Origin of the sequence: Streptomyces lydicus, from assembly GCF_000717345.1 — a bacterium.
Classification (GTDB): domain Bacteria; phylum Actinomycetota; class Actinomycetes; order Streptomycetales; family Streptomycetaceae; genus Streptomyces; species Streptomyces lydicus.
This window is the reverse complement of the sequence record NZ_JNZA01000016.1, coordinates 115,344-170,168: the sequence shown is the minus strand read 5'-3', so window position 1 is coordinate 170,168 and position 54,825 is coordinate 115,344. Positions and strand designations below refer to the sequence as shown.

Here is a 54,825-nt window from a genome sequence, read left to right as displayed (position 1 = left end):
AGACGGCATACGAGATGCTCAGGAGTCTCGTGGGCTCGGAGATGTGTATAAGAGACAGGCTTCAGGGCGTAGGCGGGCCACCATGCGCCCGCGTTGGGGCCGCCCTTGCAGGTGCCGTCGGACTCACCGGGGCGTTTGATCCAGAGGTAGGCCGCTATCAGGGGGTCGCCGGTCCTGGTCGTCGGTGGGGTGCCCAGGGCGCGGCCGGGCGGGTTGCACCAGTTCTCCGGATCGTCCCCGCCGGGGGCCGGGCCGTTGCCGTTGCGGCTGGTGTCGATGACGAAGTGCTTGCCGCCGACCAGCCCGGACAGCTTCTTGCCGTACGCCGCGTTCTCCTCGGTGGTCTGGTAGTTGGAGATGTTCAGCGCGAAGCCGTCGGCCCGGTCGATGCCGGCGCGCCGCAGCGGTTCGGCCATCGCGCGCGGATCCTTGATCCAGTGCGGGTTGCCGGCGTCCAGATACACCTTGGTGTGCGGCAGCGCCTTGAGCTTGCCGACCGCCTCGGTCAGCAGGGCGTAGCGCTCCTCCTGGAACTGCTGGGGCGTGCAGCGGTCCACGAGGTGCGGCAGCGCGTCGGGTTCCAGGACGACGGTGGCGGCGCGGTCGCCGATGCCCTTGAGGACGCCGTCCAGCCAGGCGCGGTAGGCATTGCCGTCGGCGGCGCCGCCCTTCGAATATCTGCCGCAGTCGCGGTGCGGGATGTCGTAGAGGACGAGGAGCGCCTCGCGGTCGGCCTTGGCGGCCGCTTCGGTGAAGCCGCGGGCCTCGCCCTGCGGGTCGTCGACGCCGATCCATTCGGCGACCGGCTGGCGCGCGATCCGGTCGACGGTGCGGGCGTCCGCGGCCCGGCCCTCCTTGTCGTAGGCGAGGACCTGACGGGCGGCTCTGCTGTCCGGGTTGACCCAGTACGGCGCGACGGACTTGGGGCGCTGGCCCGGTCGGCCCGGGGCGCCGTCGCTGCCTTCCTTGCCGCTGTCACCACCGTTCGCGGAGCAGCCGGCGAGCAGCACGACCAGTGCCCCCACCGCGGCCCTGCGGGTTTTGCCGTACATCCACTCCCCCCTCGGAGTACGGGAGTTGACCGGCTCCTGATCACCGGCCGCATCCATCGTGGCACACCCCCTCCGCGCCCGAGCGGCCCTGTGGACAAGCTGTCCACAGGGCCGCTACGGGACTTGACGGAGGGCGTTCGCAGGGCTCGCGAGACGTCTCAGTCACGACCGCCGGACGGCGGCTGGTAGCTCGTCAGGTAGCCGGAGACCACGACCACTGCGGCCTCCCCGTGGCCGCCGCGGGAGCCGCGCCCTGCCGGGCGGACGCCGCTGCCGATCAGCCGGAGTTCGGCGCGGCCGCGCGCACGGACGGCGCGGGCCCGGTGGACGTCGAAGTGGCGGCGGTCGAAGAGCCGGACGTCCTCGACGGCGAACCGGACCGTACTGCCGTCGGAGCGGCGGATCTCCACCCGCTCCCCCGGTCTGACACCGGTCAGCGAGCGGAAGACGGCGGGTGCGGCGCCGGCGTCCGCGTCGGCCCGGCCGACGAGCAGCGCGGCACCCGCCTCGCCCGGCTGCGGTCCGTCCGCGTACCAGCCGACGATGTCCGCGGCGGCCGGCGGGGCGAGGGCGCCGTCCCGGCCGGGGTCGCGCTCGACGATGCCGGCGCCCCGTACGTCGCCGGCGCCGAGGGTGATCCGGCGTGGCCGCACCGCGGCGGGCGCGGGCACCGGGACGTGCGCCTGCGGGGGCGCCGGCCGGCCCCACGGGCGCCCGACGGCGGCGACATCGCCCGTCGTGGCGAGCTGCGCCGCCGCTCCTCCGCCCGACAGGTCGCGGCCCCACAGCCACAGGCCGAGCAGCAGAACCACCCAGGTCACACCGGTGAGCAGCTGCCCCGGGCGGGGCCGCCCCGGCTCCTCATCGTTCATCGGCTGCGTCGCCCTGCCGTTCGCGGCGCAGCCGCAGCCGGAGCCGGAGCAGCTGCCCGGCGATGACCAGGACGGCGCCGCCGGCCAGCACCAGGCCGACGGCCGAGGTGCTGCTCAGCTCGCCGCGCGCGGACGCCTCGGCCGGCGGGCCGGGGGGCTCGGACCGGGTGAGCGGCAGGACGCCGGCGAGGGCCGCCGGCCGGGCGGGGGCCGCTGCGGAGCCGCAGGGGGTGACGCGGGGGCCGGCCGGGCAGCCGGCGGGGGCCGGGCCCGGGGTGACGCGGACCGCTGTGGTCCCGGCGCCGGATGCTGCCACGGGGTACGCGGGCGCCGCCGTCACCGCGCAGGCCGCGGCCGCGGCGCACAGCGTAAGAAGCGGTGAGCGCATGGTGAACCTCCGATCCCTCCGAAGGTCCGCCCGCGCCCGCCCGGCCGCATCCCGGTGTGGCCCTGGCCTGCGCCATTCGGGTGGAGCCGGGGCCCCACCCGGCGCTCAGACCAGGTCGATGAGGTCCGCGATCGAGTCCACGACCCGGGAGGGCCGGTAGGGGTGCCGTTCGATCTCCTCGGGCCGGGTCAGCCCCGTGAGCACCAGGAACGTCTCCATGCCCGCCTCCAGTCCGGCCAGCATGTCGGTGTCCATCCGGTCGCCGATCATCGCGGAGGTCTCGGAGTGGGCGCCGATGGCGTTCAGTCCGTGCCGCATCATCAGCGGATTCGGCTTGCCGACGAAGTACGGGGCGACGCCCGTCGCCTTGGTGATCAGCGCGGCCACCGAGCCGGTCGCGGGCAGCGGCCCCTGGGGCGACGGGCCGGTCTCGTCGGGGTTCGTCGCGATGAACCGGGCGCCGGCCTCGATGAGCCGGATCGCCTTCGTCAGCGCCTCGAAGCTGTACGTTCGAGTTTCTCCGAGCACGACGTAATCGGGGTCGTGGTCGGTCAGGACGTAGCCGATGTCGTGCAGGGCGGTGGTCAGCCCCGCCTCACCGATGACGTACGCGGTGCCGCCGGGACGCTGATCATCGAGGAACTGCGCGGTGGCCAGCGCGGACGTCCAGATCGACTCCCAGGGCACGTCCAGCCCGATCCGGTTGAGCCGGGCGTGCAGGTCACGCGGGGTGTAGATGGAGTTGTTGGTCAGTACGAGGAAGGGCTTGCCCGAGTCACGCAGGCGCTTGATGAATGCCTCCGCCCCGGGGACCGGGACCCCCTCGTGCATCAGGACGCCGTCCATGTCGGTGAGCCATGACTCGATCGGCTTGCGCTCTGCCACTGCCGGACTCCTGCCGTGCGTGTTGACCAGGGGCACCGGCCGCACCCACAGGCGACGCCTGCCCCGCCCGTCGTACGTACGGCCGACGCCCCCACCCTAAGTCAGCCCCCGCCTCCCCGACCCGGACGATCACCCCGGACTTCCCGCCCGGGGAGACCGGCCGCACCTCTGCTCTGCGCGATCCGCAGCACGTCGCAGAGTGCCTCGGTCAGCCGCTCACCCAGGTGGCGCAGCTCACCGTTCGAGGCCCGGCGGTCATTGAGCATGGCGCGCGCGTGGCCGAGCAACTCGGCACCCATTTCGAGCTGTGGGTACCGCTGGTTCACGGAAGCCGAGAAGCTCGGCACGGGCGGGCACGAGCAGGCGTGCGCGGACGTCCCGGCGTCAGCTGCTCGTCGCGGTTTTCCAGGCGTCGACGTACGTGTGGAGGTTTTTGTCGATGTCCTGCCAGTCGGGGTGGAAGATGTCGACGCCCTTCATGAGGGCGGCGAGGGCGGTGGCGTGGGGGCCGGTGGGCTTGATGTCCTTGCGGGAGGGGAAGCCGCCGCCGACGGCGGAGACCTGGCGCTGGACCTCGGGCGTCAGCAGGTAGTCGAGGAACTTGCGGGCGTTGGCGGCGTGCGGGGCGTGCTTGACCAGGCCGGCGGCGTAGGGGAGGGCGAAGGTGGCGGGCCTGGCGCCGGGCTTGGCGGCGGGGAAGAAGATGCCCTGGTCGGGCATCGACGTCAGGTTGGCGTAGTTCATCTGGACGTCGCCGTTGGCGACCAGGAGTTCGCCCTTGTCGGTCTTGGGGGCGAGCTGGCCGGTGGAGGAGGACGGGCCGACGTTGTTGGCCTGGAGCCGGCCGAGGAACTTCATCGCCGGGCCCTGGCCGCCGAAGTCGTGCAGGGCCTTGATGAGGACGGCGGTGCCGTCGCCGGCGACGCCGGGGGTGGAGTACTGGAGGCGGCCCCTGAACTTGGCGTCGAGGAGGTCCTGCCAGGTGGCGGGGGGCTGGGTCAGCTGCTTCTTGTTGTAGATGAAGCAGAAGTAGTTGTTGACGATCGAGGTCCACCGGCCGGCCGGGTCCTTGTCCGCGGCGGCGACCCGGTCCGCGCCGTGGGGGCGGTAGGTGTCCAGCAGGCCCTTGCCGTCGGCCTGCTGGATGAACGGCGGAAGGGTGACGAGCACGTCCGCCTTGGTGTTGGACCGTTCGCGGGCCAGCCGCTGGACGGCCGCGCCGGAGCCGGACTCGACGTAGTCGACCTTGATGCCGGTCTTCTTCTCGAAGTCCTTGAAGACCTTGTCGTAGAAGCCGTCGCCCTTCTCGCTCTTGAGGCCGTCGGCGCTGTAGACGGTGATGACCTTGGCGTGGGGGTCGGCGGTGGAGGCGCCGCCGCAGGCGGTGAGCGAGGCGCCGAGGGCGAGGGCACCGCAGGCGGCGACGAGCGGGGTGCCGGGCGAGCGGCGGCGGGAAGTGGGCATGGTGGGGCAACTCCTCAGCAGGGCACGGGGGTTCGGGGAGGTCAGCGGTAGGTGGCGCGGGTGCGGAGGCGGGAGACGGCCAGGAGGACGAGCAGGGTGGTGCCCATCAGGGCCACCGCCAGGGCGGCGCCCGCGAAGAGGGCTCCGCGGTCGGTGGCGGCGAAGATCTGGACGGGCAGCGGCATCCAGTCGGGGGGATAGAGCATCACCGTGGCGCTCAGTTCGCCCATGGACAGGGCGAAGCAGAGGCCGGCGGCCGCGGTCAGGGACGGCAGCAGCAGGGGGAGCTTGACCCGCCACAGGACGTAGGCGGGGCGGGCGCCGAGACCGGCCGCGCTCTGTTCGTACGCCGGGTCGAGGCGGGCCAGCGCGGCCGTCACGGACTGGTAGGCGAAGGCGGTGACCAGCACCGTGTGGGCGGTGATCACGATCTGGGGGGTGCCGTTGAGCAGGAAGGGCGGCCGGGAGAAGGCCACCAGGAGGGCGAGGCCCACGACGACGGAGGGCACCGCGACGGGGAGGAGGAAGAGGCCGTCGAGGAGGCGGCGGGCGCGGCGGGGCAGTCGTTCGGCGGCGAGGGCCGCCCAGGTGCCGAGGGTGAGCGCGGCGAGGCCGGCGGCCAGCGCGGTGAGGACGCTGGTGAGCAGGGCCCTCGGCGCGTCGCCCCGGACGATGTCCTGATAGTGCGTCAGCGTCGGTCCGGAGGGCAGCGCGCCGCTCCAGGCGGTCGCGAAGGACGCGGCGGCGATGACCACGAGGGGCAGCGCGAAGACGGGGAGGAAGAGGACGAGGAAGAGGGTGTGGACGGCCCGGCGGGCGGTCCTGCTATGCACCAGCACGGTGGGGTGCACCTCCTCGGCGGGGGCCGGCGCCGCCGCCCGTACGGGACATCACGGTCCGGTAGAGGGCGTAGAGCGCGACGGACAGCGCGATGTTGACGACGGCGACGACGCAGGCTCCGGTGTAGTCGCCGTCGAGGATGGCCTTGGTGTAGACGAGCACCGGGAGGGTGACGACGTCCTTGGCGCCGGTGAACAGCACGATGCCGAACTCGTTGAGGCACAGCACGAGGACCAGCGCGCCGCCCGCCGCGAGCGAGGGCAGCGCCTCCGGCAGGATCACCGTCCGTACGATCCGCCACGGCCGGGCGCCCAGCGACGCGGCGGCCTCCAGCTGACCGGTCTCCACCTGTGAGAACGCGGCGAGCAGCGGCCGCATCACGAACGGGGTGAAGTAGGTGACCTCGGCGAGCAGGACGCCGCAGGGGGTGTGCAGGAAGTCGAGCGGGCCGTGGGCGTCGCCGGTGAGGTCGGTCCACAGGCCGTTGGCCATGCCGGTCGTGCCGTAGAGGAAGAGCAGCGCGAGGGTGATCAGGAAGGACGGGAAGGCGAGGAAGAGGTCGATGAAGCGGCCGATCGCCCGGCCGCCGGGGAGCGGGACGAAGGCGATCACGAGTGATAGTGCCAGGCCCAGGAGGAGGGCGCCGGCGGTGGCGCCGGCGGCGATCAGCACGGTGGTGGTGAGTGCGTCGCGGAACGACGCCTCGCCGAAGACCTGGGTGTAATGGGCGGTGGAGGGGCCGCCGCCGTCCTCGGGGGTGAGGGACTGCCACACCATCAGGGCGAGGGGGTGGAGGAAGGCCACGGCGAGGGCGGCTACGGGCGGGAGGACCCAGAGGGCCGCCGCGGGCCGGCGGCCGGGCCGGCGCGGCGCGGCCGTCCGGACGGGGGCCGGCGCCTTCGTGGCGCTAGCCATGGTGGTCCCCGTCCCCGGTGAGGCCGCCCGGGACGAGTACCGCGTCCTCCGGGGCGAAGTGCACCGTGACCGTGTCGCCCGGCGTCGGTGGGGTGCGCAGTTCGCGGACGTCGGCCATCACGCGGTGGCCGTCGACGGAGACGTACAGCCGGTGGGTCGCGCCGCGCCACTGCACTTCGGTGACCGTCCCGGGCAGGGTGTTGCCGGTGGCGCCGCCGTCGCCGAGGCCGACGAGGTGCGGGCGGACGCACAGCGTCGCGCCGCTGCCCCGGGCCACGCCCTCCGCGACCGGCACCGTCAGGAGCCGGCCGCCGAGGTCGACGCCGGTGCCGTCCGCGCGCACGGTCACCGGCAGCAGGTTCGCGGTGCCGATGAACGAGGCGGTGAAGGCGGTGCGCGGGCGCCGGTAGAGGTCCTGCGGGGTGCCGCAGTCGCGCAGCCGGGCCGACTCCAGTACGGCGATCCGGTCGGCCAGGGTGAGCGCCTCGATCTGGTCGTGGGTGACGTAGAGGATCGAGACGTCCGGCAACTCGCGGTGCAGGCGGGCGAGTTCGGCGAGCATGCCGGAGCGCAGCTGGGCGTCGAGCGCGGAGAGCGGCTCGTCCAGCAGCAGCACACCGGGGCGGATGGCCAGCGCCCGGGCGAGGGCGACCCGCTGCTGCTGGCCGCCGGAGAGTTCGCGGGGCTGCCGGCCGGCGTACGCGGCCATGCCGGTCATCTCCAGCGCTTCGGCGACCCGGCCGGGGATCTCGGCGCGCGGGGTCTTCTGCGCCTTCAGGCCGAAGGCGACGTTCTCGGAGACCTTCATGTGCGGGAAGAGCGCGTACTGCTGGACGACCATGCCGATGCCGCGCCGGTACGGCGGCAGGCCGGTCACGTCCCGGCCGCCGATCAGCACCCGGCCGCGGGCGGGGCGGACGAAGCCGGCGACGGCCCGCAGCGCGGTGGTCTTGCCGGAGCCGGACGGGCCGAGCAGGGCCATCACCTCGCCCGGCTCCACGGTCAGGTCGAAGGAGTCCAGGACGGTGTGCTCGCCGTGCCTGCCGTAGGCCACGGAGACGTCGTCGAAGCGGATCCCGGACGCGGGGCGGCCCGGCTCCGCGGCGGGGGCGGCGGGCCGTGCGGTGGCCGGGGCGGCTGGCGCGCGCATCTCACACCACCCCCAGCAACGCGGGCAGTTCGGCGACCGAGCCGAGGACGTGGGTGGCGCCGGCCGACTCCAGTTGCGTCCGGCCGTGCGCGCCGGTCAGGACGCCCGCGACGACCGGGGCGCCGGCCCGCCGCCCGGAGAGCATGTCGTACGAGGTGTCGCCGGCCACCGCGATCCGCCGGACGGAGTCGGTGGCGCGGGTGCGCAGCAGCGCGGTGAGGACGAGGTCGGGGTAGGGCCGGCCGCGGCCGCCGGCGTCGGCCGGGCACAGGGTGAGCGGGACGAGGTCCTGCCAGCCGAGCGCGGCGAGGATCGCGTCCTGGGTGACGCGGGCGAAGCCGGTGGTGAGCACGACGGTGCGGCCGGCCTCCCGGAGCGCCTCGACGGCTTCCCGGGCGCCGGGGACGGGCGCGATCCAGCCGTCGTCGACGAGTTCGCCGTAGGCCGTCTCGAAGGCGGAGTTGGCGCGGCGGGCGGCGGTCTCGTCGCCGAAGAGGTGGCGGAAGACGGAGATCTTGGACTCGCCCATGGTGGCCCGTACGTAGGCGAGCTTCTCGGTGTGGTCGGGGCTGCCGGGTTCGACGCCGAGGTGCCGGGCGGCGGCGTCGAAGGCGCACTCGACCAGGCCGTCGTCGGCGACGGTGGTGCCGGCCATGTCGAGGACGACCAACTGGATGTCGTGCTCGGTGGTGCTGTCGGTCAAGGGGCTCACCATCCCAGCTCGTCGGCGGTGGTTTCGGCGATCGCGGGGGAACAGGTCATGCCGCGTCCGCCGGGGCCGGTGACCAGCCAGACGCCCTCGCGGGCCTGCTGGCGGTGGACGACCCGGGCGGTGTCGGTGCACTGGGCGTAGACGCCGGCCCAGCGGCGGCGGATACGGGGCAGCGGGCGGCCGAGGAGCGTCTCGACGACGCCGGTGAGGTGCTCGTAGGGCTCCTCGACGGTGTCGAAGGCGAACGGCGTCGCGTACTCGTGGGTGTCGCCGATGGTCAGGCCGCCGTCGGTGCGCTGGACCATCAGGAGTTGCATCTTGTGCGCGGCGGCGGTCGGCGACTGGGCCTGGCCGGCGTTCAGCGCGTCCAGGGCGGCGCCGCGGTAGGCGGGGTAGTAGCGGAAGCTGTCGGCGTCCGCGACGGAGGTGGTCAGCGGCTCGCCGAGCGGTTCGGTCTGCATCATCTGGAGGCGTACGCGGCGCACCGGCAGGTCCGGGATCAGCTCGCGGACCAGGCCGCCGAGCCAGGCGCCGGTGCACAGGACGACCGCGTCGCCGTGGTGGAGGTCGCCGTGGTCGTCGCGTACGGAGCGCTCGCCGACCACCTCGCGGACCTCGCGGCCGCCGAGGTAGGTGTACCGCCCGGACCTCAACAGCTCGTCTTTCAGGGCGCGTTGGGCGACCCGGGGTTCGACGGCGGCGTCCCGTTCGCACCACAGGGCGCCGGTGAAGTCGCCGCGCAGTGCGGGGTTGAGGGCGCGGGCCCGGTCGGCGTCCAGCAACCGGTAGCCGCGGGCGGCGGCGTCCGGGCGGCGGGTGGCGGCCTCGGCGACCGCCCGCTCGGCGTCGTTGCGTACGACGGTCAGTGAGCCGATGGCGCGGAAGCCGATGCCGGGGACGCGGGCGCCGATGTCCTCCCACAGCGCGCGGGCGCGCAGCGCGGTGTCCAGTTCCGCGCCGCCGGCGCGGCCGCTGACCCAGATCTGTCCGAAGTTACGGACCGAGGCGCCGCGGGCCTCGGCCTCCCGTTCGAGGTGCAGGACCTCGTGGCCCCGTTCGACTGCGTGCCAGGCGTGCATCGTTCCCAGCACACCGGCTCCGACAACTATGACTCGCATGCCCCAGACGGTCGTGGCGGTGGGTGGCGCGCGGGGGGCGGTCCGGCGGCGGGTCGGTGAACAGGACGGCAAGCTTGGCCTAGACCCGTTATCCTTTCGTGACTTTACGGGAGGGTGTGGCGCGCCGGCGCCGGGCCCGTCTCAGCCCTGCGCGGGCCGGCCCAGGTGGGTGGTGAAGGAGAACCGGTCCCCCCGGTAGAGGGAGCGCACCCGCTCCAGCGGGCGGCTACCGGTGTCCCGGGACAGCCGGTGGATCAGCAGCATCGGCAGCGCGCCCGGCGTACCGATCAGCAGCGCCTCGCGCGGGGTGGCCAGCACGGTCTCCAGCCGCTCGTCCGCGTCACCGAAGCCGATGCCGAGCCGCTCGCGGAGGTAGGCGTAGAACGACGAGTCCGGTGCGAAGTCGGTGGCCAGGTCGGGGACCCGCTCGACCGCGACGTAGGTGCTCTCCAGTCCGACCCGCTCGTCGTCGGCGAGCAGCACCCGCTCCATGTGCCACACGGGGTCGCCGGTCCCGATGCCCAGATCGCCGGCGAGCCCCGGCGGGCAGCGGAAGCGGTCCAGTGCGACGAGGTGCCGGCCGGGCCTGCGTCCCTGGTCGCGTACGCCCTCGGTGTAGCTCGCCAGGGACAGCGGCTGCTCCAGCTTGGGACCGGCCACGACCGTGCCACGCCCCAGCCGCCGCAGCCGCCCCTCCAGCACCAGCTCGCGCAGCGCCTGCCGCAGCGTCTCGCGGGACACCTCGAACCGCGCCGCCAGCTCGCGCTCGGTGGGCAGGACCTCCCCCTCGCCCAACTCGGCCAGCAGCGCGGCGATTTCGACCTTGGCCGCGTAGTACTTGGGGATGCGTCCGTGCTCGGGGATGCCGGACCGGACGGGCGCGCCAGGGTCCTGGCCGTACGGGAACTCCACGGGGCGATCTTCGCACCCCCGGGGGCGCGGGCCGGGCAGCGGGGGCCGGCGCGCTAGCGCGGCCGCAGGGCGGGGCGGCGGGCCCCGAAGAGCGGGGCGAGCACCAGCTCGGCGGCCCCGTCGGCGACCGCCCGCGCGCCGCCGGGGGCGAGCGCCACCGACACCGCGGGCCGGGCGCCGGATCCGCCGCCTCGCGTACGGGCCTGCGCGGCCAGCTCCCGGGCCACCCCGCCGAGGAACGGTTCGGGGTACGCCAGAACGGTGCGTCCGCCGAGCAGCACCTGGTCGATGTCCAGCAGCTCGACGAGGTTCGCGGCGCCCACGCCCAGCGCCCGGGCCGCGCCCGGCAGATCACCGCCGGCCACCGCCGCCAGGCACAGCGCCTCTATGCAGCCCTGCCGGCCGCAGTCGCAGCGCGGGCCGTCCAACTGGACGATCTGGTGGCCGAATTCGCCGGCGCCGGTGCGCGGCCCCCGGTAGAGGGTGCCGTCCAGGACGAGTCCGGCGCCCAGGCCGGTGCCCAGGTGCAGATAGCCGAAGGAGCCCGTGCCGTCGGGGCGGGCCCGGTCCAGGCCGAGCGCGGCGGCGTTGGTGTCCTTGTCGAGGACGGCGGGCAGGCCGAGCCGCGCGGCGACGGCGTCCCGCAGCGGGAAGCCGTCCCATCGCGGGGCGCCGGTGACGCGGTGCAGCACACCGGTGGTGTGGTCCAGCGGGCCCGGGCAGGCCACGCCGACACCCAGGACGCCCGGCCCGTCGGCCGCCGCGAGCAGCGCCGCGACCTCGCGTTCGACGGTGGTGAGCACCTGCTCCGCGCCCGCCTCGAAGGCGAGCGGGGCGCGCCGCTCGGCGACCGCGCGGCCGGTGAGGTCGGCGAGGACGGCGGTCAGCTCGTCACGGTCCAGATGCAGCCCCACGGCATGCCGGGCGCCGGGGACCAGGCGCAGGACGGTGGCGGGTTTGCCGCCGGTCGAGGCGCGGCGGCCCGCCTCGGCGGCCAGGCCCTCGGACCGCAGCCGAGCGGTGATCTTGCTGACGGCCTGCGGGGTGAGCCCGGTGTGCGCGGCGAGCTCCAGCCGGCTGACGCCCTCGCCCCCGGCGGCGCGCAGCAGCCCGAGCACCAGCGCGGTGTTGTGGCCGCGCAGCGCGGGGAGGTTGGCGCCCGGACTGCCGGCACCGAGGGAGGGGAGGTCGTTGCTGCTCACCCGCCCATTGTCCGTTGCGGCTTGCACTTTGGCAACAGCGTTGCTTAAGTGGAGTCATGAGTGAGACGAGCGAGAAGAAGAGCGACTCCCCCACCCCCGACGGTCCGCTCCGCGTCGGCCTGCTCGGCTACGGCCTGGCGGGCTCGGTCTTCCACGCCCCGCTGATCGCCGCCACCGACGGCCTGGTGCTCGACACCGTCTCCACCAGCAATCCGGAACGGCAGGCACAGGCCCGCGCCGAGCACCCGCAGGTGCGCACGGTCAGCACCCCCGAGGCGGTGCTCGAACGCGCCGCGGAGCTGGACCTGATCGTGGTGGCGACGCCCAACAAGACGCATGTGCCGCTCGCCACCGCCGCGCTGGAGGCCGGCCTGCCGGTGGTCGTCGACAAGCCGCTGGCCGGGACCGCGGCCGAGGCCGAGAAGCTCGCCGCGCTCGCCGACGACCGCGGCCTGCTGCTCTCGGTCTTCCAGAACCGCCGCTGGGACAACGACTTCCGCACGGTCCGCACGCTCATCGAGGACGGCGCGCTCGGCGACGTCTGGCGCTTCGAGTCCCGCTTCGAGCGCTGGCGGCCGCAGCCCAAGGGCGGCTGGCGCGAGTCCGGCGACCCGCAGGAGATCGGCGGCCTGCTGTACGACCTCGGCAGCCACCTCGTCGACCAGGCGCTGACCCTCTTCGGCCCGGTCGTGTCCGTCTACGCCGAGTCCGACGTCCGCCGCCCGGGCGCGGAGGCCGACGACGACACCTTCCTCGCCCTCACCCACGCGAACGGCGTCCGCTCGCACCTCTGGGTGAGCGCCACCACCGCCCTGCTGGGCCCCCGCTTCCGGGTACTGGGCAGCCGGGCCGGCTACACCAAGCACGGCCTGGACCCGCAGGAGGCCGCCCTGCGCGAGGGCCTGCGCCCGGGCGACGCGGGCGTGGAGTGGGGTGTGGAGCCCCGGCCCTCCTGGGGCCGCCTCGGCGCCGGCGCCTCTCCGCGCCACGGCGGCGGCGAGCCGGTGCCGACCCTGCCGGGTGACTACCCCGCCTACTACGCCGCGATCGCCCGCGCCCTGCGCGAGGGCGGTGCACCGCCGGTCACGGCCACCGAGGCCGCGGCGACGTTGCGCGTACTGGAGGCCGCGAAGCGTTCGGCGGCCGAGGGCGTCACGGTCCGGATCGAGGCGACGGCATGACCGGCGATGCGGCCACGGACGAGATACGCGCCCTCGAAGCTGACGAACAGCGCCTGGTCCTCGACACGTTCAGCAACGACGACGCCTGGGCCCTGGGCTCGCTGCTGGTGAAAACGGCCCGCGAGCGCGACGCGGCCGTCACGATCGGCATCCGGCGCGGCGCCCAGCAGCTCTTCCACTGCGCACTGCCCGGCACCTCCGCCGACAACGACGCCTGGATCGCCCGCAAATCCGCCGTCGTCGAACGCTACGGCGCCTCCTCGTACCTGGTCGGCGCCCGCTTCCGCGCCAAGGGCCGCACCTTCGAGGACTCCTCCCGCCTCGACCCCGACCACTACGCGGCCCACGGCGGCGCGTTCCCCCTACGGATCCGCGGCACGGGCATGGTCGGCGTGGTAGCCGTCTCGGGCCTCCCCCAGGCGGAGGACCACGCGCTGGTGGTGACAGCCCTGACCGCGTTCCTGGCCGGGGGCGCTTCCCACGTTGTCGTCTGACCCGCCGTGGTGCCCTCTCGCCGTTGCTCCCCCACTGCCTAAAGGGCGTGGGAGGTACCCCCAGCGGCGGGCTGGGTTGGTGTCGGGTGCGGTGCCGCTCCTCCGGACTTCGTCCTGCGGCGCAGCCCCTCCCGTAGTGGGTAGGAAAAGGCCGGTGGGGGCGGGCGTCTTACGGACGCTCGCCCCCACCGGCCTTCAACTTTTCCCCCTACGGGAGGGGCTGGACCGGAGGACGAAGTCTGGAGGGCCGGCACCGCAGACGACAACGTGGGCGGCGGCAAAGCGCAGCGGAAGGGCTAAGCCCCCTTGAGGGACTGCCGCTGGCGGCCCAAGCCGTCGATTTCCAGCTCGACGACGTCGCCGGCCCGCAGATACGGCTTGGGTTCGGGCTGGCCCATGGCGACGCCGGCCGGGGTGCCGGTGTTGATGACGTCGCCGGGGTACAGGGTCATGAACTGGCTCACGTAGCGGACGACTTCGGCCACCGGGAAGATCTGTTCGGCGGTCGTGCCGTTCTGCTTCAGCTCGCCGTTGACCCACAGCCGGACACCGAGGGCCTGCGGGTCGGGTACCTCGTCGGCGGTCACCAGCCACGGACCGAGCGGGTTGAAGGTCTCGCAGTTCTTGCCCTTGTCCCACTGGCCGCCGCGCTCTATCTGGAAGGCGCGCTCGGAGACGTCGTGCGCCACCGCGTAGCCGGCCACCGCCGCCAGCGCCTGTTCGTCGCTCTCCAGGTAGCGGGCGGTGCGGCCGATGACGACGGCGAGCTCCACCTCCCAGTCCGTCTTCACGCTGCCGCGCGGCACCAGCACCGTGTCGTCGGGGCCGACGACCGTGTCCGGGGCCTTCATGAAGATGATCGGCTCCTCGGGGGTCGCCGCTCCCGTCTCCCGGGCGTGGTCGTGGTAGTTCAGCCCGATGCACACGACCTTCCCGATGCGGGCCACCGGCGGTCCGGTGCGCAGGCCGGCGGCATCGAGGGCGGGCAGCTCGCCGGAGGCCGCGGCGGCGCGGATCCGGGCCAGCTGCCCGTCGTCCGCGAGCAGCGCTCCGTCGATGTCCGGCACCAGGCCGGACAGGTCCCGCAGGACCCCCGACTCGTCGAGCAGCGCCGGGCGTTCCGCCCCCACCGTTCCGACGCGCAGCAGCTTCATCGATTCAACTCCCGTGGTCGAAGGGTCGGCCCGGAAGGGGCCTTCCGGACCGGCCGATGGGGGACGGCCATCGAGCGATTGGTCGATCCTCCAAGAGGGCCGTCCAGTCCGCAAGACCCCGTTCACGGACTGGACCGTTACCGGGCGGTAGTGGCGGGCTTGCCCGCAGGTGCTGCGCTGTCCGGCCGGGTCGGTGTGCCGGGCGTCGTGGTCCGGGCCTTCGCCTGTGCGCCGGCCCGGGTGCGGGCCGCCCGTTGCCGGGCCGCGCGGCTCTTCGGGGCGGGGCGCTGCCGTCGCGGGGCGGGGGCGTCCGGCGCCGGGCCGGACGGGACGGCCTCGGTGGTCGGCTGCTCCTCGGGGGCCGGTTCCTTCCGGTCGCGGTGCAGCAGGGCCCGCTCGCACGCCGTCCAGGTCGTCGTCGTGACCATGTAGAGGCCGGCCGCCAGCGGGACCACGGCCACCGTGACCAGCGTGCCGAAGGACAGCAGCGGCAGCACCTTGGACAGCGAGGCCATCCCCGGCAGCGCCCCGCCCGCGGCCGGCGCCGGGGCCTTGGCCGCACCGGCCCGCGCGCGGCGGAAGTTCCAGGTCGCGACCGCCCCGATCAGCAGGAACAGCCCCAGGTAGACCCGGCCCTGCGGGCCGAACACCCCGCCGTCGGCGAGCGCCTGGCTCCAGTGGCCGCCGAGCGGGGCGCCCAGCAGGGTGTGCTCCAGCAGACCGCCGCCGCCGGTGGAGAAGAGGTGGTACATCACGAAGAAGACGGGCATCTGCAGCAGCGTCGGCAGACAGCCCGCCAGCGGCGACGCACCCGTGGTGGCGTACAGGTCGGCCATCGCCTTCTGCAGCCGCTCCGGGTTGCCCTTGTGTGTGCGCTGCAGCGCGGCGAGTTGCGGGGCGAGCGCGGTGCGGGCCTTCTCGCCGCGGGCCGCGGCGCGGGCGAGCGGGTGCAGCGCGGCGCGTACCGCGAGGGTGCAGACGACGATGGCGACGGCCATCGCCGCGGGGCCGAAGAGCGGTTCGATGGCGGTGGCGCCGCGCGTCAGCGCCTCGCCGAGGAAGCCGAAAACAGACATGGGTGAGCCCTCCACGGGTCTCGTCGTGCCGGGATACGGATTCGGCGTGACGAGCCGCGCGGACGCGGACGTGCTGGGAAAGGCGTCTACGCGGCCGTCAGGAGGGCACGGCCCGGTGCCCGGGGCCGCGGACGCCCGGCCGCGTCGGGATCGCGCTGCGGCAGGAACGCCGTGCGCCGCTCACGGTCGCGGATCGCCGTTCGGATCCGGCCCGGTGGCACGGGCCGTGCGCAGGCGGCGATCAGGAAGGCGCTGCACAGCAGCAGCACCGCGGCCGTGGTCGCGGCGGCGGTCAGCGCGGTGGCCAGCCCGGTCTGGGTGAGCAGGAGGCCGGCGAGGAGGAAGAGGAGTGCGGAGGTGTACAGGCGCCACGCCTGGGCGATGCGGTACATCCGGCGCCCCCTCGCGTACGGCTCGTCCCCACAACTTGTCGTCTTCCGCTCAAGAGTAGCCGCACCTCTGGGCAGACCGCAGACCGGCCGGTAACTTGCCCTCCCTGCCGTCGGGACGGCGGTGGACCACGGGGGGACAAAGGCAACACCTAGGAGGTGCTGTGCGCGACATCAGCGTTCCGGCCCTGGCGGCTCCACTGCGGAGCGGCGGTCTGGCCGACTCCGTCTTCGACACCGCCGCCCACCAGCCGGACTTCGCTCAGCTCGCCCGCTGCGACGACGGAGCCGCCGGCGACTGGCAGGAGGTGTCCGCGAAGGAGTTCCGGGACGAAGTCATGGCGCTTGCCAGGGGACTGCTGGCCGACGGGGTGCGGCCCGGCACCCGGGTCGCGCTGATGTCCCGTACGCGCTACGAGTGGACGCTGTTCAGCTATGCCCTGTGGGCGATCGGCGGGCAGCTCGTACCGGTCTACCCGACCGCCTCGGCCGAGCAGCTGCGCTGCATCCTCAACGGGGCGCAGGTCACCGCGATCGTCGTGGAGAACGAGGCGCACGCCATGACCGTGGCGGAAGCCTGCGACGCGCGGTCGCGGCTGCGCCGGCTGTGGCAGCTGGACCTGGACTGCATCCGGCGGCTGACGGAGGAGGGCACCCGGCTGGCCGAGGCGGACGTGCACCGGCTGCGGCACGCGGTGGCCCCGGACGCCGTCGCCGCGATCGTCTACACCTCGGGCACCACCGGGCGGCCGCGCGGCTGCGTGATCACGCACGCCAACCTCGCCGCCCAGTGCGACACCCTCTACGCGGGCTGGGGCGGGCTGCTGGCCGCGCCCGGCGAACGCCCGTCGCTGCTGGCGTTCCTGCCGTTCGCGCACATCTACGGGCTGATGGTGCAGGTGGCGTGCCTGCGCGGCGGGGTGAAGCTGGCGCACCAGCCCGATGCCTCGTCGGACCAGCTGCTGCCGGCGCTCGCCTCGTTCCGACCGACGTTCCTGTTCGCGGTGCCGTACGTCTTCGAGAAGATCTGCGCCCGCGCCCGGCTGGCCGCCGAACAGGCCGGCAAGCTGCGGACGTTCGACGCGGCGATGACGGTCGCGGTGCGCTACGCGGAGGCGCTGGCCGAGGAGGAACAGGGCGGGCGCGGCCCCGACCCCTTCCTGCGGGCCCGGCACGCCCTCTACGACCGGCTGGTGTACTCGCGCATCCGCGAGCTGCTGGGCGGCCGGGTGCGCACCGCGGTCTCCGGCGGCTCGCCGCTCTTCCGCGAGCTGGGCCTGCTCTTCGCGGGCCTCGGCATCACCGTCTACGACGGCTACGGCCTGACGGAGACCAGCGGTGCGATCACCGCCCAGCCGCCCGGCCGGGTCCGGTTCGGGACGGTGGGCCTCCCGCTGCCGGGCAGTGCCATCCATCTGGCGCTGGACGGCGAGGTGTGGGTGCGCGGCGCGGTGGTGTTCGCCGGCTACCTCGACGACGGGGCGGACGGGGGCGGCAGCGGCCTCTACGACGGCTGGCTGCCGACCGGTGACCTCGGCCATCTGGACGAGCAGGGCTACCTCGTCATCACGGGGCGCAAGAAGGACGTCATCATCACCAGCAACGGCAAGAGCGTCGCCCCGCAGGGCCTGGAGCAGCGGCTGTGCGCCCATCCGCTGATCTCGCAGTGCGTGGTCGTCGGCGACAACCGGCCGTACGTGGCCGCGCTGATCACGCTGGATCCGGAGGCGCTGGAGCAGTGGCGGCAGCTGCGCGGCGAGCCGGGCGGGGCCGGCGAGGGGCCGTCGCCGGAGGAGCAGTTGCAGGCGGAGGTGCGGCGGGCGGTGGCGCGGGCGAACGCGTCGGTGTCCCGTTCCGAGTCGATCCGCGCGTTCAAGGTGCTGCCCGGCGAGTTCAGCCAGGACTCCGGGCTGATGACGCCGTCGCGGAAGCTGCGCAGGGCCGCGATCGTCCGGGCGTACGCGGCGGAGATCGACGCGCTGTACGCGCAGGGGAAGCGCGAGGAGCCCGCGACCCGCAGCGAGCGCCGCAGGTGGGCGGCGGCCGGGCTGTACGCGCGCTGAGCGCAGGGCAGCGCGCAGCGGTCGTCCCCGCCCCGAGCCGGGCCCGTTCGCGGCACCGTAGCAGTGTCGCGGCGGGCCCGGCCGTTATTTGTCCAGGGGTGAGAACCCGCGTCCGAAGGCCCGCTGCGGCGCTTAGCGTCCGGTGGCATTCCAGTAGGACGAACCGGGAGGCCCTGTGCGGTCCATCCTCAGCAACTCCGCAACATCCGGGCGGACCATCGCCACCGGACTGGTGGTCGCCGCGCTCGTGGCCACGCTCGCGGCACTGCTGCTGCCGGTACAGCTCTTCGGTGAGACCGCGTCCGCGGCGACGAACACGGTGTCGTACGACGACGACGGCGGCGGCACGGTGAACACCCGCTACGGGCCGCTGACCCCGATGGACCGGGACTTCGTGCGCAAGGTCCGGCTGGCCGGACTGTGGGAGATGCCCGCGGGCCGGCAGGCCCAGGAACGCGGCAAGACCGCGGCGGTGCGCACCGCGGGCGACCACCTCGTGGCCGGCCACACCGAGCTGGACCGGCGGTCGGTGGAGGCCGGCCGGGCCCTGGGCATCCCGCTGCCCAACCAGCCCTCCGCCGAACAGCAGGGCTGGCTGGGGCAGTTGAACTCCGCCTCGGACGCCGAGTACCCCCGCCTGTTCGCCGAACTGCTCCGCCGTTCGCACGGCAAGGTCTTCGGGCTGATCGCGATGGTCCGCGACCAGACCCGCAACACGATGGTGCGCGCCCTGGCGAACAAGGCCAACTCCACCGTGCTGGACCACATCACGGTGCTGGAGAACACCGGCCAGGTCGACTTCGACACGCTGCACAGCAGCTGATCCCGGCGCACGACGGCACCCCCTCACCCCTCACACTCTCATCGGACGAAGCGAAGTGATCTCATGAGGCAACGGCAGCGCCAACAGGGCCACAAACGCTCGCGCTTGACCAACAGAATGCTGGTGGGAGCGGCCGCGCTCCTGCTGGGCGGCGGCGGGCTGGCCGTGGTCGCCACCACGGCGCTGGCCGGCAGCAACACGCCCACGGCGAGCGCCGGCCACCGGCACACGGTCATGGCCACCACCATCTCGTGCCCCGATGTCGGTGAGCGGCTGCGGCAGGTGCCGCACAGCGCCCAGCTCCAGGTCTCCAAGGGCCTGGCCACGCTGGACCGCCAGGTGCACGACGCCTACCACAAGATGATGGGCGGCAGCGGCAGCACCGTCCTGGTCACGCTGAAACGGCAGCGGTCGCACACCATCACCTCGATGGTCACCGCCATCGCCAAGGACGCGAAACGGCCGGGCTACCTGCTGAAGATGAGCGGCTGTACCACCAAGCCCGTCGACGAGGGCGCGGGCGCCGGCGGCTTCGACTCCACGAAGTCCACCGCGCAGGGCTGGTACCAGGGGCAGAGCCCGCAACAGGGGCAGCAGCAGCAAGGGCAGCAGCAGAGCCAGCAGCCGCCGCAGGGCCAGGACCAGCAGCAGGGCCAGCAGCAGGGGCAGAACGGCGGGCAGCAGGGCCCGGCCGGCGGCCCCTCCCCCGACGACTTCGTCGACATCACCACCGTCCAGCCGAACGCCGACGCCCCGCCGTTCGCCGCGCCCCAGGGCGGCAACGCCACCACCGGTACGTTCACCACCGAGTGCGGCCGCAACGAGGAAGGACACTTCAACCCCGACAACGTCATCGTGACCCCGGGCGTGAGCAACGGCGCCCACCACACCCACGACTACGTCGGCAACAAGTCCACCGACGGCAACTCAACCGACCAGTCCCTGGCCGCCTCCGACACCACCTGCAACAACGGCGACCTGTCCACCTACTACTGGCCGGTGCTGCGCAAACTGGACGGCAACGCCGAGCAGAAGCCCGGCGCCGCACAGGACGCCAACGTCGGCTCGGTGCTGACCCCCGCCACGGTGACCCTCACCTACCGCGGCAGCCAGTCCGGCCAGGTGACGGCGATGCCGCGGTTCCTGCGCATCATCACCGGCGACGCCAAGGCGTTCACCAACGGCACGAAGAACGCCAACGCCTCGTGGAGCTGCACCGGTTTCGAGAACCGCCAGCTGAAGGACAAGTACCCGCTGTGCCCGAACGGTTCGCAGGTCGTGCGCACCTTCGCGTTCCAGAACTGCTGGGACGGCCGGTCCACCGACAGCGCCAACCACCGGGACCACGTGACCTTCTCCGACCGGAACGGCAACTGCCCCAACAACTTCCGGGCCATCCCGCAGCTGGTCGAGCGGCTCACCTACGACGTGCCCCAGGGCACCAGCTTCGCGGTCGACAGCTTCCCCGAGCAGCTCCACAAACCGGTCACCGATCACGGCGACTTCATCAATGTGATGCCGGACGACCTGATGGGCAAGGCCGTCGACTGCATCAACCGGGGGCAGCAGTGCACCTGACGGCGGTCTGAACCTCCCCCGGACCGCGACCACAGCGACGCCGGCGCCCGTGCGCCGGCGTCGCTGCGTGCTGCCCGCAGGTCAGTCCACCGGGGCCGGGCCCGCCGCCGCGCCGGGCCGGCCGGGCGGCGGACAGCTGGGCTCCGCCCGGTAGGCGACGCGGATCATCTCCGCCATGAAGGCCCGTACGCGCGGCGTCTCGGCGTCGGCCGCGGTCGCCACGATCACGCTGCGCGTGACGGTCGGCCGGCAGGGGATGAACCGCACGTCCTTGGAGGCGGAGGCACGCACCATGCGCGGCACCATCGTCACCGCGAGGCCGGCCGCCACCAGCTGGAGCTGGGTGGCGTAGTCGGAGACGCAGTAGCGCACGTCCGCCTCCACCTCATGGGCGCGCAGCAGCTGCAGCAGCGCCTCGTGCGCGTCGCTCCCCTCCGGACAGCTGGTCCACAGCTCGCCGTGGAGTTCGTTCAGCGCCACGAACTCCCGGTCGGCGAGCGGATGTCCGGCGGGCACCGCCAGTTGGGCGTCCTCGTGCAGCAGCCGGGTGGTGCGGACCCCGGAGGGCATGTGGGCCGGGCGGTGCGTCCAGCTCTCCGTGACGACCGCGTCCAGCTGGCGCTCCTGAAGCATCGGGATCATGTCGACCGCCTCACCGTCCCGCAACGACGGTTCGAGGCGCGGATGACGTTCGATCAGCCGGTGCAGCACCTGCGGGACGAGGGCCCGGATGGCACTGGCGACGCCGCCGATGCGCAGCGGCCCGGCGACGAGACCGTGCAGGTTGGCCAGGTCACGCTCGGCGTCCGCGAGCGTGCCCACCATGGACTGGGCGGACGCGGCCAGCACCTGTCCGGCACTGGTGAGTCTGATGCCGCGGCCGTCCCGCTCGATGAGCTGGCACTGCGCCTCCTTCTCGAGTTTGCGGAGATGCTGGGACACCGCCGGGCCGGTGATGTGCAGGGCCTCGGCCGCCGCGCCCACGGAGCCGAGCCGGGCCACGGCGGCAAAGACACGTAATCTCTCCCAGGTGATCATGTAAGGCAGACTAATGCTTTTACCTAATGAATTTTGAATAGTGTTACAGGGCTCACGCTGTCATCGTGAACGTTGTGGATGCGACCTCAACGTCTTCTGTGAAGACCTCCGATGACACCCTCCCGGACCGCCCGCAGGGCACAACGGGCCCCGCGGTGTTGGTCATCGGCGGAGCCGCCTGTTTGTCGGCCTCGGCGATGTTCGTCAAGCTCGCCGACATCAGCGCGGGTACCGCGGCATTCCTGCGCTGCGCCGTCGCCCTGGTCGCCCTGGTGCCGCTGCTCGCGCACGAGGTATGGCGCAAAGGGTGGCTGTCCCGGCCGTTGCAGGGATATGCGGTGGTAGCGGGCGTTTTTCTCGGCGCGGATTACGTCATGTGGACGATGAGCATCCTCGACGTGGGTGCGGCGGTGGCCACCGTACTGATCAACGTGCAGGTCATCGTATTCCCGCTGCTGGCCAGGGTGTTCGGCGGAACGGCGATCTCCCGCCGGTTCGTCTTCACCATTCCGGTGATGTTGGCCGGAATCGCGCTGGCGAGTGGTGCGCTGCAACACGGCTCGGAATCCGGTAATCCGGTACGTGGTGCGGTGCTCGGTGTGGCCGCGGGAGTTGCCTATGCGGTGTATCTGTACCTCAACCGGGCCTCCGGCGAGCGCAGTCCACGGCACGTCGTCACACCGATCTGTATTTCCACCGGCGCCGCCGCGGCGACCGCCGGACTGATCAGCCTGTTCACCACGGGCCTCCCGCTGTCGATCTCACCGGTCTCCTGGGGCTGGGTGGTCGCGCTGGCCCTGCTGGGGCAGGTGGCGGCCTGGTTGCTGATCAGCACCGGGACGCCCCGGCTGGCGCCGAACACGTCCGCCGCCCTGCTCCTGCTCCAGCCGGTGATGGCCATCGGCTTCGGACTGGTGATCCTCCGGGAGACGCCCAGCGCCTCCCAGCTCGTCGGCTGCGTGATCGTGATCGCCGCGGTGTGGTTCTCCCACCGCACCCCGCGTCCGGCCGGCCGCAATCGTTCCTGAATGAGGTAGTACCCGGTAAGCGCAAGACCGTTCTGACGGAAGTTCTGCCAACCGACGGGGAAACGTCATGGGTGAAGAGACCCTTGTAGATGATTACCGCCTGATCGCTCCGATCACCTTGCCCAGCAACGGCCAGGCACCGGGCGAGGTGAAACCGATCAGCGAGAACGACGAGTACGACGCGTATTTCCGCATCGAGCACGAGGACGACATGTCCCAGGGCGACTGGGTGCACACCGTGCTGACGATCGCGGAAAAGGTGCGGGCCGATCTGCCGGCCACCAGCCTGGAAGACGGCGAACAGGCCCAGATTCTTGACGGTATCGCCATCATCCTGCAGCACACGCTGCAGCAAATGGCGAGCTGACCGGCCCGAAATTCCGACCCCCCGGTAGGGAAAGGGAGCGCTCGACAGCGATGCACATATCGCAGGAACAGCAGACAGCAGTGCGCCGGTGGAAGCTCGGACATCACGTCTTCCATCTGCATCTCACCGTGATGAACACCTACCTCACGTCATTGCAGAAATGTGTCGAGGAACGTGACTGGCAGTCCACCCGCCCGTTGCTGGACACCCTCAGCCGGCTCTACGGCGCCGCCACCTCGTGCATGCGCTATGCGTCGGATTTCCCGGCGACGGCCTACGAAAGCCTCATCCGGCCGTCCATGGAGCCGCCCTGGCTGAACCCCGGCTTCTCCGGGAAGTTCAACACCGACCACGAGCGGATGCTGCACCTCATGCGCACGATCCGCACCGGCCTGAAGAGCGCCATCCGCGCCGGGCACGTGCCCGAGGACGTCGAGCGCGCCGCCACCCGCCTCTGGCGCGCGCAGTCCCAGAACCGCGCCAGCCACAAGCTCATCTGCGAGAAGTTCGTCCCCGGCGGCCAGTCGCTGCTCCAGGACTACTTCAACGCCAACGCCTGACACACCCCGCACACACCGCACACCACACCCAAGGAGACGGCCATGGCCATCACGGTGATCGAGACCTGGTACCTCAACGACGACGCCGCCACCCAGGCGACGAAGGTCATGCAGCAGATGGACGACGCGCTGGGCGACAGCGCCCACGCCCACGCCGGCTGGAACGGGCACGCCACCTTCTTCCAGGACGAGGCCGATCCGCACCAGGTGACGTGGCAGTACTCGTGGCGCAGCAAGCAGGACCACGAGGACCTGCTGAAGACCGAGGAGGCCCTGGCGGAGCCGCTGTACCGCACGTACTGCACCCGCCCGCGGCAGATCCGCTACGCCACCGAGCTGGAGGTCGAGGTCGACCACGACCACTGACCCGCCGCCGTCCACTCCCTGTGCCACGTAAGGACACCCATGAGTGAGAACGTCGGGGACTGGAGCCCCGAAGAGCTGGAGAAGAACGGCCACCTCCTGTTGTCCCAACTGCGCGAGCACTTCACGACGTTGCGCACCCAGCCCGTCACCACCACGCGCTCCGCGCAGGAGATCCGCGCGGTCATCGACGAACCGCTGCCCACCGCACCGCAACCGTTCCCCGAGATCCTCCAACAGACCTGGGACGACGTCCGCCCCAACCTCACCCTGTGGAACCACCCGCGCTTCCACGCGTACTTCAGCAACAGCTCCAGCGGACCGGCCATCCTGGCGGAGATGTTCACCGCGGCGATGAACGTCAACGTGATGCTGTGGGACGCCGCGCCGGCCGCCGCCGCCGTGGAACTGACGGTCCTCGACTGGCTCGCGCAGATGGTCGGCTACCCCGTGGCGCAGGACTCCGTACTGGTCGACGGCGCCTCCCTGGGCACGCTCTACGCCCTGGCCGCCGCCCGGGAGCGGCTGTCCGACCTGGACATCCGGCAGCAGGGGCTGGCCGGCCGGGACCTGCCGCGGCTGCGGATCTACACCTCCGACCAGACCCACAGCTCCGTCGACAAGGCGGCCATCACCCTCGGCGTCGGCCTCGACAACGTCGTACGCCTCCCCGCCGGCCCCACCGGCCGGCTCGACCCCGAGGCGCTGCGGGCGGCCCTGGAGCGGGACGTGCGCAGCGGGCACCGGCCGCTGGCCGTGGTCGCGAACGTCGGCACCACCTCCATCGGGGCGATCGACCCGGTCGAGGAGATCGCCGAGGTGTGCGCCGCGTACGACACCTGGCTGCACGTCGACGCGGCGTACGGCGGCTTCTGGCGGCTGGCGCCCGAGGTGCGCCCGCTGCTGCCCGACCTGTCCCGGGCCGACTCGGTGGTGGCCAACCCGCACAAGGTCCTGCTGAGCCCGATGGAGGCCGGCGCGCTGTTCTGCCGGCACCGCGACGCCCTCACCAACACCTTCCGCGTCGTACCGGAGTACCTGCGCACCCGTCACGAGGACGGCAGCGTGGACTTCATGAACTACTCGCTCCAGCTGGGCAGGCAGTTCCGGGCCCTCAAACTGTGGTGGCTGATCAAGTCGTTCGGGGTCGCGGGCCTCACCAGCCGGCTGAGCGCCGCGGCCGCCCTCGCCGACGGCCTGCGGGCCCGGGCCCGCGCCCACCCGGACTGGACGGTGGAGAACGACTCGCCCTTCCCGCTGGTGTGCCTGCGCCACCGCCCGCACGACCGGGACCTCGACGACGCGGAGACCGACGAGCTCAACCGGCGCATCCACCGGGCCGTCAACGACGGCAGGACCTCCTTCGTCTCGCACACCGTGCTGCCCACGGGGTACGCGCTACGCATCTCCATCGGAAACATCCACACCACCGAAGCCGACATCGACGCCCTGTGGAGCGAACTCACCGCCGCCGCGGAGCGCTGTGCGGCCCCGCGCCTGACCGAACGGAGCACGTTATGAGCCCGGCCCTCACCGGCGTGGCCCGCCCCGGGCGGCGCGGCCCCGCCGAGCCGGAGACCTTCGCCGGCCGGCTGCGCCACCACCACGCCGTCGGGCGGTGGAGCGCCGCCAACGAGAACCAGTCCTGGACCCCGGCCCCCCGCTCGGTGCCCGCCCTGTGGCGCTACGCGGACATGCGTCCGTTCGCCGTCGAGGCCGCGGAGTTCGTCAAGGGCGAGGACGCCGCCCTGCGGGTGATCACCCACCTCAACCCCGGCCACCCGGACCACGAGGCGGCCGTCGGCCACCTGTACTCGGGGCTGCAGACCCTCAAACCGCACGAGCGGATGACCGCCCACCGGCACGCCGCCTCCGCGATCCGTTTCGTGCTGGAGGGCGAGGGCGGCTGGACGGCCGTCGACGGCGACCGGATGCCCGTCGGCCCGGGCGATGTGGTGATCACGCCCAGCCGGCTGTGGCACGAACACGGCAACGACTCCGACGACGGACTCGTCATCTGGCAGGACTGCACCGACGATCCGCTGGTCAACACCCTCGGGGCGAACTTCTTCGAGCTGCACCCGCAGGGCACCCACCTCACCGGCGGGCCGCGCAACGACACCCTCGCCCGCTACGGCGGCCTGCTGCTGCCCGACACCCGTCGGCGCGCCGAGAACTCCCCGCTGTTCTCCTTCCCGTGGGAGAAGTGCCACGAGGCGCTGACGGCGGCCGCGCGGGCCGGGCACCACTCCGCGTTCGACGGCGTGATCATGGAGTACACCAACCCTGCCACGGGCGGGTCGGTGACCCCCACCGTCGGCGCGAAACTGCAGCTGCTGGCGGCGGGCGAGCAGACCCGGAGCCACCGGCACACCGGCTCGGTCGTCTACGTGGCCGCGCAAGGGCGCGGCACCGTGACGATCGACGGCGTGGACCACGCCTGGAGCGCCGGGGACACCTTCTGCGTGCCGTCCTGGTCGTGGCACAGCCACGCCAACCCCGGCACCGGAGAGGCCGTGCTGTTCTCGTACAACGAGTTCCCTCTGCTGGAGCGACTCGGCCTCTACGCCGAGGAGCCGGCCGGCCAGTAAGCGGGGGTCGCCGGCGGCGCGTGCCGCGCGCGGCGGGCACCGCAGGCGACCGCCCGAACCACTCACACAGGAAGGAGAGCAGCCATGACGTCGGTCCTGATGATGCTGTCAGCCGCCACCGAGCTGCCACTCACCGACGGAAGTTGTCGTACCGCGGGATTCTGGCCGGAGGAGGTCGTGGATCCGGAGGCCGTCTTCGCGGCCGCCGGCATCTCCACCGTCCTCGCCACCCCAGAAGGCGCCCCGGCCGGCGCCGACCCCGCCGGGCTCACCCCGGAGGGCACCGGGTACAGCGCCGAGCGCTGCGCCGAACTGATCGACGCCGTCGAGGCACTGCGTCCGCGCTACACCACTCCGGTGCCGCTGGCCTCCGTCGACGTGGAGCGGTTCGACGCGGTGTTCATCCCCGGCGGGTACGGCCCGTTGGCAGACCTGTGGGCCGACCCCGACTGCGGGCGGGTGCTGAGCGAGTTCCATCGCACCGGAAAACCCATCGCGGCGGTCTGCCACGGCCCGGCGGCGCTCCTGTCCTCCATGGATGTAGCCGGTGAATGGCTGTTCAGCGGTTACGAGATGACGTCCTTCACCGACGAGGAGGAGGCCGATCTCGGACTGCTGGACCTCATTCCCTGGACGGCCGAGGGACGCCTGGTCAAGCGCGGCGCCCGCTTCGTCGCGGCCCCGCCCTGGGGCGAGCACCTCGTCCGTGACCGGGCCCTCCTGACCGGCCAGAACCCGGCGTCGGCGCGGCCGCTCGCCCGGGTGCTGTGCGACATCCTGTGACCTGAACGGAGCCCGACGACCCTGATGGCAGGCCGGCCGCGCGTCCCCGGCACGCGGCCGGCCCACTGAACCGGAACTCCCCCCTCGGCCGATCCCTCCCGGACATCCCGAGTTGAGGAATCTGCGCATCTCCTCGGTTGTGCCGCATCGGCCGATGCCTCCCTCCCCTCCCCTCCCCCTGTTCCACCGCCCCCTGCCCTCCTCGCGCCCCTTTCCCCCCTTTTCCCCCTTTTTCTTCCTTCCCTCTGCACGTCCGATCGGCCCCGCCCTGTCCGGATGCGGGATTCCCTGAAGCGAATAACGGAGTGAAAGAACATGACGACACTGTCCGTCGAGGCATCAACTCGCTTGCTCGGCAAAGGATTTGAGCGCTACGACCGCGAGGTCTTCCTGGAGAGGGTCGGCGAGCACGACGCCGACGCGCTCTTCGGGCGGCTCCGGGACGCCTTCGCGGAGCTGCCCCCGGACCCGTACGCCGAGCACGCCCACCGCTTCCGCAGGTACGGCCGCGCGGTCTACGTCCCCTGGGACCAGTCCCTGACCTGGCTGCCGACCACCCCGGACCCGGCCCTCGGGCCGGTCACCGAGTACTACCAGGGCGAACACAACCCCGAACACCGCGGCGAGCGGCGCCGCTTCCCCGCGGTCACCCCCGAGGCCCGCGCCAACGCGCTGCTGCGCCAGATCATCCTCTTCGACGCCGAGGAAGCCTGCCAGCTGGAGAGCCTGCGCCACGGCCTGGTCCACGTCGGCGTGCACTTCCTCAAACTGGCCGTGGACGGCGCCGACGAGGTCGCCGTGCCCTCCCCCAACGCCTTGCACCAGGACGGCGAACCGTTCACCTTCGCCCACCTGATCAGCCGCTACAACGTCACCGGCGGCGTGAACGTGATCGCTCCCCCGCGCTGCGCCGGCCTGCGCCCGCAGGAGGTCAACGAGGAGCTGATCGAGGCCGAGTTCACCCTCGACGGCCCGCTGGACTCGTACGCCGTCTACGACCCGAAGGTCAGCCACTACGTCAGCCCGGTGCGCCTGGGCCCCGACGCGCGGCGCGGCGAACGCTCCGTCCTGCTCGTCGACTTCACCCCCTACGTCCCGCACATCTAGCCACCCCGCACGCACGAAGGAGTGCCATGACCCCCGAAACCCCGGAGCCACAGCGCTATCTGCTCGTACCGATGCACCCCACGCCCAACGGGCGGCTGCACATCGGGCACGCCGCGGGCGCCTACCTGCGGGCCGATGTGCTCGCCCGCCACCTGCGCCGCGAGGGCCACCAGGTGTCGGTGATGAGCGGCAGCGACGCGTACGAGAACTGGATCCTGCTGGACGCGCTCGACGCGGGCCGCTCCCCGGCGGAGACCTGCTGGCGCTTCCACGCCCTGATCGGCGACGACCTGCGCAGCCTCGGCGTGGAGCTCGACGACTGGATCAGCCCGCTGGCCGACGACCACGCCGAGCCCTACCGCCGCACCCACGAGGAGCTGCTGGAGCGGCTGGCGGCGGCCGGCACCGCCGTCAAGGTGCCCGACCCCACCCCCCGCTCGCGGGACACCGGGCGCCATGTCATCGGCGTGTGGCTGAAGGGCACCTGCCCGCAGTGCCACACCCCCGGCGGCGGCAACGCCTGCGAGGAGTGCGGCTACCACTACCAGCCGTCGGAGATCCTCGAACCGTACTCGCGGCTGGACGAAGGCCCGCTGGACTGGGAGGACTTCGACAGCTGGTACCTGAGCCCGCCGTCCGTCGAGGACGTCGTCGACGCGGTGCGGGCCTCGGACGTGGCGTCCGACTTCGCCGACATCGCGGTCACCTACCTGCGGCAGACCAAGGGCGCGGTACGGCTCTCGCAGCCGGGCAGCTGGGGCATCCCCAGCGAGCTGGCCGGCCCCGAAGGCGTGCTGAGCAACCCGTACTTCGGCTTCAGCCTCTACTGCGGCGAGGTCTACCGGCAGCGCCACGGCACCGAGCACAACGCCTTCCACCGGGACTCCGGCGTGATCACCGTCGGGCTGTTCGGCATCGACAACGCGGTCGGCGGGGTCGCCGCCAGCCAGGCGCTCGCGCACGCCCACGGCGAGCTCAAGGCGTTCGACCACATGGTGACCAACTACTTCCTGGACTTCGAGGGCGAGAAGTGCTCCACCAGCCGCAAACACGGCATCTGGCTGAACGAGCTCCTCTCCCGCACCTCGGCGACCGCCGACGAGCTGCGCTACCACCTGAGCCATGTGGACCTGACGACCGGTAGCGACAACTTCGCCGTCGCCGCCTTCGTCGACAGCGTCAACCACGTCCGCGAGCGGCTCGCCGCCGCCTCGCACCAGGCGCAGGAGGCCGGCGGCGGCGCGCTGCCGGCCGAGGGCGCCGCCCGGATCGCCGCGGCCGTCCACGAGCAGGGGGCGCAGCTGCGGCCCGGGGCGGCGGTCAGCCTGCCCGCCGCGGTCCGGGTCCTCGACGAGTGGCTGACCCGGCCGCCGGTCACCGGCGCCGCCTGGGCGACCGGGGTGGCCCTGCTCGCCGAGCCGTTCATGCCGGAGGCCGCGCAGCGCCTGTGGACGGCGCTCGGCAGGCCGGGCCGCCCCCGGCTCGCCGTCCTGGACCGCGCGTCCGGCCCCGCCGTCCCCGCGGCCCCCGTACCGCCGCAGACCTTCACCGCCGACGAGATAGCACCCGTGTGCCACGTGAGGAGCAACTGACCGTGTCCGAATACCGCAACCGCCCCGCCGCCTCCGCCCCGCCCGCCGAGATCCTCGACGTGCTCGGCATCGGCATCGGCCCGTTCAACCTCAGCACCGCCGCCCTGCTGCCGAAGGACGGAGTGACCGCCCGGTTCCTCGACGCCAAGGACAGCTTCGACTGGCACCCCGGCCTGCTGTTCCGCAACGCCACGCTGCAGTCGCCGTTCCTCAAGGACTGCGTCACGCTCGTCGACCCGACGAGCGAGTACTCGTTCCTCAACTACCTCTCGCGCAGCCGCCGGCTGAACCGCTTCGTGGTCGCCGACCACCCCAACGTCATGCGCCGCGAGTTCAACGAGTACTTCAAGTGGATCTGCCGCAGCCTCGACACGCTCCGCTTCGGCACCGGCGTGGCGTCGCTGACCTTCGACGGCGAGTCGTTCGTCGCCGGCACGGACCGCGGCGAGTACCGCGCCAAGGACGTGGTCCTCGGCGTCGGCCGGGCGCCCTTCGTCCCCGAGGGGGCGCGCGCCCACCTCGGCGAGACCGTCTTCCACGGCAGCGAGTACCTGCTGCGCGACCTCGACCCCACCGGCAAACGCGTCGCGGTGATCGGCGGCGGCCAGACCGGCGCGGAGATCTTCGACGACCTGATCTCCGACGACTCCCGGCTGCCCTCCCAGGTCACCTGGGTGACCCGGCGCGGCAACTTCGCGCCGTTCGACGAGTCGCCGTTCGCCAACGAGCTGTACGTGCCGGGCTACACGCGCTACTTCCACGCGCAGTCGCCCGCCGAGCGGCAGCGCCTGCTGCCGATGCAGAAGCTCTCCAGCGACGCCATCCTCCAGCCGCTGCTGGAGGGCATCTACCGCCGGCTGTACGAGACGGACTTCCTCCACGACAGCCGGCTGGACTACCGGATGCTGGTGGACCGCCAGTTCACCCGGGTCTCCCCGAAGGCCGACGGCTGGGTGCTCACCATGGAGGGCCCCCACGGCGTGGAGGCGGTGGAGGCCGACATCGTGATCCTGGCGACCGGCTTCTCCAACGGCGTCCCCGCGGTGCTCGACCAGCTCGCCGACCGGCTGGTCCTGGACGAGGACGGCCGGTGCGTCGTCAACGAGGACTTCTCGCTGCGCTGGGACGGCCCGGCGGACCACCGGATCTTCGCCCACAACATGTCCCTGCACACCCACGGCTGGATCGACCCCAACTTCGCCGGGATGGCCTGGCGCAGCGGCGTCATCGTCAACAGCCTGACCGGCCGCTACCTGTACGACGTGGATGTCGACGGCACCACCGTGGACTGGGGAGGCAAGACCACCACCACGCTGGAGATGCCCGTCCTGGAACCCACCGGGGCCGGTATATGACCGCGAGGCCCGTGGCGTGCCCGCCGGCGACCGCCGGCTGGGCCGCCCACCCCGCCGGGCTCTGCGCGCTGTCCTGGTCCCACGACGGGCAGCGCCTGGCCACCGGCGGCAACGACGGTCTGATCAAGATCTGGCGTCCCCGCGGCGGCACCGCGGAACTGCTGGCCACCCTGCGCGGCCACGACGGGGCCGTACGGTCACTGTCCTGGACACCGGACGACGCCCTGCTGGCCTCCGGCGCGGAGGACGGCACCGTCGGCATCTGGGACACCGCGACCGGCGAACGGCTGGCGACCCCGCAGCGCAACCGGCGCTGGGTCAACGCGGTGGCCTGGGCGCCGGACGGCCGCCGGCTGGCGGCCGCCGGCGGCGACCGGCGGCTCGTGGTCACCGACCGCTACGGCCGCCCGGTCACCCGCCCCCTGCCGAGCCCCTACGGGGTCTTCCTCAGCCTGGCCTGGTCCCCGGACGGCTCCGCGCTGGCGGCCACCGCGCGCGGCGCGGAGCTCACGGTCTGGGACACCGCGGACTGGACGGTCCGCGCGCGGCCCGCCGCCGGGCCGGGCAGCGTCTGGACGGTGTGCTGGTGGCCCGGCGGCCTGGCGACGGGCAACGCCGCCGGGCGGGTGCACCTGTGGGACCCGCGCACCCTGCGGCCCCGGGCGACGATCGACGGCCACGGCGGGGCGGTCGCCCGGGTCACCGCCGGCCATGACGGCGCCGTCCTCGCCACCCTCTCGCACGACCAGACCGTCGCCGTGTGGGACGCCCGCACCGGCCGGCCGCTGTGGCGCCGCGCGGACGCCTACCCGGGCTGGACCGGCTGCCTGGAGGCGTCCCCGACGGCGGGTGTCCTGGCGGGCACCGACGCCGACGGCCAGGAGGTCCGCCTGTGGCCCCTGGCGCCGGCGGACGGTGCCGGGCCCGGGGAGCAGGAGGTGGCCGCGCAGGTCGGCGGCGTCCTGCGCGACGTGCTGGACGACGCCCGGCGCACCGGCCGGGACCACCTGACCCTCACCGGCGCCACCGGCCGCCTCGCCGCCGCGCTGCCGGCCCTCCGCAAGCCGGAGGGCTGGGCCGAGGCGGAGTTCGTACGGGGCGCCGACGCGGGCGCACTCGCCTTCTTCGGGGGCCGGGTGGCCGCCCTGGACCCCGCCCGGCTCCGGCGGCTGGCCGACCGCTGCGTCACGGCGGCCGCCGCCGCGCCGGGCGCGGACCTGCCGCTGCGGCCCACCGTCGAACGGCTGCTGGCCGCCGCGCCGCCGGCGGCCGGCGGGACCGGACACCCTTCGGCCGCCACGACGGCGGCCCTGGTCGGCGCCCTGCTCGTACGCACCGGCCGCGCCCTGCTCACCGACACCACCCGCCCCGGGGAACTTTGGGTGCCCCGGGCCGAAACAGAGGCCGAAACGGAGGCGGAGCCGGGCGCGGTGCCGGAGACCGGGCGGGGAACGCGTCCGGAGGTGGTACCGGAGACCCTGCCGGACGCGGAGGAACTCCACTTCCCGCAGGCCGGCCCGTACACCCCGGCGCGCGTCCTGACCGACGTCCTGCACACCACCCTGTTCCGCCACTGGGCCGCCGACCACCGGGGCCTGACCGCCCTGACCGACGACGGCCACCCCGTACGGGTGACGGCACGCTTCACCGCCGGGGAGGGGCCCGGCAACGGCCTCACCGTTCGCATCGCCGCGGCCCGCGGCGAGGACCGCGCGCTCCTCGCCGCGCTCCTGACCCGCCGCCTCGCCCGCGCCTGCCCCGACGCCGCCCCACCCGTCCGCCGCACCACGTCCCTGCCGCTCACCGTGCCCGGCAGCCTGCGCCCCTGGGACCCCGCCGCCACCCGCGTCCGGTCCCTGACCCACGCGGACCTGCCGCCCCGTCCCGAGGACCGGGTGGCCGTCGTCGACGAGCACCTCGACGACGAACGGGCCCGCCAGGAACGCCTGTTGCTGAACGAGGGCTTCGCCGGGCACGACCGTCCCGACGTCCACCTCTGGCACACCCCCGAGGACCACCCCACCGCGGCCGCCCTGGCCGCCGAACTCACCACCCTCGGCCTGCGCGCCACCTACGGCGAGCACCGCACCGACCCGCTGACCGAGTCCACCCTCGACGCCCGCACCGCCCTGCTGCTCCTCACCCCGTCCCTCGCCGCCCGCGGGTGGCCGGCCGGGCCGCTGGCCGAGCCGTACGCCCGCCTCACCGCCGGCACCCGGGCCTCCGGCCGCCGCATCCGCTGGCTGCCGGTCACCGTGAACGGGGTGGAGCCGCCCGCCGGCCTCCCCGACCACCTGCACAGTTTCGACCGCTACCGGTACGGGGGAGAGGACAACCGGACCGCGCACCGCGGCCACCTCGACGCCCTCCTCGGCGGCATTCTCATAGACAGGACCCGCTCATGACCGCTGAGCACTCCACCGAGCGGCCGATCCGACCGGCGGACGGGCCGGGCCCCACGGGCCCGGCCCCCCGCCGGGCCCCGGCCGCGGTCTGGCTCGCCCTGGCAGGGGCCCTCACCCTGTGGGCCTCCGCCTTCGTCGGCATCCGCTCCGCCCTGCACGACTTCACCCCCGGGCCGATGGCCCTGCTCCGCTTCACCATCGCGTCCCTGGGCCTGCTGGCCCTGTGGCTGGTCTCCACCCGCCTCCGCCGCGAACGCCTGCGCCTGCCCGCCCGCCGCGACATCCCGCTGCTGCTGCTCTGCGCCCTGCTCCTGATCGTCGTCTACAACCTGGGGGTGAACTTCGGCGAGCAGACGGTCAGTCCCGGCACCGCGAGCTTCCTGGTCGGCCAGGTCCCGGTGTTCAGCATCATGCTGGCCGCCGCGATCCTCCGTGAGCGGGTGGCGGTGGTCGGCTGGATCGGCGTGGGGGTGGGCATCGTCGGCACCGTCGTCATGCTCTTCGCCGACCAGGCCGGCCTCTCGATCAACATCGGCACCGTCTACGTCCTGGCCGCCGCGATCGCCGAGAGCCTCTACTTCGTCCTGTCCAAGCCGCTGCTGACGCGCTACAGCTCCATGGAGCTGAACCTCTACGTCACGATCCCGGGCACCTTGATGATGCTCCCCTTCGCCGGCGACCTCACCCACCAGCTCGCCTCGGCGACCACCCCCAACCTCCTCATCCTCGTCTACCTCGGCATCTTCCCCGCCGCCGTGGCCTACCTCCTGTGGAACTACGCCCTGGCCCGGCTCGACGTCTCCGCCTCCACCTCGGGCCTCTATGCCCTCCCCCTCATCACCATCCTCATCTCCTTCGCCTTCCTCCATGAACTCCCCAGCCTCCTGGGCCTCGTGGGCGGCGTCATCTCCCTGATCGGCGCGGCCCTCGTCAACAACCGCCGGGCGAGAACGGCACGGGCCTGACCGCCCCGGCCGGCCGGCCGGGGCCTACGCGCACAGCGAAAGCCCGCTCCGCGTGACGCGCACCGGCCCACCGTGGTGGCCATGTTGAACCGCGTAGCCGTACTCTCCGACATCCACGGGGTGCTGCCCGCTCTGGAGGCGGTGCTCGCCGAACCGGACGTCCGCGCCGCGGAGCGCATCGTCCTCACCGGTGACATCGCCGCCGGCCCCCAACCGACCGAGGTCCTGGACCTGCTGATGTCCCTGGGCGACCGGGTCGGCTGGATCGCCGGCAACGCCGACCGCGAACTCCTCGAACACCGCCGGCACACCCCCGACTCCGCCCCCACCCCTGACCCCCTCACCCCCTGGGCCGCCGACCGACTCCGCCCCGACCACCTCGACCTGCTCGCCTCCCTCCCCCGCACGCTCACCCTGCCCGTGCGGGGCCTGGGCACCGTCCTCTTCTGCCACGCCACCCCCCGCGACGACGAGGAAGTCGTCCTCGTCGACTCCCGCCTGGACCGCTGGCAGGAGGTCTTCACCGGCCTCGACGACGACATCCGCACCGTGGTGTGCGGCCACACCCACATGCCCTTCGTCCGCCTCGCCCACGGCCGTCTGGTGGTCAACCCCGGCAGCGTCGGCATGCCCTACGGCCGCCCCGGCGCCCACTGGGCCCTCCTCGGCCCCGGCACCGACCTCCGCCACACCCCTTACGACCTGGAAGCCGCCGTCCGCCGGCTCACCCGCATCTCCACCTACCCCGACGCCGCCGCCTGGGCCGACTACTACCTCCACGCCCGCGCCACGGACGCCGACGCGCTGGCGGCTTTCGGACCCAGGGACGGCCGCACCAACACCCCATAACGTGCGGGGCTTTACCCCGCCAGCGCCCTTCCCCGCCCCGAGAATTTGCTGCTTTGCTACATCCTTGATGCGAAGACCGCGCCGCCCGTCCCCGCCGTCCAATAGCGCATGTGAGGAAAGATCACCAGCGCTGGCGGGGGGCCGGCGTCATGCGCACGAATACTTCACCGTCTGCTCCTGAAAACTTCGCGACCGGTGCCGGTACTTCACCCGGGTAACCGACCGCTTGGAAGGTCGGGTGAAGAAGTTCGCCGGCCCGGCGGTAAACATCGCCGACACATTAGGTGGCGGCGGAATCCACCGAGGCGTCGCGCAGTACGCGGCGCGGGCACAGGTCACCGCCACCCGCCTGTACCGGCCGCGCCCACGGCTCGCCGGCCAGCGGCCGGACCGGGCTTCACCGGCCGGAAGGCACCCGGACGGCGGCCCGCCCCGGCCATCTCGACGGCCGGCGGCCGGGCCCCCGCCGGCGACACAAAAACCCGCGAGAACGTCCTGGCCGTCGACCGCCGGAAAAACCTTTTCGGCGCACCGCACCCCGTCCGGAACGGTTCGTACGGCGTCTCTTGCGACCGGCCGGGAAATGGCCGTACGGACGCGCCGATGACGACCGGGAGATTTGCCGCACGCGTCGGCGGCCCGGAAAGAGAATGCACACTTTCCGCGCGGGCCCGAAAGGCATCATTATCGAAATGCGGAATTCTTCGGCAGATCGGAGCGATGGGGATTCCCGGGACAGCCGTTACGCGCGCTACGGAATGGCGTCCGGCATGCACGGGAAGGCGCTTTCCGCGGATTCCGGAGGACGCTTTTCCATTCAACCAAAGTGCGACCGCCGGCGGCACCGCACAAGCGACGGCCCCGCCTCCCGGTAACTCTCCCCGGGGGCGGGGCCGTCGCGTTCTGATGACCGGTGGCTGACATTGGGGTGGCGAACGTCAGAGCAGCCGGTGCATCGATTCAGTTGTCGCGTCGTTCCGGTGAGCCACGGTCACGGGTCCCGACGGGGACGACCGGCCGGGCCGTGGGTCAGAGGCCGTTGACGCGGGCCTCGCGGGCGACGCCGAGGGGGCGTATCGAGGAGGCCACCGCGCGGGCCCGGCGGCCCGCCCGGGCGCGGTAGCTGCGGACATGAGCCATCAGACGGCGGCTGCGCAACGCCATTTCGAGTTCGAAGCGGGTGCGGGGGTCGCGCAGGACCGGACCGAAGAGCTTCTCGATCTGGCGGAGGCGGTACCGGACCGTCTGGGGATGCACATGCAGGAGTTTCGCCGCCTCCGGTGCGCCGCCGCCCTCCAGCCAGGCGAGCAGGGTGACTTCGAGGCGCTCGCTCTGGCGTGGCGTCAGTTCCTCCAGCGGGCCGAGCCAGCGGGAGGTGAGGGCGTCGGCGAGGGACTCGTCCTGCAGCAGGAGCAGCGCGGAGAGATGGTCGTCGACGAACGCGGGGCGGGACTCGGGGCCGACCCGGCCGGGGGCCAGGGTCAGCAAGTAGCGGGCCCACCGCAGGGATGACGCGGTGTCGGTCGCGGGGACGACGTGGCCCACCGCGGCGGGGCGGCCCTTGAGGGCGGCCTCCAGGCGGGCCCGGGTCTGGGTGGCCGGGTCGGGCACGAAGAGGCAGGTGTAGCCGTCCACGGTGCCGATGAGCGCGTGGCCCAGTGCGGCGGCGAGTTGGGGTGCCTCGGCGGGGGTGGCGAGCACGACGGCCTGGAGGGTGTCGGGGACCGGCCAGCCGGCCGCGCGGGCCAGCTCGTCCAAGCCGTCCTCCGGTGCCTCGCGTTGGCCGGCGAGCACCTCGAAGAGGTCCTGGCGGGCCCGTGCAACGGGCATCGGGGTGACAACGGACGAGACGGCCGGACGTTTACTTTCCGACTCTTTCTGGTAACCCAGAACTGTCAGCAGCGCCTGTTCCAGCGCCCATTCTGCCTCTTCTACGGGGGTATCACCGAGAAGAGCAGCCAATGCGGGAAATCCGCGTTGCAACTCCGCGACCACGTTCTCTGCGAGGCCCGGGAGTTCATTTCTCACCACCCGGGTCCACTCGCCTCGGGGACGCGACCAGATGCGGTTGAGGAGATCACACATCGCTAACCTCGATCCTGGCGGGGATGCGGCTTGGACAGGGGAGCGGCGCCCCCGTGCGCCTGAGTCGGCATCATCCGGAGTCCTCCCGCGCGACCGCGACGCCGGTGCAGGAATTTGTCACAGCGCGATAAACCTTACGAAAGCCTGAACGCGTTCGTAGATGCTTTTGCACATCCGGATTACGGCCCTGCGTATCCAGCCGGTTACGGAATGTTTAGTGTTACCGGGGGTCACACACGCAAAAGCCCCGGCAAATACCACCGCCGGGAATTTCGTCGAAATTCGTATCCCGCACCCGTGCCCCGACACCGGGAGGTCCGATGTCCGCACCACGCCTGCAGAGCCGCCAGGGCCGCCGTGCACACCGCGCCCGTCCCTCGCCGACCGTGCCCCGCCCCCGGCGCCCGCCGAACGAACCCGGGCCGCCGGACCGACGCGCGCCCGGCGGCGGGCTCAACGGAACTGCCGTGCTGCGGCCGGCACTTCCGGCCGCGCTGCTGCTCTTCATCGCCGTCACCCTGCACTCCGGCGCGATGGACACCCTCATGCGCTTCCTCGACTTCGGCGCCGGGGTGCTCGCCCTGGTCTCGCTGTCGGTCACCGTGCTGTGGGGGCTGGCCGCCACCGACCGGATGGTGCTGCACTCGAACCACCGGCTGCTCGCCCAGGCCGTGCACCGCGGCACCGGCGTCGCCGGACTCGGCTTCCTCGGACTGCACATCTGGGTGAAGGTCGCCGAGGGCCACGTCGGCACGGTGTCCGTCGCCGTGCCGTTCACCGACGGCGCGCGGCCGGTGCTCATCGGACTGGGCACCCTCGCCGCCTATGTGTTCGTCGCCGTCGCCGTGACCGGCGCGGTGCGCGGCGCCTTCACCGGTATCACCGCGTCCCGCTGGTGGCGGGCGCTGCACATGAGCGCGTATCTCGCCTGGGGCCTCGCCCTGGTGCACGGCCTGAAGTCGGGCCGTGCCGCGGCCGGCTACGCCGTCGTCGGATACGCCCTATGCCTTGCCGCGGTGGCCGTACGGCTGGCGCTGCGGCTGCGCGACGAACGCAGGAACTCAGGAGAACTCCCATGACCGCCCCCGCCCCGACCCAACTCCTGCCCGCCCTCCAGGGACCGGAGCCGGTACCGACGCTGGCGTCCTTCGGGCCGCCGCGGCTGCTCGCCGGCCTCGACGAGGTACCGCGCATGGACCGGGTGGCCCACCTCGCCCGGCACGGCGGCCTGCCCCAGCTCTCCCCTCAGGAGCTGGTGGCGCTGGCCGAGGACATCGACCTGCGCGGCCGCGGCGGCGCGGGTTTCCCCTTCGCCCGGAAACTGACCGCCGTCATGGACGGGATGAAACGCGCCGACGGCAAGGGCGCGGTGGTCGTCAACGGCAGCGAGGGCGAGCCCAGTTGCCTCAAGGACACCGCGCTGCTGCTGCACGCCCCGCACCTGGTCCTGGACGGCGCGCTGCTGGCCGCCGAGGCGCTCGGCGCGCAGGAGGTCGCCCTCGGGGTGACCCGCAAAGACGTCGAGGACTCGGTGCGCCGGGCGATCGCCGAACGCGGCCCGGTCCGGCCGGCCTTACGGGTCACCCTGCTGACCGAGCGGTTCGTCACGGGCGAGGGGTCGGCCATGACCAACGGGCTGGGCGGCGGCCCCGGCCTGCCCTCCGGCCGCAAGATCCGCTCCAGCGAGCGCGGGCTGAACGGGGTGCCGACGCTGCTGTCGAACACCGAGACCTACGCCCAACTCGCCGTCGCCGCACGGCTCGGCGCGCTCGGCTACCGCAACGTGGGGCTGCCCGCCGAGCCCGGCACCCTGCTGCTGACGGTCGCCGGCAGCATGGTCGTGGAGGTCCCCTACGGGGTGTCCCTCTCCCGGGTGCTGGCCCTGTGCGGGATGGACCAGGGACAGGGCGTGCTGATCGGCGGCTACCACGGCACGTTCGTGTCCGCCACCGACGCGCTGACCGCGACGCTGTCCCGGGAGGCGCTCGCCGACTACAAGGCGGTGCTCGGCGCCGGCGCGGTGCTGCCGCTGCCGTACGACACCTGTCCGGCCGGCGAGACGGTGCGCGTCGCGCAGTGGATGGGCGCCGAGTCGGCCGGCCAGTGCGGCCCGTGCGTCCTCGGCCTGCCCGCGCTCGCCGAGGAACTCGCCCGTGCCGTGCGGGGCGGCGGCGAGGGCGCGCTGGACGCCGTACGGGCCCGGATGCGGGCCGTGGAGAAGCGCGGCGCCTGCAGCCACCCGGACGGCACCGCGCGTTTCGTCGCCTCGGCCCTCGGCGCCTTCCCCGAGGAGTTCGAGCGCCACGCGCAGGGGTTCGGGTGCGGCCGCCCGGTGACCGGAGCGCTGCCGGTCACCGGGCACCAGCCACCGCCGGCCGCCACCCCGCCGCCGTCCCCGGCCGCCGCCCCGCCGCAGGAGCGGCTGCTGGTCGACTGGACGCTGTGCCGCGGCCACGGCCTGTGCGCGGACGTGGTGCCCGGCATCGTCAAGCTCGGCCCGGACGGCTACCCGGAGCGCGCCAGCATGCCGCTGCCGGCCCGGATGCGGCGCCGCGCGCAGCTGGCGGTGCGCCGCTGCCCGGCGCTGGCGCTGCGGGTGCAGGGCGGCAACTGACGGCTGTGGCCCGGGTTTTCGCCCGGCGGAGAAAAACTTCGCGGGCGTTGAACGCGGGCCACCCCGTACGCCGTATTCCCGGGCGACGGCAACTCGCCCAGCAAGCAACGAACCACCACATACCGATCGACCTCGCCCACCGGCATTGGAGACACCATGATCACTCGACGTCGTGCGGGACTCGCGGCCGCGGCGGTCGCCACCCTGGCGCTCACCGCCGCCTGCGGCAGCAGCACCAACCAGGGCGCCGGCACCTCGCCGAACGCCGACTCGGTCCAGCCCGCGGGCCAGGGCACCAGCGACTACGGCTATGGCTCCTCCGGCTCCGGCCAGGGCGACGGCACATACGGCGGCCAGGCCGGCGGCGACAGCGGCAAGTCCGCGCAGACCGGCCCGAGCGCCGGGACGCTGGCGCTCCATCAGGACGCCAAGCTCGGCCCGGTCGTCACGGACGCCAAGGGCATGACCCTCTACCGCTTCGACAAGGACACCGCCCAGCCGCCGACGTCGAACTGCTCGGGCTCCTGCGCCACCACCTGGCCGCCGGTCCCCGCCGACGGCGCCACCGCGCCCGCGGGCATCGCCAAGAGCGCGCTGGGCTCGGTCACCCGGGCCGACGGCACCAAGCAGCTGACCATCGGCGGCTGGCCCGCCTACCGCTACGCCAAGGACACCAAGGCCGGTGACACCAAGGGCCAGGGCGTCGGCGGCACCTGGAACGCGCTGACCGCCGAGGGCAAGAAGGCCGTCGCGCAGGACGCCGCGGACGTCTCGGTGCTCAACCAGCCCGAGCTGGGCCAGATCCTCGTCGACGGCAACGGCATGACCCTCTACCGCTTCAACAAGGACAGCGCCTGGCCGATGAAGTTCGGCTGCAACGACGCCTGCCTGGACACCTGGAAGCCCGCCAAGCCCGCCGACCGCTCCAAGCTCAAGGGCATCCCGGCCAAGCTGATCTCCACCGTCACCCGTCCCGACGGGCTGCGCCAGCTCGCCGTCGACTGCTGGCCGGTCTACACCTTCACCGGCGACAAGCAGCCCGGCGACATCAACGGTCAGGGCAAGATGGGCCTGTGGTTCGCGGTCTCCAAGGACGGCAAGAAGATCACGACGACGCCGGCGGGCTGACCCGGCCGCCCGGCGCGAGCGCCTCGTCCCGGGGGAACTCGTCGTCCAGCGCCAGCACCTCGGCGTCCGGCCGCTCGTCCGCGTCCCGCGGCCCCAGCCAGGTGACCGCCAGCGCCACCACCACGTTCACGGCGAGCGCGACCAGCCCCCCGTTCATCCCCCACAGCGGGTCGTGTCCCCCGAAGACCAGGACACACACCAGAGCGAAGCCCGCTACCAGGCCGCTCACCGCGGCGCGCCACGTCAGCCCCCGCCACACCAGCCCCAGCAGCAGCATCGGCACGAGCTGCGCCATGCCCTCGTACGAGATCAGGGACAGCCGCACGAGGGTGTTGGGGGCGGTGTAGGTCAGCAGCAGGGCCACCGCGCCGGCCGCCACCACCACCAGTTGCGACCACAGCTTCTGACGGGACGCCAGCCGCGGTACCGCACCCAGCACGCTCCTCCCCCACATCGTGCCGATGACCAGCATGAACACGGCCATCGGCACGATGGAGGAGAGGGCCGCGGCAACGCCGATCACGCCCACGGCCCAGGCCGGGAGGGAGTCCACCACCAGTTTGAACAACGCGAGGTTGGAGTCCGCGCCGGTCAGCCCCGGCACCACGAACAGCGCCGCCAGACCCAGCAGCATCGGCACGAAGAGCAGCACGTTGTAGAAGGGGAGGTACATCGCGTTGCGGCGCAGCGCATCGGCGTTGCGGGCCCCCAGATAGCCGGCCACGGTCGTCGGGAAGATCACCACCGTCAGGGAGTTGACGACGGTGGTGGTGATGAACCAGACCTGGCCCAGACCGCCCGAGGCGTGCCCGGGGAAGGTCAGCCACTGCGGCTTCTCCGCGACGATCCGGTGCAGGAAGGGCCCGTAGCCGTCGAAGTAGTGCAGCGGCACATAGACCACGAGGAAGCCGAGGGTGGCGATGACCAGGATGTCCTTGAGGACGGAGACCCAGGCGCTGCCGCGCAGCCCGCTGACCACGACGAACCCGGTGGTCACCGCGAAGCCGATGAAGTACGCCCAGTTCAGGCTGATGGCACCGTAGGAGATCGTGGAGACGACCACGCCCATGCCGGTGATCTGGAGCTGGATGTACGGCAGCAGGCAGACCGTGGCGAGCAGGGCGACCGCGGCGCCGAGCCAGGGCCGGCGGTAGCGGTGCGCGACGATGTCGCTGATGCCGACCAGGCCGTGCCGGCCGGCGTACGCCCACAGCATCGGCCCGACGACGTACCCGAGGGCGTAGCCGCAGGACATGTAGGCCAGCACATACAGCACCGGGGCACCGAAGTTGTAGCCCCAGCCGGCCGCGCCGAGATAGCTGAAGCTGGTGTAACTCTCCCCCGCCATCAGCACCCAGATGAAGACGGTGCCCAGGCTGCGGCCACCCACCGACCACTCGGTGAGGCCCCCGCCGGACCCCCTGCCCCGCACCGCGAGCAGGCCCAGGGCGACGGTGAGCACCATGAAGCCGCCGAAGACGGCGGTGGCGACCGCGGCGTTCACGAACCCTCCTTGCCCAGGCCCCGCCGGAGGTCGGCGCGGCGCGCCAGCCACACCGCCACCGGGGTGGCGAGGGTGGCCACCAGCATCCAGAAGAACAGGAAGGGCAGGCCCAGCACGGTCGGCGTGACCCGGTTCACCAGCGGCAGCACCGCCAGGAACAGCACGTACGGCAGCAGCAGCCACAGCAGCGCGGGGCGCTTTCGGGAGCCCGGGGATCGACCACCGGAAAACGGAGAAGGCACGTGGCAAGAGCCTAGGCGACGCGGCACCGCTCTCACCGCGACTGTGTCGACCGCAACACGCCCCAGACCACCAGCCGGTAGGTGGAGGTGTAGGCGGGCGTACAGGTCGTCAGCGTCAGATAGGCGGCGGGCGCGGTGAACCGGTAGGCGGGGTGCACGGCGCTGTGCGGGACGGCCGCCAGCACGGTGCCGTCGCCCGGTGTGGTCCGCGGCAGGATCCGCCGCACCACGTAGGTGTAGCGGGCGGCGGCGGTGTCGACGACGACGGTGTCCCCCGGCCTCAGCAGGTCGAGGTGGCGGAACGGCTCGCCGTGGGTGTTGCGGTGCCCCGCCAGCGCGGCGTTGCCGGCCTCGCCGGGCTGCGCGGTGTGCCGGTAGTGCCCGACATACCCCTTGTCGAGGACCGCGGCCTTGCCGGTGCCCTCGGCGACGGGGGCGGTCACCCCGAGGCGCGGGATGCGCAGCACGGCGTACGCGAGGCCGGGCGCGGGCCGGGCGGCCCCGCGGGCGGCCGGCCCGCGGTCCGGGGCCGGCCGGGTGCCGCCGTCGCCGGGCGGCGTACCGTCCCCGGACGGCGTACGGTCCCGGGGCGCGGGGGCCGGGGCGGGGGACGACGACCGGGCGTGCTGCCACTGCCGCTCCAGCTGCGTCACCTCGTCCCGCGCCGCGTCCCGCGCCTGACGGTTCGTCCACCACAACTGGTGCGCGACGAGCAGCAGCAGGACGGCGCCGGCCGTCACGGCCAGCTCCGCGGCCGTCCACAGCGCCCGCGCGGCACGCGCGCGGCGGGGACGCCGCCGCCCCTGCACGACTACCGGTATCCGCTCCCGCACGCGGGCACCGTAAGCCCTGCGGGCGCAGGTCACCAGAGGCGGCGCGGGCCCGCCCGCCGGCCCCCGGCGGCCCGGCCCGGCGTCAGCCGCCGAACGCCCGGGAGACGGTGTAGATGGCCAGGCCGGCCAGCGCGCCGACGACCGTGCCGTTGATGCGGATGAACTGCAGGTCACGGCCGATGTGCGCCTCGATCTTCTTCGAGGTGTGCTCGGCGTCCCAGCCGGCGACGGTGTCGGTGATCAGGGCGGTGATCTCGCTCTGATACGTCGTCACCACGTAGACGGCCGCGCCCTCCAGCCAGCGGTCCACCTTGCCCTGGAGCCGCTCCTCGTCGGCCAGCCGCCGGCCCAGCGACAGCAGCGCCGCCCGCACCCGCAGCCGCAGTTCGCTGCGCTCGTCCTCGGCGGCGGCCACGATCATCGCGCGGACCGCGTTCCAGGCCGAGGCGATCAGGTCCTGCACCTCACCGCGGCTCAGCACCTCCGACTTCAGCCGCTCGACGCGGGCCCGGGTGTCCGGATCGCTCTGCAGGTCGACCGCGAAGTCCCTGAGGAAGCGGTCGACGGCGCCGCGCGCGGGATGCTCGGGCATGTCCCGCATCTCGGTGACGAAGCGCAGCAGCTCCTTGTACACCCGGTCGCCGACCTTGCGGTCCACGAACCGCGGCGTCCAGCCGGGGGCACCACCGGAGACCGCCGCCATGACGGAGTCGCCGTGCTCGACCAGCCAGTCGTGGGCGCGGGCGACGACCAGGTCGACCACCCTCCGGTGGCCGCCCTCGGCGACGACCCGCTCCAGCAGCGTGCCGAGACCGGGCGCGATCTCCTGGGCGTCCGCCCGGCGGGTGATCGCCTCGCCGACCACCGCCTGCACGTCGGAGTCGCGCAGCACGGTCAGCGCGCCGCGCAGCGCGGTGGACAGCTCGGCGGTCACCCGGTCGGCGTTCCTCGGCTCCGCCAGCCAGCCGCCGAGCCGCCGGCCGATGCCGACCGAGCGCAGCCGGAGCCGTACGACCTCGCCGGACAGGAAGTTCTCCCCGACGAAATCACCCAGGCTCTGTCCCAGTTGATCCTTCTTCGTCGGGATGATGGCGGTGTGCGGGATCGGCAGGCCCATGGGCCGCTTGAACAGCGCGGTGACCGCGAACCAGTCGGCCAGCGCACCGACCATCCCGGCCTCCGCGGCCGCCGCCACGAAGCCCGTCCAGCCGCCCGCCCCGGCGTTGCCCGCCCATTTCGCCAGGGCGTAGACCAGCGCGACCCCCAGCAGCAGGCCGGTGGCCAGCGTCTTCATCCGGCGCACGCCACGCCGCCGCTCCTCGTCGGCCGCGCCGTACGTGAAGCCGCCGCCCGGCGCCGCCCGGCCCCGCGCGGCCGCCCCCGGGGGCGTCGCTCCGCTCTTCGGTGCCAGGTCCGCTCTCGTCCGTTCCATCCGCTCCACCGCTCCCACCGTGCCCCCCGTCAGCCGTACGGCCTATCCTGCTCCGCACGCCCGGCCACCGGGCCGGCCGTAACTCCCACTGTGACCTACTCCCGGAACGGACCACGAGTTCCCCGCGTCCCAGGCGTGGAGGCACCGAACGGGGTGCCGGGCGGTTGCCCGGAGGTCCGTGGGATCATGAAGGAACCGATCGGACCGCAACGGTGCCGCTGATCATCCGCTGCCCTTGCCCGCCCGGAGCACACCGCTCCGCTTCACCCAGGAGATTTCTCCCGCATGAAGAAAAGCGTGGGTTACGCCCTGCTCGCCGGTCTGGCGGCGGTGGTGGTGCTGATCTCGACCGCGATATTCGTCGGCTTCGGCGGCGAGGACGGCGATCCCGGCAGCTCCCCGCACAAGCAGCGCGACCCCGCCGCGCCGGCCGTCTCCGGGCAGTGGGTCGGCACCTGGTCGGCGGCCGCGGCGGCGGCCGAGCCGGGCACCCTCGACGGGTACGCGGGCATGTCGATACGCAACGTCGTGCACACCAGCGTCGGCGGCCGCGGCGCCCGCATCCAGCTCTCCAACCTCTACGGCACCCGCCCGCTGGTGGTCAGCCACGCCACCCTGGCGCTGGCCGCGGCCCCCAGCGACCCCACCGCCGCGGCCGGCACCATGCGCCGGCTGACCTTCGGCGGCAAGCCCGCGGTGACGATCCCGGCGGGCGGCGCGGTCACCAGCGACCCGGCCCGGCTGAAGGTCCCCGGCGACACCGACCTCCTGGTCACCACCTACTCCCCCTCGCCCTCCGGCCCGGCCACCTACCACCCGTACGCCCGGCAGACCTCCTACCTGGCGCGCGGCGACCGCGCCGAGGACGGCACCGGCGCCGCCTACACCGAGCAGAGCCCGTACTGGCGCTATCTGACCGGCGTGGACGTCTGGAGCACCGAGGCCCGCGGCTCGGTCGTCGCGATCGGCGACTCGATCACCGACGGCATCACCTCCACCGCCGGCGCCAACCACCGCTGGACGGACTTCCTCGCCGCGCGGCTGCGCAACGAACCCGGCGCGCCCCGCTACGGCGTCCTCAACCAGGGCATCAGCGGCAACCGCCTGCTGGTCAACGGCAGCCGGTTCTCCCCGAACAACGGCCCCAGCGTGCTGTCCCGCCTCGACCGCGACGCCCTCTCCCGCACCGGGGTGAAGGCGGTCGTCGTCGAGATCGGCCTGAACGACCTCTTCAAGACGCCGCGCCAGCTCGACCCGCAGAAGATCGTCGCGGGCATGCGGCTGATCGTCCGCGAGGCGCACGCCCGCGGCCTGCGGGTCACCGGCTCCACCCTTACGCCGTTCGGCGGACACCGCGGCTACTCCGCCCTGCTGAACTCGGTCCGCGAACGGGTCAACCACATCATCCGCTCCGGCTCCGTCTACGACGAGGTCGTCGACTTCGACAAGGCCCTCCGCGACCCCGCCGCCCCGGTCCGCCTGCGCCCGTCCTACGACTCCGGCGACCACCTCCACCCCAGCGACGAGGGCTACCGGGCCATGGCCAACACCCTCGACCTCGACCACCTCCGCCAGTCGGCCCCGGCGTCGCTGTAGCGCGAACGGACCGGCCGGCGGCGGGCGGCCCGGCCGGCCCGGGCCTCAGCCCAGTTCCTTACGGTCCTCGCGGTCCTCGCGGTCCAGGGACTTCTGGCGGCGCTGCTCCTCCTTGAGGCGGCGGCGTTCCGCCTTGGGGAGTTTGCGTTCCACGCCGACGCCGCCCATCAGCGCCAGTCCCTTGACGATCACCCGGGGCGCGCCGGGCTCGCCCGGTGTCCCGTCCTCGTGCGCGTCGAAGCCGCCCATGATGCCCAGGCCGCGGACGTCGACCTCGACGCCCGGCGGGACGACGACGTTCACCCCGCCCATCAACGCCCAGCAGGTGACGGTCACCTCGCGTGCGGCGAAGTTCGCCTCGCGCAGGTCGATCTCGCCGCCGCCCATGCAGCAGACCGCCGTGAAGCGCCGGCCGATCGTCCACCGGCCCTTGCGCTGGAAGCCGCCCAGGATGCCGACCCCCGCCGACGAGCCCTCCACACCGCTGACGATCCGCTCCGACCAGGCCGTCACCGCCCCGGTGTCCTTGCGCAGCGACAGCCCCGCGGGCGCCCCCGGCGCCGCCGCACCGGTCGGCAGATCGGCGGTGAGCGGCTCCAACTCCCCGTACGTGCGCGCCCGGTAGGCCGCGTCGAGGCGCTCCTCGAACTCCTCCATCACCAGCCGCCCCTCCGCGAGGGCGTCCCGCAGGATCTCGGCGACCCGCTCACGGTCGGCGTCGGAGGCCCGCAACTCAGGGAGTTCTTCAGTCATACGGACAGACTAGGACGGCATCCCGATCCTCGGGCCGAGCTGCACGACGACGTGGTCAACTCGTCGCGGGCCTAAGGCGGACCGGGGCGGCCGAGCACCCGCCGGCGCACAAGGGCGGCGGCACCCGCGGACTCAACGCGGCGCCGGCCCGTGCGCGCCCGCGTAGAGCCGGGCGATCACCTCCTCGATGTCCGGCTCGCGCAGCGACAGATCCACCAGCGGATAGCGTTCGGCGATCGCGGTGACCAGCGGCGCCGCGCTCCGCCCGGCGGGGAAGGCCAGCCACTGCCGAGGGCCCTCGACCCGGACCGTACGGGCGCCGGGCACCTCCAGGGGCGGCAGCTCCCGCTCCAGGTCCACCACCAGCGTCCGCTCCCCCTCACCGGCCGCCCGCAGCGCGTCGAGTCCGCCGTCGTGGACCAGGCGCCCGTGGTCGATGACCATCACCCGGCGGCACAGCTGCTCGATGTCGGTCAGGTCGTGCGTGGTCAGCAGGACCGTGGTGCCGCGCTCGGCGTTCACCTCGCGCAGGAACTGCCGGACCTTCGCCTTGCTGACGACGTCGAGCCCGATGGTCGGCTCGTCCAGATACAGCACCTCCGGGTCGTGCAGCAGCGCCGCCGCGATGTCGCCGCGCATCCGCTGCCCCAGGGACAACTGCCGTACGGGGACGGCCAGCAGCGGCGCCAGGTCCAGCAGCTCCACGCAGCGGTCGAGGTTGGCGCGGTAGACCGGGTCGGGGACCCGGTACATCCGCCGCACCAGCTCGTAGGAGTCCTTCAGCGGCAGGTCCCACCACAGCGTGGTGCGCTGGCCGAAGACCACCCCGATCCGGCGGGCGAGCCGGGTGCGCTCCCGCGCGGGATCGATGCCGGCGACCCGCAGCCGGCCGCCGCTGGGCGTGAGGATGCCGGTCAGCATCTTGACGGTGGTGGACTTCCCCGCGCCGTTCGGCCCGATGTAGCCGACCATCTCGCCGCGCGGCACCCGGAAGGTGAGGCCGTCCACCGCCCGCACCTCCTGGCGGACCCGCCGCAGCCGGCCCGCCCGGCGCCGTACCGAGAACACCTTCTCGACGCCGTCCACCTCGATCAGCGGCTCCGCCGCCGCGCCGTCACCGGCCACCGTCCCGCCTCCTGCCGTCTCCGTACGCATCCGCCCGCTCCCGTCCTCTCCTGGCACGCCGTCAGCTCCCGGTGCTGCGGTAGGCCCGCAGGCCGCGGCGCCAGGCCAGCGCGGCCCCCGCGCACATCAACACGGCCACCTCAGGCCCCAGGAAATCCGCCCACCCCGGCAGCCCCAGAGGATCCTCACGCCCCAGCAGACGCAGGGCGGGCAGCCAGTTGACGAAGGCCAGCGGCACCAGGAAGGTCACCCCGCGCACCAGGTCCTTGGCGAACACCGTCGGCGGGTACTGCAGCAGCGCATTGCCGCCGTACGTGAAGGAGTTCTGCACCTCGGCCGCGTCCTGGGCCCAGAACTGGAACGCGGCACCCGTGGTGAACACCGACCCGAAGATGGCCGTACCGCACAGGACCATCAGCGGCACCATCAGCACCCGCCCCACCGTCCACTCCACGTCCAGCCGCGACACCGACCAGCCCAGCACCAGCAGCGCCTGAGTGATCCGGCCCAGCCGGCGCAGCGCGAAACGGTCCGCCGCGACCTGCGCGAAGACCGGCGCCGGGCGCAGCAGCAGCACATCGAGGGTGCCGTCCCGCACCCGCCGCCCCAGCCGGTCCATGCTGCCCAGCAGCAGGTCCGCCAGGCCCAGCGCGACACCGGACGTGCCGTACAGGAAGGCCACTTCGGGCAGCGAGAACCCGCCGAGGGCGTCGATCTGCGAGAACATCAGCATGATCGCGACGAAGTCCAGCGCGCAGGCGGCGAAGTTGCCGACCGTCATCATGACGAACGACGCGCGGTAGGCGAGCGTCGAGCGCACCCACATCCGCGCGATCAGCCCGTACGCGAACACCCCCTGGGCGATCCGGCCCGCCCCGGATGACGAGCCGCCCCTGGGGGACGTCTCCCTAGCCACCCTGCACCACCACCTTCCGGGTCGCCGCCGACTGCGCCAGCCGGCCCAGGGCCAGCAGCGCCGCGCCCCACGCCGCCTGGAACACCAGCCCCCGCACCAGCCCGTCCCCGCCGCGCGCCCCCACCAGCACATCCGCCGGCACCTGAAGGATCGCCGCCCACGGCAGCAGCTGGGCGACCTCACCGAAACCGCCGGGGAACACCCGCAGCGGCAGCACCATCCCCGAGAAGAACATGCAGGCCAGGCCGCTGATCAGGGACAGCCCCGAGCCGTCGAGCAGCCAGAACGACGCCAGCGCCACCAGATAGCGCAGCGCGAAACTGACCACCACCCCCAGCAGCACCGACAGCAGGAACCAGCCCCAGGTCGCCGCGTCCCCGGGCAGCGCCAGCGGGAAGACCAGCGCACCCACCGTCAGCGGCACCACCCCGCGGCCGATCAGCTGGAGCGCCGCCCGCCCCAGGTCCGCGGCCAGCCACCACAACTGGAGGTCCGCGGGCCGATAGAGGTCCACCGCGACGTCCCCGGTACGGATCCGCTCCTGAAGCTCGTCCAGACCACCGCCGGACATCAGCGCCGACGCCGCCAGCAGCGCCTGCGCGATCCACACGAACGTCAGCGCCTGCGCCCGGTCGTAGCCGCCCAGATGCGGCCGCTCCGCCCACAGCGCGAGGTAGGCGTAGGCAACGATGAAGCCGAAGACCGTGTTGGTGAACACGCCGGCCACCGTGGCCACCCGATAAGTCGCGTACCGCCGGAAGCTCCCGGCCGCCACCGCCACGCACCACACGCGCGCTCACCCGGCCCCGTCCTCGTCCGACAGCAAAGCACCGGAGCCTAAGACGCCGGAGCCGCGGGCACCATCGATTTATCACCGCTTCGGGTGAGTCATGGGCGCCATTCAGCCGGTCAGCTGGCGGACCCAGGTGCGCGCCACCCCCGCTGACCGGGACGCATGATGCGAAAGTTTCCCAACGGGCGACAGTTGCTTTTCCGGGCGTACGGCACGAACCCGCCGCACACCACACCGATCCCCCGCCGGGGTACAACCATCGGCGACGGCCGAGGAGTCCATACAGACATGAGCGGACCACGCACAGGCTGGCGCCGGGCCCTGCCCAGCTGGCGCACGATGCTCGGCACCGTGCTGCTGTTCCTGCTGCTCGTCATCGGCGCGCTGATCGCCGGCTACCTCCTCGTCGACATCCCGCCGGCCAACAGCGCCGCCAAGGCCCAGAGCAACGTCTACCTCTACTCCGACGGCACCGAACTCGCCCGCGACGGCGAGGTCAACCGGCAGAACGTGCGGCTCAGCCAGATCCCCAAGTCCGTCCAGCAGGCCGTGCTCGCCGCCGAGGACCGCGACTTCTACTCGGAGTCCGCCGTCGACCCCGCCGCCATGCTCCGCGCCGCCTGGAACACCGTCACCGGCAAGGGCAAGCAGTCCGGCTCCACCATCACCCAGCAGTACGTGAAGAACTACTACCTCGCCCAGGAGCAGACCCTCACCCGCAAGACCAAGGAGTTCTTCATCGCCGTCAAGCTGGACCGCGAGGTCAGCAAGGACAACATCCTGCTGGGCTACCTCAACTCCAGCTACTACGGCCGCAACGCCTACGGCATCCAGGCCGCCGCCCAGGCGTACTACGGCCGCGACTCCGAGCAGCTGACCACCGCTCAGGGCGCCTACCTCGCCACCCTCCTCAACGCCCCCAGCGCCTACGACCTCACCGCCCACCCCGGGAACCGGGCGCGGGTACTGGCCCGCTGGAACTACGTCCTGGACGGCATGGTCAAACAGAAGTGGCTGAGCCCCGCCGAGCGGGCCGCGATGCGCTTCCCCGCACCCCGCCCCGCCAAGACCTCCCCCGGCCTCACCGGCCAGCGCGGCTACCTCGTCGAAGCCGTCAAGGACTACCTCACCGACCACCGGATCCTCGGCGAGGCGACCCTGCGGGCCGGCGGCTACCGCATCACGACCACCCTCAGCAAACGCCGCCAGAACGCCTTCGTCACCGCGGTCAACACCCGCCTGATGGACCGGCTCGACGACTCCCGCCCCGCCGACCGCAACGTCCGCGCCGGCGGCGCCTCCATCGACCCCCGCAACGGCCGGGTCGTCGCCCTCTACGGCGGCATCGACTTCGCCAAGCAGTACGTCAACAGCGCCACCCGCACCGACTACCAGGTCGGCTCCACCTTCAAGCCGATCGTCTTCGCCTCCGCCGTCCAGAACCGCGCCACCACCCAGGACGGCACCCCCATCACCCCCAACACCGTCTACGACGGCACCAACAAGCGCATGACGGTCAGCGACGGCCACGCCACCGGCTTCGCGCCCGCCAACGAGGACGACCGCTCCTACGGCCCGATCACCGTCACCGAGGCCACCGACAAATCCGTCAACGCCGTCTACGCCCAGATGGGCATCGACGTCGGCCCCGACAAGGTCAAGGACACCGCCGTCGACCTGGGCATCCCCGCCGACACCCCCAGCCTCGCCGCCTCCCGCGGCGCGATCGCGCTGGGCACCGCCACCCCCAGCGTCCTGGACATGGCGCAGGTCTACGCCACCCTCGCCCAGCACGGCAGCCGACGGCCCTACACCCTCGTCGACAAGGTCACCAGAAGCGACGAGGAGATCGAACTGCCCGACCGCGAGCGCATCGACGCCGTCCCCCGCGAGGCCGCCGACACCACCACCGCGATGCTCCGCAGCGTCGTCGAGGGCGGCACCGGCACCGCCGCCCAGGGCGCCGGACGGCCCGCGGCCGGCAAGACCGGCACCGCGGAGGAGGACAAGGCCGCGTGGTTCGCGGGCTACACCCCCGACCTCGCCACCGTCGTCGCCGTACTCGGCCAGAACCCCGACACCGCCGCACAGGAGCCCCTCTACGGCGCGGCCGGCCTGGCCCGCGTCAACGGTGGCGACTTCCCCGCCGAGATCTGGGCCGACTACACCGCCGCCGCCCTCCGCGGCCGCCCCGTCCACGACTTCGACCTGCACCTCGCCGACGGCGCCGAACCCTCACCGTCCGAAGAACCCTCCGACAGCGCCTCCCCGTCACCCAGCGACTCGGTCTCCCCCACCACCGGCCCCTCCGGCACCCCGACGACGCCCGCGCCGACCACCGGCGCCCCCACCCCGCCGGCCACCCTGCCGCCGTCCCCCACCTTCCCGACGCCCACCCCGCCGACCACCGAACCCACCCAGGACTTCCCCACCGTGGGCCCGGGCGGCGACGACTTCGAGCGGCGGCTGCGCTCCCGCTGGTGGACGGCGATGTCCCGGCCATGACCCGCCCCGGGCGGCGTCAGTGACCCGACGTCGCCTTCAGACCGACGACCGCCACCAGCAGCAGACAGATGAAGAACATCCGGGCCGCCGTCGCCGGCTCGCCCAGCACCACCATCCCCACCACCGCGGCCCCCGCCGCCCCGATACCGACCCACACCCCGTACGCCGTACCGATCGGCAGACTCCTCGCCGCGTACGAGAGCAACAGCATGCTGACGACGATCCCCGCGCCGGTGAACACACTCGGCCACAACCGGGTGAAGCCCTCGGTGAACTTCATCCCCACCGACCAGCCCACCTCCAGCAGACCGGCGACCACGAGCAGGACCCACGCCATGACGGCACCTCCACGAAAGAGCTCCACGAGCTTCAACAGGGGTGCGTCGTCTTGTCCTGACCCGGTACGGCGCGTCTCGTCGGGTTCCTCCCGAGGCTAGCAAAACGCAAACATGGCGGGCGGTGACCCACGTCACCACCCGCCACCGGCACCGGACCCACGGATCCGGACCTACAGATACAGCCCCGTCGCGTCCTCCGCACCCTCCAGCCGCTCCGCGGCCACCGCATGCAGATCCCGCTCACGCATCAGCACGTACGCCACGCCGCGCACCTCGACCTCGGCTCGGTCCTCCGGGTCGTACAGCACCCGGTCCCCCACCTCGACGGTCCGCACGTTCTGCCCCACGGCGACCACCTCGGCCCAGGCCAGGCGCCGGCCCACCGCCGCGGTCGCGGGAATGACGATGCCCCCGGACGAGCGCCGCTCGCCCTCCGGGATGTCCGTCCGGACCAGCACGCGGTCGTGCAGCATCCGGATCGGCAGCTTGTCGTGGGTGTCCTTGGTGTTATTCGGGCTCACGGCACGACCGTACCTGCAAGGCAGGGCCCACCACGCACCACGGGCCCGGCCGCGCCCCCGCAACGGAGCGCACACCCACGCCCCGCGCCCCCTCCGTCAGCCACGCCGCCTGACACGCAGCGTCAGCAGACCGACCACGGCCACACCGACCAACGCCACCGGAATGATCCGCTCCAGCCGCGGCGTGCCGTCCTCCGACACCAGCTGCGCCCGCACGTCCGACACCGCGCGGTTGGCGGCCACATACGCCCGCCCCGCCGTACGGTCCACCGCGGCCGCGGCCTTCGCCTTCGCCTCATCCATGATCGTCTTCGGGTGCAGCCGCACACCGATCTCGTCGAGCGTGACGGCGAGCTCCTGCCGCCTGAAGGCGATGTCCGCCTCGATCTGCGCCGGGGTCCTGGCCTCCGCCACCGCGCTGCCTCCGTCGTCTCGCACCATTCGTGATGGACAGTCTGTCAGCTCATGCCCCCGCGCGCCCCACAGCACCCCCGTTTCGCGCACCCGCGGCGCCCCGCGGGCCCCGCCTGTCAGTCCCCCTGGCTAATGTCGGGGTGTACGGACCGACCAAAGGAGAGTCATGAGCGAGCGACTGCAGCCCGGCGACACCGCCCCCGCCTTCACCCTGCCCGACGCGGACGGCAAGCAGGTCTCGCTCGCCGACCACAAGGGCCGCAAGGTCATCGTCTACTTCTACCCGGCCGCCCTCACCCCCGGCTGCACCAAGCAGGCGTGCGACTTCACCGACAACCTCGACCTCCTCGCCGGCCACGGCTACGACGTCATCGGCATCTCCCCCGACAAGCCGGAGAAGCTCGCCAAGTTCCGCGAGAAGGAAAACCTCAAGGTCACCCTCCTCGGCGACCCCGACAAGCAGGTCCTCGAGAACTACGGCGCCTTCGGCGAGAAGAAGCTCTACGGCAAGACCGTCACCGGCGTCATCCGCTCCACCGTCGTCATCGACGAGGACGGCAAGGTCGAACGCGCCCTCTACAACGTCAAGGCCACCGGCCACGTCGCCAAGATCATCAAGGACCTGGGGCTGTAACCACCGGATCCACCACCGCACGGTCCGGCAACTCCAGCACGGCCTCGGCGCCGCCCCCGACGGCGGCGCCGAAGTCCAGCCGCGCCCCCAGCACCTCCGCCTGCCCCGCCGCGATCGTCAA

Annotated in this window: 53 protein-coding genes and 1 riboswitch (1 of these 54 cut by a window edge); of the genes, 24 read left to right on the top strand and 29 right to left on the bottom strand. The window is 72.8% G+C overall.

All coding sequences use genetic code 11. The annotated features are described in order from the left end of the window. The 12 genes from OO62_RS18080 to OO62_RS18025 form a co-directional block, all read right to left on the bottom strand. The coding region (locus tag OO62_RS18080) for a glycoside hydrolase family 6 protein (RefSeq protein WP_078617226.1) at window positions 1–1,052 on the bottom strand (1,052 nt) is incomplete at its 3' end. Between the two features lie 158 nt (window positions 1,053–1,210). Then, entirely contained in the window at window positions 1,211–1,924 is a 714-nt protein-coding gene (locus OO62_RS18075; RefSeq protein WP_033268457.1) for a sortase domain-containing protein, read from the bottom strand. Continuing rightward, a complete protein-coding gene (locus OO62_RS18070; protein WP_033268456.1) occupies window positions 1,914–2,312 on the bottom strand; it encodes a hypothetical protein in 399 nt (132 codons plus the stop codon). Before OO62_RS18070 ends, OO62_RS18075 begins: the two co-directional genes overlap by 11 nt. A gap of 105 nt (window positions 2,313–2,417) precedes the next feature. Next, complete coding sequence (locus OO62_RS18065; protein WP_033268455.1) at window positions 2,418–3,197, bottom strand: HAD-IIA family hydrolase; 780 nt, start codon at window positions 3,195–3,197, stop codon at window positions 2,418–2,420. Window positions 3,198–3,581: 384 nt separating this feature from the next. Beyond that, complete coding sequence (locus OO62_RS18060; RefSeq protein WP_033268454.1) at window positions 3,582–4,661, bottom strand: 2-aminoethylphosphonate ABC transporter substrate-binding protein; 1,080 nt, start codon at window positions 4,659–4,661, stop codon at window positions 3,582–3,584. 41 nt (window positions 4,662–4,702) lie between these two features. Next, window positions 4,703–5,500: an ABC transporter permease gene (locus OO62_RS18055; RefSeq protein WP_033268495.1), complete on the bottom strand. Its 798-nt coding sequence runs from the start codon at window positions 5,498–5,500 to the stop codon at window positions 4,703–4,705. Next, window positions 5,487–6,416, bottom strand: coding sequence for a 2-aminoethylphosphonate ABC transporter permease subunit (locus OO62_RS18050; RefSeq protein ID WP_033268453.1), 930 nt, complete (start codon window positions 6,414–6,416; stop codon window positions 5,487–5,489). The genes OO62_RS18055 and OO62_RS18050 overlap by 14 nt, the downstream gene beginning before the upstream one ends. After that, window positions 6,409–7,566, bottom strand: coding sequence for an ABC transporter ATP-binding protein (locus OO62_RS18045; protein WP_033268452.1), 1,158 nt, complete (start codon window positions 7,564–7,566; stop codon window positions 6,409–6,411). The genes OO62_RS18050 and OO62_RS18045 overlap by 8 nt, the downstream gene beginning before the upstream one ends. A gap of 1 nt (window position 7,567) precedes the next feature. Further along, entirely contained in the window at window positions 7,568–8,281 is a 714-nt protein-coding gene (locus tag OO62_RS18040; RefSeq protein WP_033268451.1) for a phosphonatase-like hydrolase, read from the bottom strand. Continuing rightward, window positions 8,275–9,396 carry a TIGR03364 family FAD-dependent oxidoreductase gene (locus tag OO62_RS18035; protein WP_033268450.1) on the bottom strand — a complete coding sequence of 374 codons (1,122 nt, stop codon included), beginning with the start codon at window positions 9,394–9,396 and terminating at the stop codon, window positions 8,275–8,277. The genes OO62_RS18040 and OO62_RS18035 overlap by 7 nt, the downstream gene beginning before the upstream one ends. Window positions 9,397–9,537: 141 nt before the next feature. Then, a complete protein-coding gene (locus tag OO62_RS18030; RefSeq protein ID WP_033268449.1) occupies window positions 9,538–10,308 on the bottom strand; it encodes a GntR family transcriptional regulator in 771 nt (256 codons plus the stop codon). A 53-nt stretch (window positions 10,309–10,361) separates the two neighbouring features. Continuing rightward, the gene (locus tag OO62_RS18025; RefSeq protein ID WP_033268448.1) at window positions 10,362–11,510 is read right to left on the bottom strand and encodes an ROK family transcriptional regulator; all 1,149 of its coding nucleotides are present in this window, start codon (window positions 11,508–11,510) and stop codon (window positions 10,362–10,364) included. Window positions 11,511–11,566: 56 nt separating this feature from the next. Here OO62_RS18025 and OO62_RS18020 point away from each other — a divergent pair, with 56 nt between their 5' ends. Continuing rightward, window positions 11,567–12,691, top strand: a complete 1,125-nt coding sequence (locus OO62_RS18020) for a Gfo/Idh/MocA family oxidoreductase (protein WP_033268447.1) — start codon at window positions 11,567–11,569, stop codon at window positions 12,689–12,691. Then, complete coding sequence (locus tag OO62_RS18015) at window positions 12,688–13,185, top strand: heme-degrading domain-containing protein (RefSeq protein WP_033268446.1); 498 nt, start codon at window positions 12,688–12,690, stop codon at window positions 13,183–13,185. Before OO62_RS18020 ends, OO62_RS18015 begins: the two co-directional genes overlap by 4 nt. Before the next feature lie 296 nt (window positions 13,186–13,481). Here the strand turns inward: OO62_RS18015 and OO62_RS18010 are convergent, their stop codons facing one another. The 3 genes from OO62_RS18010 to OO62_RS18000 form a co-directional block, all read right to left on the bottom strand. Beyond that, on the bottom strand, window positions 13,482–14,339 hold the full coding sequence (locus OO62_RS18010; RefSeq protein ID WP_033268445.1) for a fumarylacetoacetate hydrolase family protein: 858 nt from the start codon (window positions 14,337–14,339) through the stop codon (window positions 13,482–13,484). Window positions 14,340–14,476: 137 nt separating this feature from the next. After that, a complete protein-coding gene (locus tag OO62_RS18005) occupies window positions 14,477–15,415 on the bottom strand; it encodes a YidC/Oxa1 family membrane protein insertase (RefSeq protein ID WP_078617225.1) in 939 nt (312 codons plus the stop codon). 86 nt (window positions 15,416–15,501) lie between these two features. Further along, window positions 15,502–15,807 (bottom strand): DUF6412 domain-containing protein, encoded by a 306-nt coding sequence (locus tag OO62_RS18000; protein WP_033268444.1) that lies wholly within the window; start codon window positions 15,805–15,807, stop codon window positions 15,502–15,504. Window positions 15,808–15,968: 161 nt separating this feature from the next. Between OO62_RS18000 and OO62_RS17995 the strand changes: the two genes are divergently transcribed. From OO62_RS17995 to OO62_RS17985, 3 genes are all read left to right on the top strand, one after another. Further along, window positions 15,969–17,867: an AMP-dependent synthetase/ligase gene (locus tag OO62_RS17995; protein WP_033268443.1), complete on the top strand. Its 1,899-nt coding sequence runs from the start codon at window positions 15,969–15,971 to the stop codon at window positions 17,865–17,867. A 175-nt stretch (window positions 17,868–18,042) separates the two neighbouring features. Then, window positions 18,043–18,690, top strand: a complete 648-nt coding sequence (locus OO62_RS17990) for a DUF4142 domain-containing protein (RefSeq protein ID WP_051733375.1) — start codon at window positions 18,043–18,045, stop codon at window positions 18,688–18,690. 117 nt (window positions 18,691–18,807) lie between these two features. Beyond that, complete coding sequence (locus tag OO62_RS17985) at window positions 18,808–20,268, top strand: DUF1996 domain-containing protein (RefSeq protein WP_033268442.1); 1,461 nt, start codon at window positions 18,808–18,810, stop codon at window positions 20,266–20,268. A gap of 81 nt (window positions 20,269–20,349) precedes the next feature. On the opposite strand, the gene OO62_RS17980 is transcribed toward OO62_RS17985, so the two are convergent. Further along, window positions 20,350–21,306 (bottom strand): LysR family transcriptional regulator, encoded by a 957-nt coding sequence (locus OO62_RS17980; RefSeq protein WP_078617224.1) that lies wholly within the window; start codon window positions 21,304–21,306, stop codon window positions 20,350–20,352. A 98-nt stretch (window positions 21,307–21,404) separates the two neighbouring features. Here OO62_RS17980 and OO62_RS17975 point away from each other — a divergent pair, with 98 nt between their 5' ends. The 13 genes from OO62_RS17975 to OO62_RS17915 all read left to right on the top strand — a co-directional run bounded on the left by OO62_RS17975 (window position 21,405) and on the right by OO62_RS17915 (window position 35,271). Then, window positions 21,405–22,334, top strand: a complete 930-nt coding sequence (locus tag OO62_RS17975; RefSeq protein ID WP_228332457.1) for a DMT family transporter — start codon at window positions 21,405–21,407, stop codon at window positions 22,332–22,334. Between the two features lie 67 nt (window positions 22,335–22,401). Further along, entirely contained in the window at window positions 22,402–22,701 is a 300-nt protein-coding gene (locus OO62_RS17970) for a hypothetical protein (RefSeq protein WP_033268441.1), read from the top strand. Window positions 22,702–22,751: 50 nt separating this feature from the next. Continuing rightward, window positions 22,752–23,261 (top strand): hypothetical protein, encoded by a 510-nt coding sequence (locus tag OO62_RS17965; RefSeq protein WP_129323003.1) that lies wholly within the window; start codon window positions 22,752–22,754, stop codon window positions 23,259–23,261. Window positions 23,262–23,303: 42 nt separating this feature from the next. Next, window positions 23,304–23,627, top strand: a complete 324-nt coding sequence (locus tag OO62_RS17960) for a hypothetical protein (RefSeq protein WP_033268439.1) — start codon at window positions 23,304–23,306, stop codon at window positions 23,625–23,627. 39 nt (window positions 23,628–23,666) lie between these two features. Further along, on the top strand, window positions 23,667–25,145 hold the full coding sequence (locus tag OO62_RS17955; protein WP_051733372.1) for a pyridoxal phosphate-dependent decarboxylase family protein: 1,479 nt from the start codon (window positions 23,667–23,669) through the stop codon (window positions 25,143–25,145). Further along, complete coding sequence (locus OO62_RS17950; protein WP_033268438.1) at window positions 25,142–26,215, top strand: cupin domain-containing protein; 1,074 nt, start codon at window positions 25,142–25,144, stop codon at window positions 26,213–26,215. Before OO62_RS17955 ends, OO62_RS17950 begins: the two co-directional genes overlap by 4 nt. An 84-nt stretch (window positions 26,216–26,299) precedes the next feature. Beyond that, on the top strand, window positions 26,300–26,998 hold the full coding sequence (locus OO62_RS17945) for a type 1 glutamine amidotransferase domain-containing protein (RefSeq protein ID WP_033268437.1): 699 nt from the start codon (window positions 26,300–26,302) through the stop codon (window positions 26,996–26,998). 315 nt (window positions 26,999–27,313) lie between these two features. Next, window positions 27,314–28,105 carry a 2OG-Fe dioxygenase family protein gene (locus OO62_RS17940; protein WP_033268436.1) on the top strand — a complete coding sequence of 264 codons (792 nt, stop codon included), beginning with the start codon at window positions 27,314–27,316 and terminating at the stop codon, window positions 28,103–28,105. A gap of 26 nt (window positions 28,106–28,131) precedes the next feature. Continuing rightward, window positions 28,132–29,697 carry a class I tRNA ligase family protein gene (locus tag OO62_RS17935; protein ID WP_033268435.1) on the top strand — a complete coding sequence of 522 codons (1,566 nt, stop codon included), beginning with the start codon at window positions 28,132–28,134 and terminating at the stop codon, window positions 29,695–29,697. Window positions 29,698–29,699: 2 nt separating this feature from the next. After that, the gene (locus tag OO62_RS17930) at window positions 29,700–31,052 is read left to right on the top strand and encodes a lysine N(6)-hydroxylase/L-ornithine N(5)-oxygenase family protein (RefSeq protein WP_051733370.1); all 1,353 of its coding nucleotides are present in this window, start codon (window positions 29,700–29,702) and stop codon (window positions 31,050–31,052) included. After that, window positions 31,049–33,457, top strand: coding sequence for a WD40 repeat domain-containing protein (locus OO62_RS17925; RefSeq protein ID WP_078617222.1), 2,409 nt, complete (start codon window positions 31,049–31,051; stop codon window positions 33,455–33,457). Before OO62_RS17930 ends, OO62_RS17925 begins: the two co-directional genes overlap by 4 nt. Further along, the gene (locus tag OO62_RS17920) at window positions 33,454–34,422 is read left to right on the top strand and encodes a DMT family transporter (RefSeq protein WP_051733368.1); all 969 of its coding nucleotides are present in this window, start codon (window positions 33,454–33,456) and stop codon (window positions 34,420–34,422) included. Before OO62_RS17925 ends, OO62_RS17920 begins: the two co-directional genes overlap by 4 nt. Before the next feature lie 81 nt (window positions 34,423–34,503). Further along, window positions 34,504–35,271, top strand: a complete 768-nt coding sequence (locus tag OO62_RS17915) for a metallophosphoesterase family protein (protein ID WP_033268433.1) — start codon at window positions 34,504–34,506, stop codon at window positions 35,269–35,271. A gap of 1,029 nt (window positions 35,272–36,300) precedes the next feature. Here OO62_RS17915 and OO62_RS41350 read toward each other — a convergent pair. Then, complete coding sequence (locus OO62_RS41350; protein ID WP_078617221.1) at window positions 36,301–37,101, bottom strand: PucR family transcriptional regulator; 801 nt, start codon at window positions 37,099–37,101, stop codon at window positions 36,301–36,303. A 575-nt stretch (window positions 37,102–37,676) separates the two neighbouring features. Between OO62_RS41350 and OO62_RS17905 the strand changes: the two genes are divergently transcribed. The 3 genes from OO62_RS17905 to OO62_RS17895 all read left to right on the top strand — a co-directional run bounded on the left by OO62_RS17905 (window position 37,677) and on the right by OO62_RS17895 (window position 41,098). After that, window positions 37,677–38,435 carry a hypothetical protein gene (locus OO62_RS17905; RefSeq protein ID WP_228332458.1) on the top strand — a complete coding sequence of 253 codons (759 nt, stop codon included), beginning with the start codon at window positions 37,677–37,679 and terminating at the stop codon, window positions 38,433–38,435. Continuing rightward, complete coding sequence (locus OO62_RS17900; protein ID WP_051733366.1) at window positions 38,432–39,970, top strand: NADH-quinone oxidoreductase subunit NuoF family protein; 1,539 nt, start codon at window positions 38,432–38,434, stop codon at window positions 39,968–39,970. The genes OO62_RS17905 and OO62_RS17900 overlap by 4 nt, the downstream gene beginning before the upstream one ends. Window positions 39,971–40,126: 156 nt before the next feature. Next, on the top strand, window positions 40,127–41,098 hold the full coding sequence (locus tag OO62_RS17895) for an SCO0930 family lipoprotein (RefSeq protein WP_033268430.1): 972 nt from the start codon (window positions 40,127–40,129) through the stop codon (window positions 41,096–41,098). Here OO62_RS17895 and OO62_RS17890 read toward each other — a convergent pair. From OO62_RS17890 to OO62_RS17875, 4 genes are all read right to left on the bottom strand, one after another. Then, on the bottom strand, window positions 41,076–42,602 hold the full coding sequence (locus OO62_RS17890) for a sodium:solute symporter family protein (protein ID WP_033268429.1): 1,527 nt from the start codon (window positions 42,600–42,602) through the stop codon (window positions 41,076–41,078). The genes OO62_RS17895 and OO62_RS17890 overlap by 23 nt on opposite strands. Beyond that, entirely contained in the window at window positions 42,599–42,844 is a 246-nt protein-coding gene (locus tag OO62_RS17885) for a DUF3311 domain-containing protein (RefSeq protein ID WP_078617220.1), read from the bottom strand. Before OO62_RS17885 ends, OO62_RS17890 begins: the two co-directional genes overlap by 4 nt. Window positions 42,845–42,876: 32 nt before the next feature. Next, a complete protein-coding gene (locus OO62_RS17880) occupies window positions 42,877–43,677 on the bottom strand; it encodes a class E sortase (RefSeq protein ID WP_164993286.1) in 801 nt (266 codons plus the stop codon). A gap of 82 nt (window positions 43,678–43,759) precedes the next feature. Continuing rightward, window positions 43,760–45,109, bottom strand: a complete 1,350-nt coding sequence (locus OO62_RS17875) for a DUF445 domain-containing protein (protein ID WP_033268428.1) — start codon at window positions 45,107–45,109, stop codon at window positions 43,760–43,762. Between the two features lie 285 nt (window positions 45,110–45,394). Here OO62_RS17875 and OO62_RS17870 point away from each other — a divergent pair, with 285 nt between their 5' ends. Next, window positions 45,395–46,705 (top strand): SGNH/GDSL hydrolase family protein, encoded by a 1,311-nt coding sequence (locus OO62_RS17870; RefSeq protein WP_033268427.1) that lies wholly within the window; start codon window positions 45,395–45,397, stop codon window positions 46,703–46,705. Window positions 46,706–46,750: 45 nt separating this feature from the next. Here OO62_RS17870 and OO62_RS17865 read toward each other — a convergent pair whose 3' ends face one another. The 4 genes from OO62_RS17865 to OO62_RS17850 form a co-directional block, all read right to left on the bottom strand. Next, window positions 46,751–47,458 (bottom strand): DUF1707 SHOCT-like domain-containing protein, encoded by a 708-nt coding sequence (locus OO62_RS17865; protein WP_033268426.1) that lies wholly within the window; start codon window positions 47,456–47,458, stop codon window positions 46,751–46,753. A gap of 132 nt (window positions 47,459–47,590) precedes the next feature. Then, a complete protein-coding gene (locus OO62_RS17860; RefSeq protein WP_051733363.1) occupies window positions 47,591–48,613 on the bottom strand; it encodes an ABC transporter ATP-binding protein in 1,023 nt (340 codons plus the stop codon). A gap of 31 nt (window positions 48,614–48,644) precedes the next feature. Then, the gene (locus OO62_RS17855) at window positions 48,645–49,409 is read right to left on the bottom strand and encodes an ABC transporter permease (RefSeq protein ID WP_078617229.1); all 765 of its coding nucleotides are present in this window, start codon (window positions 49,407–49,409) and stop codon (window positions 48,645–48,647) included. An 82-nt stretch (window positions 49,410–49,491) separates the two neighbouring features. Next, window positions 49,492–50,289 (bottom strand): ABC transporter permease, encoded by a 798-nt coding sequence (locus OO62_RS17850; RefSeq protein WP_033268424.1) that lies wholly within the window; start codon window positions 50,287–50,289, stop codon window positions 49,492–49,494. A gap of 291 nt (window positions 50,290–50,580) precedes the next feature. On the opposite strand from OO62_RS17850, the gene OO62_RS17845 reads away from it, so the two are divergent. Continuing rightward, window positions 50,581–52,797 carry a transglycosylase domain-containing protein gene (locus OO62_RS17845; protein ID WP_051733361.1) on the top strand — a complete coding sequence of 739 codons (2,217 nt, stop codon included), beginning with the start codon at window positions 50,581–50,583 and terminating at the stop codon, window positions 52,795–52,797. 16 nt (window positions 52,798–52,813) lie between these two features. Here the strand turns inward: OO62_RS17845 and OO62_RS17840 are convergent, their stop codons facing one another. From OO62_RS17840 to OO62_RS17830, 3 genes are all read right to left on the bottom strand, one after another. Further along, window positions 52,814–53,134, bottom strand: a complete 321-nt coding sequence (locus OO62_RS17840; protein ID WP_033268423.1) for a DMT family transporter — start codon at window positions 53,132–53,134, stop codon at window positions 52,814–52,816. 40 nt (window positions 53,135–53,174) lie between these two features. Further along, window positions 53,175–53,235, bottom strand: a riboswitch (guanidine-III (ykkC-III) riboswitch). A 70-nt stretch (window positions 53,236–53,305) separates the two neighbouring features. Continuing rightward, window positions 53,306–53,608 (bottom strand): GroES family chaperonin, encoded by a 303-nt coding sequence (locus OO62_RS17835; RefSeq protein WP_048828920.1) that lies wholly within the window; start codon window positions 53,606–53,608, stop codon window positions 53,306–53,308. 144 nt (window positions 53,609–53,752) lie between these two features. After that, window positions 53,753–54,070 (bottom strand): DUF3618 domain-containing protein, encoded by a 318-nt coding sequence (locus OO62_RS17830; RefSeq protein ID WP_033268482.1) that lies wholly within the window; start codon window positions 54,068–54,070, stop codon window positions 53,753–53,755. 166 nt (window positions 54,071–54,236) lie between these two features. On the opposite strand from OO62_RS17830, the gene bcp reads away from it, so the two are divergent. Then, the gene (bcp, locus tag OO62_RS17825) at window positions 54,237–54,704 is read left to right on the top strand and encodes a thioredoxin-dependent thiol peroxidase (protein WP_033268422.1); all 468 of its coding nucleotides are present in this window, start codon (window positions 54,237–54,239) and stop codon (window positions 54,702–54,704) included. Here bcp and OO62_RS17820 read toward each other — a convergent pair. Next, window positions 54,685–54,825, bottom strand: partial view of a sensor histidine kinase gene (locus tag OO62_RS17820; RefSeq protein ID WP_033268481.1) — the end only. 1,134 nt of this gene lie beyond the right edge of the window; only the last 141 of its 1,275 coding nucleotides appear in the window; the start codon falls outside the window, past its right edge; it ends in the stop codon at window positions 54,685–54,687. The two genes, bcp and OO62_RS17820, sit on opposite strands and share 20 nt — an antisense overlap.

What these genes read in the sequence shown, in the direction of transcription:
- OO62_RS18075 (WP_033268457.1), bottom strand. Translation starts at nt 1,924, where the DNA reads ATGAACGATGAGGAGCCGGGGCGGCCCCGCCCGGGGCAGCTGCTCACC.
- OO62_RS18070 (WP_033268456.1), bottom strand. Translation starts at nt 2,312, where the DNA reads ATGCGCTCACCGCTTCTTACGCTGTGCGCCGCGGCCGCGGCCTGCGCG.
- OO62_RS18060 (WP_033268454.1), bottom strand. Translation starts at nt 4,661, where the DNA reads ATGCCCACTTCCCGCCGCCGCTCGCCCGGCACCCCGCTCGTCGCCGCC.
- OO62_RS18050 (WP_033268453.1), bottom strand. Translation starts at nt 6,416, where the DNA reads ATGGCTAGCGCCACGAAGGCGCCGGCCCCCGTCCGGACGGCCGCGCCG.
- OO62_RS18045 (WP_033268452.1), bottom strand. Translation starts at nt 7,566, where the DNA reads ATGCGCGCGCCAGCCGCCCCGGCCACCGCACGGCCCGCCGCCCCCGCC.
- OO62_RS18040 (WP_033268451.1), bottom strand. Translation starts at nt 8,281, where the DNA reads ATGGTGAGCCCCTTGACCGACAGCACCACCGAGCACGACATCCAGTTG.
- OO62_RS18035 (WP_033268450.1), bottom strand. Translation starts at nt 9,396, where the DNA reads ATGCGAGTCATAGTTGTCGGAGCCGGTGTGCTGGGAACGATGCACGCC.
- OO62_RS18020 (WP_033268447.1), top strand. Translation starts at nt 11,567, where the DNA reads ATGAGTGAGACGAGCGAGAAGAAGAGCGACTCCCCCACCCCCGACGGT.
- OO62_RS18015 (WP_033268446.1), top strand. Translation starts at nt 12,688, where the DNA reads ATGACCGGCGATGCGGCCACGGACGAGATACGCGCCCTCGAAGCTGAC.
- OO62_RS18010 (WP_033268445.1), bottom strand. Translation starts at nt 14,339, where the DNA reads ATGAAGCTGCTGCGCGTCGGAACGGTGGGGGCGGAACGCCCGGCGCTG.
- OO62_RS18005 (WP_078617225.1), bottom strand. Translation starts at nt 15,415, where the DNA reads ATGTCTGTTTTCGGCTTCCTCGGCGAGGCGCTGACGCGCGGCGCCACC.
- OO62_RS18000 (WP_033268444.1), bottom strand. Translation starts at nt 15,807, where the DNA reads ATGTACCGCATCGCCCAGGCGTGGCGCCTGTACACCTCCGCACTCCTC.
- OO62_RS17985 (WP_033268442.1), top strand. Translation starts at nt 18,808, where the DNA reads ATGCTGGTGGGAGCGGCCGCGCTCCTGCTGGGCGGCGGCGGGCTGGCC.
- OO62_RS17980 (WP_078617224.1), bottom strand. Translation starts at nt 21,306, where the DNA reads ATGATCACCTGGGAGAGATTACGTGTCTTTGCCGCCGTGGCCCGGCTC.
- OO62_RS17970 (WP_033268441.1), top strand. Translation starts at nt 22,402, where the DNA reads ATGGGTGAAGAGACCCTTGTAGATGATTACCGCCTGATCGCTCCGATC.
- OO62_RS17965 (WP_129323003.1), top strand. Translation starts at nt 22,752, where the DNA reads ATGCACATATCGCAGGAACAGCAGACAGCAGTGCGCCGGTGGAAGCTC.
- OO62_RS17960 (WP_033268439.1), top strand. Translation starts at nt 23,304, where the DNA reads ATGGCCATCACGGTGATCGAGACCTGGTACCTCAACGACGACGCCGCC.
- OO62_RS17955 (WP_051733372.1), top strand. Translation starts at nt 23,667, where the DNA reads ATGAGTGAGAACGTCGGGGACTGGAGCCCCGAAGAGCTGGAGAAGAAC.
- OO62_RS17950 (WP_033268438.1), top strand. Translation starts at nt 25,142, where the DNA reads ATGAGCCCGGCCCTCACCGGCGTGGCCCGCCCCGGGCGGCGCGGCCCC.
- OO62_RS17945 (WP_033268437.1), top strand. Translation starts at nt 26,300, where the DNA reads ATGACGTCGGTCCTGATGATGCTGTCAGCCGCCACCGAGCTGCCACTC.
- OO62_RS17940 (WP_033268436.1), top strand. Translation starts at nt 27,314, where the DNA reads ATGACGACACTGTCCGTCGAGGCATCAACTCGCTTGCTCGGCAAAGGA.
- OO62_RS17935 (WP_033268435.1), top strand. Translation starts at nt 28,132, where the DNA reads ATGACCCCCGAAACCCCGGAGCCACAGCGCTATCTGCTCGTACCGATG.
- OO62_RS17925 (WP_078617222.1), top strand. Translation starts at nt 31,049, where the DNA reads ATGACCGCGAGGCCCGTGGCGTGCCCGCCGGCGACCGCCGGCTGGGCC.
- OO62_RS17920 (WP_051733368.1), top strand. Translation starts at nt 33,454, where the DNA reads ATGACCGCTGAGCACTCCACCGAGCGGCCGATCCGACCGGCGGACGGG.
- OO62_RS17915 (WP_033268433.1), top strand. Translation starts at nt 34,504, where the DNA reads ATGTTGAACCGCGTAGCCGTACTCTCCGACATCCACGGGGTGCTGCCC.
- OO62_RS41350 (WP_078617221.1), bottom strand. Translation starts at nt 37,101, where the DNA reads ATGCCCGTTGCACGGGCCCGCCAGGACCTCTTCGAGGTGCTCGCCGGC.
- OO62_RS17905 (WP_228332458.1), top strand. Translation starts at nt 37,677, where the DNA reads ATGTCCGCACCACGCCTGCAGAGCCGCCAGGGCCGCCGTGCACACCGC.
- OO62_RS17900 (WP_051733366.1), top strand. Translation starts at nt 38,432, where the DNA reads ATGACCGCCCCCGCCCCGACCCAACTCCTGCCCGCCCTCCAGGGACCG.
- OO62_RS17895 (WP_033268430.1), top strand. Translation starts at nt 40,127, where the DNA reads ATGATCACTCGACGTCGTGCGGGACTCGCGGCCGCGGCGGTCGCCACC.
- OO62_RS17875 (WP_033268428.1), bottom strand. Translation starts at nt 45,109, where the DNA reads ATGGAACGGACGAGAGCGGACCTGGCACCGAAGAGCGGAGCGACGCCC.
- OO62_RS17870 (WP_033268427.1), top strand. Translation starts at nt 45,395, where the DNA reads ATGAAGAAAAGCGTGGGTTACGCCCTGCTCGCCGGTCTGGCGGCGGTG.
- OO62_RS17865 (WP_033268426.1), bottom strand. Translation starts at nt 47,458, where the DNA reads ATGACTGAAGAACTCCCTGAGTTGCGGGCCTCCGACGCCGACCGTGAG.
- OO62_RS17860 (WP_051733363.1), bottom strand. Translation starts at nt 48,613, where the DNA reads ATGCGTACGGAGACGGCAGGAGGCGGGACGGTGGCCGGTGACGGCGCG.
- OO62_RS17855 (WP_078617229.1), bottom strand. Translation starts at nt 49,409, where the DNA reads ATGTGGGTGCGCTCGACGCTCGCCTACCGCGCGTCGTTCGTCATGATG.
- OO62_RS17845 (WP_051733361.1), top strand. Translation starts at nt 50,581, where the DNA reads ATGAGCGGACCACGCACAGGCTGGCGCCGGGCCCTGCCCAGCTGGCGC.
- OO62_RS17840 (WP_033268423.1), bottom strand. Translation starts at nt 53,134, where the DNA reads ATGGCGTGGGTCCTGCTCGTGGTCGCCGGTCTGCTGGAGGTGGGCTGG.
- OO62_RS17835 (WP_048828920.1), bottom strand. Translation starts at nt 53,608, where the DNA reads ATGCTGCACGACCGCGTGCTGGTCCGGACGGACATCCCGGAGGGCGAG.
- bcp (WP_033268422.1), top strand. Translation starts at nt 54,237, where the DNA reads ATGAGCGAGCGACTGCAGCCCGGCGACACCGCCCCCGCCTTCACCCTG.